The following is a 54,670-nucleotide window of genomic DNA, read 5'->3' as shown; positions in this document are numbered from 1 at the left end:
TCTTCTCCTCATGTGTATACCGATGCACGGACGCAACAGCGAACGGAAGAAAACATGGAGGTCCGCTTGGATGCCCGTGTCCGCGATGCGGATGAGGTGCTTCGACTGGGGATCAGCGTGGGCGATTTCGTCTTTTTTGATCCACGTGTGGAAGTGACGAAAACCGGATTTGTCAAATCGCGACATCTGGATGACAAAGCCAGTGCAGCTGTTTTGATCGAACTCATCCGCCGGATTGCCGAAGAAGGGTGGGTCCCGCCGGTCACCACACACATATTTTTCAGCAACTACGAAGAAGTGGGACACGGCGGAAATGCGGTGATCTCGGAAAAGGTGCGGGAATATTTGGCGGTCGACATGGGAGCGATCGGAGAAGGGCAGGAATCAGATGAATTCAGCGTCTCCATCTGCGCCAAGGACTCCTCGGGGCCGTATCATTTCGGGTTGCTGCAAAAGCTGGTCCATCTTGCGGAACAGCACGGCATTCGCTATCGAGTTGACATTTATCCGCGATACAGCTCGGATGCCAGCGCCGCTTTGCAGGCCGGACATGACCTCATCTGGGGGCTGATCGGTCCGGGGGTGGATGCGTCCCACGCATATGAACGGACTCACCGTGAGGCATTGGTCCATACGTATCGGTTATTGTATCATTACCTTCAAACACCGTCACTGTAGAGAGGGAACAATCGGATGTGGGATGAAATCCGTCAAGTGCTGGAAAACGGCAGTGAGGAAGAAAAAGAGTTGTTCCGACTCACTTTACAGGCCATCCGGCAAAAACGGGAAAGGCAAAGTGCGTATCCATCCGGATTCATGGGCTTGTCTGGCAGGTTTGTGACTCCGGATGTGTATGAATTCCGGGTGTCCGTCACTCCCTATCTGCTCAACCGTGGAGGGGTGGTCCACGGGGGTATGACCGCCCTGTTGGCGGATTCCACGATGGGGTCCTTGATCAACCGTTCGTTGCCGGACGACCAGTTTGCCGTGACGTCGGAGATGAAGGTTCATTATCTCAGTCCGGGGCGGAGCAAAGAACTGATTTCACGCGCCACCTTGCTGGATCTGCGGCATCCGTTTGCCATCGCCTCCTGCACGATCACCGATGAGCGGGAGCGAAAAATCGCCTACGCCACCGGTACGTTTTACATCGGAACCCGCAAATAAACCACCATCCCCTGTGGTTTGATGCCGCAGGGGATGGTTGTTATTCTGTGACGACTTCCAGCTTGGTCAGACAGCCGATCGGTTGACCTGCCAGATTTCCTTTCTGCAGGTACAACAGTGCCGGGCCGTCCGGGCGAATCGGCTTGCCGTCGCGAGTGAAACGCATAATGCCCGAACGCGCTTCTTCCAAAGTGATTTTGATTTGATTGTCGTCGGATTGGTGACAAATGACATGGGTGGCATCCGGATCAGGTTCGGCATGATCCAGAAAGATGGACAATTTCATCCCGTAACCCTCGACGCCCGGGAAATACTCTGCCATGGGAATTTTGCGTTCGTCCACGATCCAGATTGTCGGATCGAGGTTGATCTGAAAACGGACCGCTCCGGTGATCAAAATGACTTCGTTCATATGGTGTCGGCTCCCTTGTCATGATGATATATCAGGCATGTTTCATTATACATGATCGGCTGGATGCAAAAAATAGGATGTAAGATGGTCAGCCCGCAAGCAGTCAAGGAGGAAAACAGATGAGACACCCCCTGTTGGAAGAGCTGGTGGCCAAACACCGGCCAGATACAAAAGGCGGCAAGGTGGCGGATTATATCCCCGCACTCAGCCGACAAAATCCATCCGTGCTGGGCATCGCAACGGTGACACCCAATCAGGAATTGCTGTACGGCGGAGATGCACCTGTGGTCTCATTCACCCTGCAAAGCATCTCCAAAGTGATCAGTTTGGTGTTGGCGTTGATGGATCATGGAGAAGAGACGGTATTTTCCCATGTGGGCATGGAACCGACAGGGGACCCGTTCAATTCGTTGTACAAATTGGAAATGATGAGTCCGCCCAAGCCGCTCAATCCCATGATCAACGCGGGCGCAATGGTGGTCAGCTCCTTGGTGAAAGGATCGGGTGTGGAAGATCGGGTCGGTCGTCTGCTGGATCTGGTACGGGCGATGGCGGACAATCCCAAGATCGACGTGGACGAAGAAGTGTTCCGATCCGAATATGAAACCGCGCACCGCAACCGTTCCATCGCCTACTTTTTGAAGGAGTACGGCCAGGTCGGCGATGTGGAAGAAACGCTGCAGGTGTATGTGCGGCAATGTGCCATTCGTGTCACTTGCGAGGATTTGGCGCGGATCGGTCTTTGCTTGGCCCAGTACGGGCGTTCCGTGACCGGAGAACAGATTATCCCGCAACCGATCGCTCGGTTGGTGAAAACCTTTATGGTGACATGCGGTATGTACAATGCGTCGGGGGAGTTTGCCATCCGGGTCGGCATCCCCGCCAAAAGCGGTGTTTCCGGGGGAATTTTGGCTTCCGTGCCCGGTAAGATGGGGATTGGCGTCTACGGCCCCGCTTTGGACGAAAAAGGAAACAGCCGCGCCGGCGTTCGGTTGTTGCAGAGTCTGTCGCGGGCATGGCAACTGAGCATTTTTTGATAAGGTGGATGGGTGAGCAGGTGTTCTGATTCCGGCATGAACCGGGAGAAAATGTGGGAGACCCGGAATCGAACGGGTCGGATACACTTGGGCCGGCACTTTGCAAATTGATCAGAACATGTTACACTATGATCAAGTGTAGTGGTTACGGCCGTTTTTCATTTCCAAAAGAGTAACGGTCGGATAGGGGGGTTCTCTGTTGACGCCAACACAGACCGATCTCAACCAACGGGCGCTGGAATTGTTGCGGGAAGATGCAGAAAAGATTCACCAGTTGATTCATGTACAACTGGAACATTTGACAGCGCCGAAATGTCCGTTGTACGAAGAAGTTTTGGACACGCAGATGTTTGGCCTTTCCAGGGAGATCGATTTCGCCGTCCGGGCGGGCTTGATCAATCGGGAGCAAGGCCGGGAGATCATCAGTGACTTGGAACGAAAGTTGGCCGATCTCTACACGAAAGTACTCCCCTTATCAAAAACCAAAGAATGATGACGCGCGAAGACTCCGATGACGGGGTCTTTTTATTTTTCCTCACATCACCTGTAAAACGTGCTACTCTTCATATGGCGGATAAATTCCGCGAAGATCATCCACCAAACGGCGAAGCGCCGGGGTAAGGGCCCCGCGGTCGGGATGAAACAGACAAACGGGAAGTTGGGGATGCAGTTCGGGAATGCGCAACAGACGCCATCCCGCCTGGTCATGGGTCAACGCCATCCTGGGAAGGAGGGCGACCCCGATTCCCTGGGCTACTGCTTGTTTGAGGGTTTCCAAGTCGGGCAGTTCGAGAACGGGATCGATGGTCAGATCATGCCGTTCCAATTGTTCATCAATCAGCCGTCGCTCGGTAGTACCCGGCGCAGGAAGGATGACGGGGGTTTCCGGTAATCGTTTCAGTGGCAAATACGCAAAGCGGGCGATCGGGTTCTGAAAGGAAACGGCCAATGTCAACGTGTCATAAACCAAAACGGATACGGGAAAGCGGAAAGGGATACCGGTCCGGTATGCGATGCCCAAATCGATTCGCCCCTCTTCCAGCGCTTGGATGATCTGCGCTTCGGTCAGGGTCAGCATGCGGATGTGAACTTGGGGGCGTTCGGGTTGAAAATGGGGAGACAATCGCTGAAGCGCAAATGGTGCCAGGGTGGCATCGACACCGATGGTGACCCGGATGATCGAATCGTCATCTCTTTGATGCAGGGCATGTTTGCTTTCTTCATAAAGAGAGACCATTTTTTGGGCATAGGGAAGAAAGGTTTTCCCCTCCGGCGTAAGCGAAACGTGGGGACGGTGGAACAACGTGCAGCCCAGCTCCTCCTCCAGGCTTCGGATTTGTGCGCTGACAGCGGGCTGGGTCAGCATCAGCTCTTCTCCGGCTTGGCGAAAATGCCGATGCTTCGCCACGGTGAGAAAGGTAATCAACTGTTGGATGTGCATGGGCTCCTCCCGTGTGATCAAATTCATTTATCAACGTCATAATAATGATAAATTAGATTTTTTTCAACAATTCGACTACGATGGGGGTGAAAGGGGGAGATTCATGTGAACACAGCCATTGGCTTAGATGGCGTGGTGGTGGCCGAAACGGCTTTGTCCGCCATTGACGGAAAACGGGGACATCTGATTTACCGCGGATATTGGGCCAAGGAACTGGCGCTGTCGTCATCGTTGGAAGAGGTGGCGTATCTGTTGTGGTACGGCCGATTGCCCACACAGGCGGAACGGGCCGCCTTTGTCCAAAAATGGCGGGAGGCTCGGGAGTTGCCGGATGAGATGCAGCGATGGCTGATGTCTCTCCCGCGATCCTTGTCCATGAGCAGCGTCTTGCAGTCAGCGATCGCCGCCTTACCGGACGAAACCCGATTTGACTGGCCGCCGACGCCGGATCAGGCATTGCAAGTGGTGGCCAAGATTCCGACCATCATCGGGGTCCGTCGCCATGCGTTACAGGGTGTGCCGTTTGATCCCCCGTCTCAGGATTGGACCCATGCGCAATGGCACGGATGGTGTACATGCGGAAGGGTGTTGCCTCCCCGGCATGTGCGCGCACTGGAAGCCTATCTGATCCTGACGGCTGAACATGGATTGAATGCGTCCACCTTTACCGCCCGTGTCGTGACATCGACACAAGCGGATCTGCCGTCAGCGCTGTCGGCCGCTGTCGGGGCACTGAAAGGTCCGTTGCACGGTGGTGCGCCATCTCATGTGGAAACCATGTTGGAGGAGATCGGCGAAGAACGGCAGGCCGAATCGTATCTGCGATCACGACTGGAGAAAGGAGAGCGATTGATGGGCTTCGGCCACCGGGTGTACAAAACCGTCGACCCCCGGGCTGAAGCGCTGAAAGCGATCGCACAGGAGATGGCCGAGGAAGAGCGCTGGTTCCGGTTGGCACTCCATGTGGAAAGAGAGGCGGTCCGTCTGCTTCAGGAATACAAACCGGGACGACAACTGTACGCCAATGTGGAATTCTACGCATCGGCCGTGTTGAAGGCGATCGGTTTACCCAAGGAGATGTATACGCCCACTTTCGTGTCCTCCCGGGTGATCGGATGGGCCGCACACGCGTTGGAGCAGGCGGCGGCCAATCGGATCATTCGCCCCGATTCCCGCTACGTCGGTCCGATGCCGCAATCGTGACAAAAGCCCCCTGCAATTGCGGGGGCCTGATACTATTTGCTCAGATCGTCTCTTTGTCTCGCTTGTAATGAACTTCTCTCATCATTGGGTTTGGTGACCCAACCCATTGGCTGATTACCGTACCTATCGGGGAATGGTTTCCACATGGTTCTTCGAGTGCGTGTATTAGACAAAATGAGCGATCAGCAAGTTTGCGGCTGGCCTTGTACATATTGGATTACCTGCGATTGGTCATCCTAAATAACCAAAGTTCCTGCTGTCAAGGATAACAGGTCAGCAGACTTGAAAAGCCCCCTGCATCAACGTAGGGGGCTTTTTGTCGGACAACCATATTACAGAAAAAGCCGCCTGGATGCTCACGGCGAACATCCGTGTACGTACTAACCGGGTGGGACGGGCTGATGACACATCCTTGGCTTGAGGGTTGCCCGAACAGAAATGGATTGAGGTCGTTAACCGCTCAAGAATCTCACTGTAACCATAGGGACGGCCTGTGGTACTTTTAAGCCGTGCGGACTGTCAAACGACAAAGAATGCCGTACCCAAAATAATGTAGACCAGCAGCAACAACACGCCTTCATACCAGTTGGTCGACCCGTCACGGGAAATGGAGGAAGCGATGAAAGCGGAGACGGCAATCGCCGCCAGTTCGTAACCCGAAAACACCAGGTCCATCGGTTTGCCGACCAAGTAGCTGGCGAATACCAGTACCGGCGCGACAAACAACGCGACTTGCAAACTGCTTCCGATCGCGATTTCCACCGCAGCGCCCATCCGGTTTTTCATTGCCAGGAACACGGCGGCGCTGTGCTCGGCGGCATTCCCGATGATCGCGATCAGGAATGCACCGACAAACAGCTCCGACCAGCCCAGTGCATGTGCGACGGCTTCCACGCTGTGGACCAACCATTCACTCTGCAGGGCGACAAAAGCGGTGGAAACCAACAGGAGCAACAGGGAAACGCCTTTCGACCACTCCGGCCCCTCTTCTTCCTCTTTTTCCGCATCGGAAGCGGTCGCAGCGGCCAAGGCCGGTGTTTCGGCAGCCGGAATCTTTTCCGGTTCGTCCAGCGGGGAGTGTTCCTCCGGCATACCGTCCACTGCATCGCCCAATTCCTCGCGGTGGGTTACCAAGGAGAAGTACAGCCACAGGAAATATCCGACGATCAGTGCGGCTGCGATGCTCAGGCTCAAAATATGTACTTCTGTTCCTTGGAGTCCCTTGATAAACGCAGCGGGGATGAATAGCGCGATAACAGCAAGCAACATCAGGGAAGCATTATGCCCGGCCAGCATTGTGTTGAACCGTTGAATTTTGTACCGCAGGCCGCCGAAAAATACACTCAATCCGAGCACGAGCAACAGGTTGCCGATAATGGACCCTGTGATACTCGCTTTGACCATGTCGAACAACCCGGCCTTCACCAGAAAAAACGCGATGATCAGCTCGGCGGCATTGCCGAAAGTGGCATTCAAAAGTCCCCCCAGCCGTTCTCCGGCGTAATGGGCGACGCTTTCCGTGGCCTTACCCAGCAACGCGGCCCAGAACAACAGCGACAAACAGGCGGTGGCGAATTGAACCGGTTGGGAATGGAGAAAAAAGTGCGCACCGATACTGAGAAGTGTAGACAGGATCAACAACGGCAGAAACCACTTTTGCTTCATCATTTCTCACTCCTTGACCCGTATAGTTTTTCCTCGGATTTCCCAATCATTCTTGATCGGCAGGTGTGGCTGATCAATCCCATTTAACCGGTGTGAGCCTGTTTCCCTCATTTGCGAGCGGGAAAAGTCAGCCCGTTGTGGGAGGGAGATTCCATCGTGGACATTTTTTGCTTTTTCATCCAATCACTTTCGGAACAATTTCAAAAAAAGCCGCTCCCTTGTATTGTACGGGAAATTTCGTTGAATGCAACGGGGGAGAGCGTACAGGATTTGATACCGATGACGCGAACCAACAGGTCGATGGAGCAACATCAAGCGAGTGGGCCGTCCACAAGGGATTGATCAGACAGAACCCGTTATAGGAAGGGTGCGATCAAGCGTGGTTGCGTGCCTGATTCTTCGATATGGACGATACGTTGTGCGACTGTCGGCTGGCGATGGAAAACGCGAAGAAAGGTAAGTGACATTGTATGCGGGATGGGTGTGAGCCCCGCTTGTTTTGGGGAGATACCATCCATTTCAACAGTTTGCAGAAAAGAAACTGAACGTGGAAGCATGTTCAGAAGGAACGCGGATGTTTTGAGAGAGTGGGATGAGAGCAAACTGAAATGGGTGGATCATTTGAACACGGTCAGATGTTTGAAGATGTGATCCCGTTTTTTACGAAAATGAAGGAACACGGTGTGATGGGGGCCGTACTGACCAATGGGCCTGCCGACGGTCAGCGCAACAAGGTTGCGGCACTGGGGTTGACCGATGATGTGGACAACATTTACATCAGTGCCGAGATCGGCTATTCGAAACCGGCGAGGGAAGCGTTCCGGTACGTTTTGGACGATTTGCAACTCCCCTCCTCGAATGTGTGGATAATCGGAGATTCCCTCACAGTTGATGTCGAAGTAATCCCATCGGGCCGGGATCAAAGGAATTCTGCTTGATCGGACGAACAAATATCAGGATTACCGGGGGCCAAAAGTGAGCAGTCTGATTGAATTGCTGTTACAAAAGGATTCGGATGTGCATTTGTCGAATTCATCCATCATCAAGAAACCGGAAGCGTGACGGATGGTATTGGTTGAGGACGGATGGAAATGACAGAAACCGAGGCGGTGAAGTCAGCGACAAAGTGAGGGATCGGAGGCCTTATCCATGAATTTGGAGAAACATATCGCCGTGTTCATCGATTTGGAAAATGTCTATTACGGACTGAAGAAATACCATATGGACCCGGATCATCCCGATGCGCACCACAACTTGTTCCTGCGGTTGCAAGAACATTACGGCAAGGACAAGATCCGCATGATGGAGGCGTACGCCGATTTTGAACAGTTGGACTTGTCCATGATGAGCCTGCAGCGCAAACGGGTGCATGTCCATCAGGTCTACGGAAACGGCCGGGGAGGAGGAGAGCGGAAAAACGCCGCCGACATCCAGCTTTGCCTGGATGCGATGGAAGTGTTGTACGAGATTCCCGAGGTGACGACATTTGTCATTGTCAGTGCCGATCAGGACATGATCCCTTTGCTGGATCGCCTGTGGTCCTACGGTAAACAGGTGGAGCTTTTTTGCCTGTTTGACGAGAGCCTCTCCAAATCCGCCCAGCTTCCCGAATTTTGCGATCAGATCTACAACCTGTTCGAATTTCTGCACATTCCCCAGTTCCAAAATCTCTCCCAAATGGATCGATTGGTCCAAAATGCCATCATCCATATTTATGAGTGGTATGAGGACCCCAACAATTTTGACAAGAGCTACGGCAGCTCCTGGATCAAGAAGGATTTCGTGCGCAAGTTCCGATTGTCCGACGCCGAAGCGAACGAGTTGTTCACCCGGCTTGTGAGGGGACGTTATTTGGAACCTTACGAGATCGGCGTGGACGGAAAGAAATTCTACGGATACCGCACCAATATGGAACATCCGCAGGTGCGGATGATCGTCAAAATTGCCGGGTATATGGTAGGATAGAAGTACTGATGGAGACAAATTTCATCGCAGTAAAAGAGAGGAGATTGTGGCGTTGGATCTCGGACTGAAAGGAAAAGTGGTGTTGGTGACCGCGGCCAGTCGGGGATTGGGACGTGCGATCGCACACCGTTTGGCTGGTGAAGGAGCCAAAGTGGCCATTTGCAGCAGAGACCAGGATCGTGTGGAACAAACCGCTGCGGCGATCACCGAGCAAACGGGAGCGGAAGTGTTTCCCCTGACGGCTGACGTGTCGCGGGCGGAACAGGTCAACAAGCTGATTGATGATGTCGTCGGGCGGTGGGGACGGATCGATGTTTTGGTCTGCAATGCGGGCGGGCCGCCCAGCGGCACATTTGAGATGTTTGACGATGAGGTGTGGCAACGGGCGTTTGAAACCAATCTGCTGAGCGTGGTGCGTTTGGTTCGGGCGGCCTTGCCGTACATGTCAAAAGGCGGAAAGATCATCGCCATCGCTTCCACCAGCGTCAAACAGCCGATTCATGGCTTGATTTTGTCCAATACGATGCGTGCAGGAGTGGCCGGTCTGATGAAGTCGTTGGCTGAGGAGCTGGCTCCGCGCGGGATCTTGGTCAACACGGTTTGCCCGGGTCGTATCGCAACCGATCGCGTGCAGGAGTTGGACGAAACACGCGCCGAAAAGGAAGGTGTATCGGTGGAGGAAGTGCGCAGGGCCGTTTCTTCGCAAATTCCGCTGGGGCGCTATGGTGAGCCTGACGAATTCGCCCGTGTTGTCGCGTTTCTGGTTTCTGACGCCAACACGTATGTGACGGGTCAGGCATTGATGGTGGATGGCGGAATGGTCAAAGCATTATAACACATATTCTCTATCAAGGGGGTTCTTAGATGTCGGACACCTTATCCCAAGGAACCGTAAGGATTGCCGACGATGTAGTGGCAGTGATTGCTGGCTTGGCGGCCACGAAAACAAAGGGGATTGCCAGCATGTCCGGTGGTATCACCGAAGGTTTGGCCAAACGGGTCAGCGGTAAAAACGTGACGCGTGGTGTATCGGTCGAAGTGGGTCAAGTGGAGACAGCGATCGATTTGCGGGTCATCGTGGAATACGGTGTCAAGATCAATGAGGTGGCGCGTGAGCTGCAACAGAACGTTAAAGAAGCGGTGGAAACGATGACCGGGCTCCGCGTGGTCGAAGTCAACGTCAAGGTGGAGGGCGTCGACGTCAAGGAGAAAGAAGACGAACAGGAAGAGCGCGTACGCTGAAGAAAAAGCCGCCATCAATGGCGGCTGTCGTCTGTCATGCGGTCAATTTCTGATGAACCTTTTTCAGGACGGTGGCAACGGCTTCACGAAACGCTTCCGGGATCTCCACCGAATAATCCAGACCGTGCGGAAAAATATGACGGGCAAAAGCGGCATTTTCCAGCTCCACTAAGGCCTTGGGGTTTTCCAACTGTCCTTCCACCGCCCGGGCCATAATGCGCAAATAGTAGTCCTGACCGGTTTTTTCATCATGGAATTTCATATCAAAGGTGGCTTTGTTGTAATCCCATGACCAACGAACAAAGCCCAGGCCGGTCAAAATGCTTTCCACTTCGCCAAACGTCTTGCGAATCCCTTTCAACTGGACTTCTTCCAACACCTTGGATCCCCCTCTCTTGGCGAACCACATCCCTTCTCATGATAGTATGTTCTGACAGCGGGTGCAAGGCAAACCCATTGGCAACAATAAAGGAACTGATTCCGGATTCCCCTGAAAAGTCGTCTCCGCCTCGCTTGAATTCTTGTGGCATTGGATGGTTTTTTGTTTGAAGGTCGTTTTTGTTAAGATGAAATTCCAAGGTGCTTGAAGGTGTCGGGAGGGACGATTGTTACATGAAAGATTGGAATGAACCGATTCGTGCGCTGTTTCCGCAAATGGTGAAGTGGCGCCGTGAATTTCATATGCATCCGGAGCTCTCTTTCCAGGAAGTGCGCACTTCGGCACGGGTGGTGAAAATCTTGAAACAAGCCGGTCTGGAGGTGCGCACCGGTGTAGGCGGAAGAGGAGTGATCGGGATTCTTCACGGGAACGGGGAATCGTCACGTACGGTGGCATTGCGTGCCGATATGGATGCGTTGCCAATTCAGGATGAGAAGACGTGTGAATACCGGTCCACCGTACCCGGCGTCATGCACGCCTGCGGTCATGATGCCCATACGGCCGCTCTGCTCGGTGTGGCCGTTCTGCTCAGTCAACACCGTGAAGAGGTTCCCGGTCGGATTGTTTTTTTGTTCCAACACGCCGAAGAAGTCCTTCCCGGCGGGGCGGAACGTATGATCGAAGACGGCGCCTTGGAGGGAGTGGATGCTGTCTACGGCGTTCATTTCTGGACTCCCTTTCCTGTCGGGGTTGTCGCTTTGAATGATCACGCCCTGATGGCCGGAGCGGACACATTTCACATCGAAGTGATCGGCAAAGGCGGGCACGGCGGTCTGCCGCATGAAACGGTGGATGCGATCGTCATTGCATCCCATCTGGTCGTCAACCTGCAAACCGTTGTCAGCAGACAAGTCGATCCGCTCAAGTCGGGTGTGATTACCATTGGTCACATTCAAGGTGGTCGGGCGTGCAACGTGATCGCGGAACGGTGCGTGTTGACCGGCACGATACGAACGCTGGACCCCGTGCTTCGCGAGTTTGTTTCCGCCAGAATTGGCGAGGTGACCGAACAGACTTGCCGAATGTACGGGGCCACTTATCGCGTCGATTTTGAGTGGGGCACACCCCCGCTGGTCAATCATGCTGTCGAAGCACACAGAATGGCTGAAGTGGCCCGACGGATCGTGGGGAATGCAAAAGTGTGGGAAGTGCCGCCGGTGATGGCCGGAGAGGACTTTGCCTACTACCTGCAGCATCGCCCGGGCGCTTTCTGTTTTGTCGGTGCGGGCAATCCTGAGCGAGGCATCCGTTATCCTCATCATCATCCATTATTTGATATTGACGAAGAGGCCATGAAAGTGTCGGCCGCGTTGCTGATACAGACCGCGATGTCGTATTTGCGGGAGGAACCGGTGGAATGAAGAGTGTTTTGCATCAACAGATCGGGAGCGTTTTTCGCTCCTCTTTTTTTTGGAAAAAGTGGACATACTATCACCCGATCAAATGCGGGAGGGAACAGAGATGGATTTTTTGGAGGTCATCTTTCAGACGGTCATCGCTTTCGTCGTGATTCTGGTGTTGACCATGATTCTCGGGAAACAACAGATCGCCCAGATGACGTATTTCGAATATATCAACGGGATCACATTCGGGTCGATTGCGGCCACACTGGCGACCGACATCGACCAGCATACGTGGCAGCATCTGATCGGACTGGTGTTGTTCGGGGGGTTGACCTTGCTGTTGTCGTATATCTCGCTGAAAAATCGCAAAGCCCGCCGCTGGCTCGAGGGGGACCCGGTCATCGTCATCCAAAACGGCCAGATCATGGAGGAAAATCTGAAAAAAAACCGGTTTCATTTCGACGAAGTGATGGAACTGTTGCGACAAAAAGGCGTATTCGACATATCCCAAGTTCAGCAGGCCGTATTGGAAAACAACGGACAAATCACGGTGATGCTGAAACCGCAATATCAGCCGCTAACCAAAGACAGCTTGGCCAAACCGCCGGATCCCGCCAATATGCCGATGGAATTGGTAATCGATGGCCAGGTCATCTACGAAAACCTGCAAAAGGCCGGCAAGAACGGACAGTGGCTCATGAACCAAATCCGGGCGCAAAAAGGGGTGCAGTCCCTTCGTGATGTCTTTTACGCCAGCTTGCAGTCGGACGGCACGCTCTATGTGGATGTGCGCAACGATCAGGCCTGAGAATAAAACGCACACCTGCACGCCACAATAAGCAAAGCAGCATGAAAAAAGGAGGAATCCTGCATGGGACAACTGAGAGATATCATGACCCAACAAGTGGCTTACGTTACGCCGCAAGACAACGTATATGAAGTGGCCAACCTGATGAAACAGCACAACGTCGGGATGATTCCGGTTGTTGAAAACGGCGCGTTGCAAGGAGTCATCACCGATCGCGATCTGGTTCTGCGCTGCATCGCAGAACGGCAACCCAATTCCCTGAGGGCGAGCGACATCATGACCAGCAACCCGGTCACGGGCCATCCGGACATGTCGGTGGCAGAGGCCTCCCAGCTGATGGCCCAGCATCAAATCCGTCGTCTGCCTGTGGTGGACAACGGGCAAATGGTCGGGGTTGTGGCGATCGGGGACATGGCGGTTCGTGAACCGTTTTCCGATCAAGCGGGTCAGGCATTGAGCAACATTTCCGAGCCCAGCAAGCCGCAAATGTAACGTTGTCATCGTGATGCACCAACCCAGGCGAGAATGATCATTTTCCCACGATCCCCTTTTAAACAGCAGCGAGGGAAAATATCAACCCATCCCGTTGGGATTGGAGCACGGGATAAATACGGCACGTCGCCTTTTCATGTCCCATTATGGGGACAGAAGGCGGCGTTCGCTTATTTTTGGATATCATTTCCGTCGTTATCAAAACATATGTTCGCATATAATAAAAAACGTGAAATGATACGGGTGTAATGGCCAGGCAGGTGATGTCCATGATGATTCCGCCGGAGGAATACAACCGATTCGCTAATCTCATCAAGCAGCTGGTGGTATTGGACGTACTGGCCCGCGCACTGGAAATCGATCAACGTGGGATGGAGCGTCTCCCGTTAAAGCTTGGCAGAGTGTGGAAGGAAACGATGGCGGAGGTCATTCAGCGCGTGGAACAGGAGCGGATGCAATGCCGCCGGCAACTGCGAAGATGCGGAGGGCACATCGTGGAGGTGCGCCAGTGGTCGGATGCGAGGGAAGTGCAGGCGCGGTTCCGCGGTTTTTTCTATCGGCACTGGTTTGACAACGAATGGCTCCGCAGTGAATGTGAAGAGTGGCTTCGCTCGTTTTGGCGGGAGGGCAAAAATACCAGACAACAAACACGCCGGACTCGGTCACATTAAACACGAAGGGAGGATGTGTCATGAGAAAAGGTCTGATTCCCGTCATGCTGGGTACATTGGTTTCTGCACTGGGTGTCTCACTGATCAACCGCAAACGGAAAAACTGGTTCCGTACAACCCGTTCCGCCCATCCGTGCGGTTGGGGTGTGTTTGGATTCGGTCTGGCTAACATCCTGCTTGGCGGGATTGATCTGTTCCGTCGGCGCGCTCGATAAGGATGAAAATTGAGAATAGGGGAGAGACTCCCCTCTTTTTCTTGCAAAAAGTTTGCTTTCGTCAGTTGAATCATATCCCGAATTTGCAGTACAATGAACCCAAATGGCGAAGGGGGTTGCAAAATCAATGGAGGGGCCCTATGTAATCCGCAAGGGTGGCAGTGACTGGATTCCGATGGGAAAAGGGGTGCAACTGAGCTATCTGCGAAAAAGCGGCGATGAATACAGCATTTTGCTGAAGTTGGAGTCCGGTGGCCGTTTTCCGATGCATGAACACGTCGGTGGAGAAGAAGTGTATGTCATCGAAGGAAGCGTGCAACTTGGAAAATTTCGTTTGGAACAAGGGGACTATTACTATGCTCCTCCCGGTGTGAGCGAAACTGCCACGACGGAAGACGGTTGTACCTTGCTGATCACCTCCGCACGGGGCTTGGAAGTCAGCAATCCGACAGCCAAAGTGACGGCCCAGTGACAGCCGTTCCACATATATTGGTTTCATGATGGCCTAGCAGGAGGCGCGTTTACCCGACCGGAATGCGATTGCCGGACGGGAAAACGTGCCTTTTTTTGTTCATCGGCTTTGCAGGGTGTGCCTGATCCATTTCAAGTGACCGTCAAACTCCTTTTCCGGATGTCCACCGCATAAAATCTTCGGTTTCATCGCACGATATGAAAGCGATCGTTGATGAGGGAGTGCGATGCGAATATGAGTAACCAAGAACAACAAGCGGAACAGCAAGCCATGCATCAGGCTGAGGAGCAAGCGCAAAACGAACAATACCAGCAAGTGGCGAAACAGTATCAACCCCAACCTCAATTGTTTCGAAACTGTTTGAAAGCCTTTGTGGTCGGTGGCTTGATTTGTGTAATCGGTCAATTGCTGCAAAACATGTACATTCATGTTTTTCATTTTAAACCGGACAAGGCGGGGGACCCGACCGTGGCCACCCTGATCTTCATCGCTGCCGTGCTTACCGGATTGGGCGTGTTCGACAAGATCGGACAGTGGGCCGGAGCGGGAACGGCGGTGCCTGTGACCGGTTTTGCCAACTCCATCGTATCTGCGGCGTTGGAACACCGCTCGGAAGGATGGGTGCTCGGCATTGGCGGCAATATGTTTAAATTGGCCGGATCGGTCATCGTGTTCGGCGTGGTGGCCGCCTTTTTCATCGGGATTATTCGCACGTTGTTCTTTTCGTGAAAGGAGGGTGGGCAATGGCGACCAACGGAACGAAAGCACTGGGAAGAAGTACATGGGTTTATCCGTCGGGTGTTCGAATCTTGTCCAGCGCAGCGGTGGTGGGGCCAAAAGAAGGCGAAGGATTGCTGAAGGATGACTACGACATCATTTACACGGATCTGTACGCCGGGCAGGACACATGGGAAAAAGCCGAGCGGAAGATGTTGGAGGATGCGGTCGCCACGGCCGTGGAAAAAGCCGGATTGCAGACATCGGACATTCCGGCCTATCTGGCGGGTGACCTGTTGAACCAGAATATCACCTCATCCTTCTCGGCCAAAACTCACCAAATGCCGTTTATGGGCGTGTATGGTGCCTGCTCCACTTCCATGCTGTCTTTGTCGTTGGCGGCGGCGTTGGTGGATGGAGGGTATACGCCCTATGCAGTGGCCGGCGTCAGCAGTCACAACGCCACTGCGGAAAAACAATACCGTTATCCGACGGAATACGGAGGACAGAAAACGGACACGGCACAGTGGACGGTGACCGGAGCCGGAGCAGCCGTGGTCGGACGGGGCGGAGACGGTCCCGTCATCCGCTATGCCACCATTGGAAAAGTGGTCGATCGGGGTGTGAAAAATCCCTTTGATTTGGGAACGGCGATGGCTCCTGCCGCTGTTGACACGATTCAGACTCATTTCCAAGATACGGGTCGCAGTCCGGAAGATTACGACTTGATCGTCACCGGCGATTTGGCCAAAGTGGGACACCCCATCGCCGCCGATCTGCTTCAGCAGGCGGGGTATGACCTCGGTGAGCGGTTTCGGGATTGCGGGTTGATGATATACAGTCCGGGTCATGAAGTCTTTGCCGGCGGCAGTGGATGTGCGAGCAGTGCGGTGGTGACCTACGGACACATTTTGAAGCAGATGCGTCAGGGTACATGGCGGCGGGTACTGGTGGTTGCAACGGGTGCTTTGCTAAGTCCGATTTCTTATCAACAAGGCGAATCCATCCCGTGTATCGCCCACGCAGTGGCTTTGGAAATGCCGCCAGCGGAGGAAGGGAGCGGCGGATTGTCATGAGTGAGATCGCCTATTTGGCTTTGGGCGATTCGTTAACGGAAGGTATTGGGGCTCGCGTTCCTTTTGTTGAGCAGTTTTTCAACCACCTGCGTCGCACGGAGGATTGCCGGTTGCGAAACTGGGGCGTTTCCGGAATGACGTCGGAGGAACTGTTTTCGATGTTGGGAAATCCGGGAATCGGCCGGTTGATTGCCCGTATGTCCCATATCACCGTAACCACGGGTGGCTGCGATTTCATTCGAACGTATGAAACGAACGGTGTTTCCATCATCAGTTTGACGCGTACCATGCGGCGCGTGCAAAAGCAAGTGGATCGCATCCTGGGGTTACTCAGGCAGTACAATCCGGAGGCGACGATCCATCTGTTGGGGTTTTATTTGCCCCTGCCCGCTTATGAGCAAAGCTTGTGGCTGGCCACCCGGTTGATCACCTCAATGAACCAGGCATACCAGCGGTTGTGCCGGCAACACGGCGTTCATTGGGTCGACCCGTTTGACACGTTTCTCCATCGTCATGATTATTTTGCCGACGAAGTGCATCCCAACCAAAAAGGCCATGACGAATTGGCCCGCCTTTTCATTCAGGCGTCGGACCCGGAACGGGTCGAAAGCGATGAAGGACTGCCGGATCAATCGACAAAAGTCATCTCCTAGACCGTGGCTGTCTATCCGATCAAAGTGGCTTTCCGGGGAACCCTTTCCCGGTCACTCCCCAGAGGAAGGGTTCCCTCCATTTCACCACTTGTCAGATATGCCCTCAGACCCACTTTCCTGCTCCCATATTTCCGGCAGTTCATCCAAGGTATAGATCACATATTGGGGGTGACATGCTTCGTGAAGCTCCGTCGGTACACCTTCCCGATGGAGCCGGGCAGCAAGACATGCGGAAAGCAACGGGTGACGGTTTCGTTCGGAAACAGGAAGTTTTATCAACTCCAACGACATTTCGCGGTAAATCCACACGGATATCTGGTGAGCCCGGTTCGCTCCCAACACATCTTGATCCAACCGGTCTCCCACATGGATCACCCGACTCCCTTTTCCGAAATGGAAGAACGCAGCTTGCGGTTTGGCGCACTGCATCTCCTCCGGTGTGTGGAACCTGTCGAAATATGGGGTCAAGCCCAGACAGTCCGTCACCGGGCGCTGGTATCGCGTGAATCCGTTGGTGGCCGCCACCATGCGGGCGCCTGCTTGGGCCAATCGATCCATAGCCGGCAACACGTCCGCAAACAACCATACTTTCCCCACGCATGTGTGTTTTTCCACCAACTCGCGTACAGTAAAGGGGATAGATCGTCCCGAGGCGACCGATCTCAGAATGTCATCCCAGTCGTAGGCTTTCGGACAGGCACCGTTCAAGAGCCGTCTCCGGTGTTCACGGATAAGGCGGTTCACGGGATTTTCTTCCGAAAAATGCGATTGCAACCAACGGTTGATCTCCGGAAACACCCAACGTCGAAACGGGTTGATCATCAGTGTGTGATCCAGATCAAAAGAAAGCAACACTTCATTCAATCGCCCCATCCCCTTTCGTCATCTTCAATTCGTCATTCGCCTGTTGACAGATATCCCGGAACGTGGTAAGTTATAAATCAAATTTCACTTTCATACCCAAAAGCGTTGAAGAGGAAAAGTAGGCAGTGGAGACCCGATTACAGAGAGCCGGTGGTGGCTGCGAACCGGTATCGGCCCATTGACCGAATTACCCCTCGGAGCAGTTGGCTGAAACGTTGAGGCTGATCAGTAGCCCCACGGAGTAGGTCAAACCGGCTTTCCCCCGATATCGGGAATCGTGCGGACGACCGTTCCGTGCGACTGAGTGGAATCCTTCGGATTCAATAAGGGTGGTACCGCGAGCTCCTCGTCCCTTACGGATGGGGAGCTTTGTTATTATGGATATTCGATTCAAGGAGGCGGCACGTCATGATCCTGGTATTGGAACCGAACTTAACGGATGAGCAGGTGGCGAACATTGTCCGTCAGTTGGAGGAAAAAGGGATTCAGGTTCATTACTCCAGGGGTGTGGACAAAACGATTCTCGGCTTGATCGGCGATAAGCGGAAAATCTCAGAACTGCCGGTTGAACGGCTTCCCGGCGTGGAAAAAGTGGTACATGTCAGCGAACCGTTCAAATTGGCCAGTCGTCATTTTCACCCGGAGCCGAGCCGCATTCAAGTGGGCAACGTCGTGATCGGCGGCGGGGAACCGGTGGTGATTGCCGGACCGTGTTCCGTCGAGAGCCGGGAGCAGTTGATGGCCACGGCGGAAGCGGTGAAAAAAGCGGGTGCGCATATTTTGCGCGGCGGGGCGTTCAAACCGAGGTCGTCTCCTTACTCGTTCCAGGGATTGGGTGAGGAAGGTCTGAAATTGTTGGCCGAAGCGCGCGAAAAAACCGGCATGCCGATCATCTCCGAAGTGATGGATCCGGAAAATCTGGAGATGGTGGCCGAATACGTCGACATCCTGCAATTGGGCGCCCGCAACATGCAAAACTTCCATCTGCTCAAAAAGGTGGGACGGATCAACAAACCGGTGATGTTGAAAAGAGGTCTCTCCGCCACCATTGAAGAGTGGCTGATGGCGGCCGAGTATATTTTGAACGAAGGCAATCCCCATGTAATCCTGTGTGAACGCGGAATTCGCACGTTTGAACAATACACGCGGAACACGCTGGATATCAGTGCCGTTCCGGTTGTCAAACACTTGAGTCATCTGCCGATCATCGTCGATCCCAGCCATGCGGCCGGAAAATGGCGCTATGTAACGCCGTTGGCCAAAGCGGCGATCGCAGTCGGTGCGGATGGCTTGATGATTGAAGTGCATCCGCAGCCGGAAAAGGCGTTGTCAGACGGACCGCAGCAGCTCACGTTCGACAAGTTTGATGAGCTGATGCGTCAGGTGCATGCATTGTCGCCGCGGTTGGAGCCGGTGAGTTAACGAAAGCTCTCTCGATCCGAGCGACTCCCGTCTCCGGGGTGTGTCTGATGAAAGCAGTCTCACAGGCCGGTTTCTCCCGATAGGGAGACCGGCTTATTTTGTTTGCCGATTGTCCATCTCTTCAACAAGAAATAACGGATGTGACTGAGGGTCATCCGGTCGTTCAAACGTGACCGTATAGCGAAAGGATGTTTCGGTTTCTCGCATACGAGTTCTACCAAAAAGTTATGAAAGGTTCACCGTGGTTGAGCCGCTAAAAATCAACCGATGGCTCAAGCGTCTCGTCCAATCTTTCATTCTAGTTGCCTCATACATTGTCGTATGAGGTGATGAAACATGATGAAAGATCGAAGGTATACGTTTCTGTTTCGTACCCGCCCCAAACCGGAAAAGATCCGACAATGGGGAGGGAAAGTCTATCATGTCAGCCGCTACAGTCGATCAGTGTCCGCCGTCGTACCTTCGGCCAAAGCGTTGAAAGCGCTATTACGCGATACTGATCTCGTTTTGGTCGAACGAGACCGTTTGGTAAAGTTGCCTTCACCGAGGGTGGAAGAGATTTACCGCGCTCGCAACCTTCAGAAATCATCGCGTTCTGCGCGACAGGTGTTGCCCTGGAACATCCGTCGTGTTTGGAACGGCAAACCTGCACAAAACGCCGGCATGGGCGTACGCGTGGGTGTGATCGACACCGGGATCGATTTGACCCACCCCGATCTCAGAGGCAACATCAAGGGTGGGGTCAACCTGATTAAACCGGGTGCCTCCCCACAGGATGATAACGGACACGGGACGCATGTAGCCGGGATCATTGCCGCGATCAATAATCAGATAGGTGTGGTGGGTGTGGCACCGGCTACGCAATTGTATGCCATCAAGGTATTGAACGGTCGCGGCGTGGGGACGTTGACGACATTGATCCGGGGAATTGAATGGGCCATCGATCACGGTATGCACATTTTGAACATCAGTATCGGCGGCGGGACAACCGTTCCCGGAAATCTGGTTGCCGCGATCAATGCCGCGATCAATCGTGGAATTCTCGTGGTTGCTGCAGCGGGCAACAACGGGAATGCCAACGGCAAAGGCAATAACGTGGAAATTCCCGGGAAAATACCCGGTGCCATCGCCGTGGCCGCATTAGCCAAAAACAATCGCCGTGCCCCATTTTCCTCGACGGGGCCGGAAGTGGCCATCGCCGCTCCTGGTGTAAGAATTTTGAGTACTTTTACGGGTGGCCGTTATGCCGTTTTGAGCGGGACGTCACAGGCGACACCGCATGTGGCGGGGGCGGCGGCGGTATTCAAACAATTGAACCCGGGTTTGTCCCTTCCGGCGCTGAAACAAATATTGATCAGACGTGCCAGGCGCATCGGCGTTTCCCGTTTGACGGGAGCCGGTTTGGTGCAAATCCGTTGACTGGCTCTTGATACAACCGCAATCATTGCCCTCGGACCTTATCCTTATACTTCAGGGAAATCCTGGCGAAACAGGTGATAGAGACGGCGCGGATTGTGGACATGGGACCGGATGGTGGAACAACTGTTCCCGGACATTCGCAACCGCATCTTGCCTCGCGGGGAAGAGGAATGGCAAGGAGGGTCGGGGGAATGACAGCGGATCGGACTGTTGCTGCGTGATGCTGTCCTTTCCAACATCCTGGCTGGATGTGCACCGTCCCTGTCTGAAGAAATTTTGGCCTGGTGAGAAATGTGAAAACACAGGATGAACGCCTCGGTTTCGCCGCTCGCCCAAACCGATGGAGTGATGGGGACATAGAACGAAAGAGAGGACTTTTGTTGGAAAGGGTGGGAAAGGGCGATGAACCATCCGAAAGACTGGCAGGAAGAAGAATGGGAGGAAGAGGAATTTGATGGAGAGGATGAGGAACGGGCGGAAAAGAAGCAGCACGTGAAAGATCATCTTGTTCGTATCCAGATAGAGGTAGATGATGAAGAAGACGAAGATGAAGATGACGATCAAGAAGATGATGTCGATGAGGATACGGAGTGGAAAGCGGATGACACGGACGAATCGTGGGAGGTAGAAGAGGGCGGGCAAGTCTCCGGGGGACCCGTGGGCAGAAAAGGAAAGCAAAGGAATGGAAGACCGGCAAAAAAGGGTGCGAAAGGGAAGGGGAAAGGGAAACGACCGGGACAAAAGGCATTGCCGTCATCAATGAAATCACGTTCGAACAGGAAAAACCATCATAGGAAGTATCCTGCAGGAGCCAAAAGAAAAACGGTGAAACGTCTTCCGTACATGGTGGTGCAATCCATTCGGCACAACGGTCGAACGGGCATGAAAATCATTGTTTGGCATCCGGACTGATCATTCCTTTGCCGAAACACCCCAGCCGGCGCTCGTCATTGTGGAAATCGGAACCTCCGGTGACAGTAAGTCCTCTTTCCTGAGCCAGATGTTGAAAGAAACGGATTTGGTCAGACGTGTGGGCGGGATGCCACACTTCGATCCCGTCCCAGTCCAGATTCAACAGATCGGCGAGATATCGGTCATCCCGGATCAATCCGGGGTGAGCCAATACCGCTTTTCCGCCCTCTTTGCGTATGAGATGAATGCATGCTTCGGTTGATAAGGACTGTTTATTGACAAACGCCGGTTGACCGTCCGCCAGGTACAGATCGAAAACGGTTTGCACATCCGGTGCATATCCTTTTCGTACAAGCGCTTTGGCAATGTGCGGGCGGGCGATTACCCCGTCGGCGCTGAAAGCCGACACTTCTTCCATTGAAAGCTTCATCCCCAGTTCGTCCAGTTTTTCCAGGATGCGTTCCGCCCGCTTTCGGCGGGCTTCCCTGTATTCCGCCAGTTTTTGATGAAGCCGAAGAGGATGGTCAAACGCATAACCCAGAACATCCACGCTGGTCGTCAGGAAGCGGGTCGTGATCTCCACACCCGGAATGACCCGGATGCCCTCGCGTTCACCCGCATGCCGGGCTTCCTCGATTCCCGCCAATGTATCGTGATCCGTGATGGCGATGGTGGACAAACCGGCCTGTTTCGCTTTCGCTACGAGTTGTGCGGGCGGATACTCCCCGTCAGAGGCGGTTGTATGCGTATGCAGGTCAAACGTTCCCCACGGCAAATCGAACAGGATGGACATTCGGCTTCCTCCACGTCGCTGCTGTTCGGTTAGACCGACGTATGTTTTGGTCTTTAGCATATGTGGAAAGCTTCGTTTCGGTGAAAAAATGCCTCCCCGTAGGGGGAGGCAGCAGGCAAGGCGTTTTTGGTGAATCCGCAATGGAGTAAATGCTAGCCCAGGTGAGCGAAGACCTAAGCCAAGCCGAGCGAAGACACGGAAAGTGAAGGAAGGAAATCGCGGGCAACTTCCTTAAAGCAAGCGTAGTTTGCCTGCGTCCTGCGCTCCTGGTCGGAGCGACATGACCTGCTTCTTTGAGGGCGCAGGTGGAGCAAACCCGGGAGATCCGCCGATTATGATGACGACTTCCGGTTTTCGGACGGCGCCGGTTTGACAAGCAGACGGGTGACGCTGCGCTGATCGATTTCCTGCACGATGAAGAGAAGGCCGTCGTATGTGACACGGTCCCCCACTTTGGGTACTTCCTGCAGTTGCGAGAAGATCCATCCGCCGATCGTATCGTTGTCAGGATCTTCGATGTGAATGTTGAAATGTTTGTTGACTTCTTCGATGAGCAGACGGGCGTCGATCGACGTCTCGTCTCCTTTTTGTTGGAAAAACGGCCGTTCGTCGTCAAATTCATCCTGAATTTCGCCGACGATCTCTTCGATGATGTCTTCTGTGGTCACCAGGCCGGATGTACCGCCGTATTCGTCGACGACAACGGCCATACCGGCCCGGTTTTTTTGCAGAATTCGCAGGATATCCTTGATTTCCATCGTCTCCGGCACCAAGATGGTCGGGCGGACCAACTGGGTGATATCAGGTGTCTCTCCTTCCGCCAGCCGTTCATAGATATCGCGAATATGGATGATGCCGAGAATGTCGTCTTTGTCTTTGCCGCACAGGGGAAACCGGGTATATTGCGCTTCCTTGACGATCTTCATGTTTTCCTCGAATGACAGATGGGTGTACAAGCAGACCATATCGACCCGGGGAACCATGATCTCCCTTGCCACGCGGTCGGTGAAATCAAAAATGTTGTCAAACAAGGACAGTTCGGTCTGGTCGATCAACCCGCTTTTGTGGCTTTGCTCCACCAACATGCGAATTTCTTCTTCGTCGTGTGCCGTCTGGTGATCGGGTACGGGTTCGATCCCCAGCCATTTCAACACTTGGTTGGCGGCATTGTTCAACACCCAGATAAACGGATAAAACAAGCGATAAAACCAAATCAGCGGACGCGAGGTGAACAGGGTGATATTCTCCGATCGCCGAATGGCCAGTGATTTGGGCGCCATTTCTCCTAACACGATGTGAAGAAACGTGATCAGGATAAACGTGATGGCAAACGATACCGTATGTATCATCCACTCGGGCAGATGAAGCCATTGCAGTGCCGTATCAATCACACGGGCAACAGCCGGTTCGCTGATCCAACCCAAACCGAGCGAAGCCAATGTGATGCCCAGCTGAGTGGCTGACAGATAAGCATCCAGATTGGCCAATACTTTTTCCGCCGCTTTGGCCCGACGGTTTCCTTCCTCCGTCAGCCGGGCAATCCGTGTGGAACGCACTTTGACAATCGCGAACTCCGCCGCGACGAAAAAGCCGTTCGCCAGTACGAGCAAAAAGACGAGTGTGAATTTGAACAAAAGGATGATCACGTATTCCAACGGCAGAAGAACCCCCCCGTTCATGATGTTCGTCACATCGGCACAGGTGAGACTGTATCTGGTAATCCATTTCGTTGTGTGCTGTTTCCCCTCTCACGCCGCTTTTGCAAAGCGCAATGGCATTCGGATCGAAAAGGGCCGTTTCGAATCGCAAGACACATCCCGGACTGATGACACACCCACCACACTTATTGTGTCCAATCTGTTCCTTTTCATCGTCAGGTCGCCCTGGCGTGATGGGGAACATTTCCTGTCCGTATTATTTTACCGCAAAAGGAAGGGACGGTCTAAGACAGGCATTCTTTTCATACAATTTCGATGAAACAAAGGAGGGAAACGGCATGGATATCCATTCGACCGGACAACCTTACCCAGGCATGACTTACCCGTGGCAGTGGTGGCAATCCATTTTCCCAACACAGACGGAAATGTCACCTTGGACAGTGGCCGGAGTGCCGGGTTATCCCGGTTATCCCGGATTTCAACCGTGTGGGGGATCATCCGGCTTTCCGGGGACGGGAACATGGATGGGATGGCCATGGTCCATGATGCCGTCCCTTGGCGGCCAGCAGGGCTGGCCTTATGCATGGACGCGAGGATGGGAGGGTTCGGGGAATTGCCGGAGCTGCCAATCCTATCCTTCCTTTGCTCCATGGACACCGTGGACGTCATGGTGGGGAGTTCCACCCATGTACAATGAAGTGCCGGGTTGGTCATTTCCGGAGTCGACCGCCCCCAGCGAATTACCGTATGCTGTGCGGGAAGCGGATTCGGAACAACCGGCCGCGTTTCACCAATTTGATCCAGCGGAGGAGCCTTTGTGGGAATCGATGGCATCTCCGGAATCTCCCTGGATTCGAATGCCGGAGACAGAAAACGCAGATACCGAAGATTTCGCGGACCAGGATGAAAACAGATGAATCCGGAGCCTGTTGGACACATATTCCTGTCATTGGAACCCTTTCATGGTTTCCACCCTTCCTTGCATGTTGCCTTTCGGATGGTGGTTTCCTCCGAAGGGTTTTTTTGTGGAAAACGGCATGGCGGGGAACAATGAAATGAAAGAGGAAAGGAGGGAAAAAATGATGGAAATTCGGGAAAGAGGGGTCCCCGAGATCCCGCCGGCCATCCGGGAACCGGAGATCACGAGTCCGCATCAGCCGGAGATCGTGTCTCCGAAAGGTCCCGATCATCCTCGCGATCCGGGTCCGATTCATGCGGACGAAGCGGCACGTTGACACGTGAAAAGCCTGTATGGGCGGAACTAAGTGGCGGTTGGAGAGGCTGATCGCCCAGCCCCGTTACGTTGGCATGCGGCAGGTCTTTTACGTTTGGGCTGGAGGCCGGGCGGTCTTGATCTGGAATTGGAATGTGACGTCCGTCTGCAAGGGGATGGAGACGACCGTTGTCGGGTAGGTGATCACTTGGGTGACGAGTGATCCGGGAGGAGGAGCCTGCTCTTCGGCATAGACAACCACCGTATGTCCTTGGCGGTGAATACGCTGGATATTGAGGCGATAGCCGCCTGTTGGTCGCATACCTGACGTTGCGATCACATAGGTGTGTTTATCCGTATGAACAGCGACACCGGTTGGCTCGCCCGTCGCTTGCAGCTCCTCCCACCGTTTCTTCACTTCAACGGGCAGTTGTTGTGGCGATTCTTGACGAAAAGGGATGTCCGCGTCGTCTTGGGGCGTTTTTCCTTCCGGGGTCCCGTGATCGCGGGACATCCCTCCGCCACAACCGGTGATGCCCATCATCAAGACCAGTGACAGCATGACGATCACCTTCCATGGCTTTTTCATGCGGTACCCTCCTGTATCATTCTCCTTTTCTTTTATAGACACCTTTTGTCTGGGAAAAGTTTCAACGGTTTTCAATGGATTGAACAAATTTCCAACTGGTATGGGCTCCTTGTCATGTTTTGTGTATTCTTGATCAAAATAAACAGTAGATGGAAGGAGGGGTGAAGGGTGTATCGACCCGATCTGCCATTGATCGTACAGAGGGACCGTACGCTATTGCTGGAAGTGAGGCATCCGTTGTTTGACGAGGTGCGGGATCGTTTGGCGTCATTTGCGGAGCTGGTCAAAAACCCGGAGTACATTCATACATACCGTTTAACACCCTTGTCTCTTTGGAATGCGGCAGCCAGCGGCGTCACTGTGGAGGAAGTGACCGATGTGTTGACGCGCTACAGCAAATTTGAATTGCCATCCACGTTGTTGGACCAAGTACGGGATTGGATGTCTCGGTACGGAAAGATCCAGTTGCGTCGGATCGGAAACGATTTAACACTCGGATGCAGGGATCGATCGTTGTGGAAAGCGCTCATACAGATGCCCGAAGTGCGGGAGTTGGCATTGAAAACGTTGGATGAGACAACGGTTGTGATCGATCCTGCATGGCGAGGAAAAGTGAAACAATTGTTTTTACGCATGGGGTATCCGGTGGAAGACATTGCCGGGTACAGCGAAGGAAAAGCATTGGATGTTGCGCTCAGGGACCGGTGCCGGTCGGGGGAATCGTTTGCATTGCGATCCTATCAGCGGGATGCGGCCGATGCTTTTTATCGATCCGGATCGGTTTACGGTGGGAACGGCGTATTGGTTCTGCCGTGCGGGGCGGGAAAAACGATCGTCGGGTTGGCCGCGATGGCGAGGGTGAAGCGGGAAACGCTGATCCTGACCCCCAATGCCACCTCCGTCCGGCAGTGGGTGCGCGAGATTCTGGACAAAACGTATCTTCCCGAGACGTGTGTGGGGCAATATACAGGGGAGATCAAACGGGTGGCCCCCGTGACAGTGGCCACTTATCAGATTTTGACCCACCGGTCCAACCAGAACGCCCCGTTTACCCATATGCAGTTGTTTGAAGAACGGGATTGGGGTTTGATCATCTATGATGAGGTTCACCTGTTGCCTGCGCCCGTATTTCGGGCTACAGCCGATTTACAGGCCAAGCGGCGATTGGGGTTGACGGCGACGTTGGTCCGAGAGGACGGGCGCCAAGAGGATGTATTCAGCTTGATCGGTCCCAAAAAATACGATGTGCCGTGGAAAGTGCTGGAGTCGAAAGGCTGGATTGCAGAAGCGGTTTGCACCGAGATTCGCACCCCGATGCCTCCGGAGATACGGCAGCTGTATGCATGCGCACAAAAACGGCACCGGTACCGGATTGCCGCCGAAAATCCGAACAAGGTGGCGGTGCTGAGAGCCATCCTGCGGCGGCATGCTGGTGAGTCGGTATTGATCATCGGCGAATACTTAAGTCAGTTGGAAGAGATTGCGCAGGAATTGTCGGCGCCGCTGATTACCGGACGGTTGGCGCAGCGGGAAAGGGATCGGCTGTACGAACGGTTTCGGAAAGGAGAAATTCCTGTGTTGGTCGTCTCCAAGGTGGCCAATTTTGCGATCGATTTGCCAGATGCCGGTGTGGCAGTTCAGGTATCCGGGGCGTTTGGTTCCAGGCAGGAAGAAGCCCAGCGGCTGGGCCGGATTCTGCGCCCCAAACAGGGCAGGAACCAGGCTCATTTTTACCATATCGTTTCCCGGGATACAGTCGATCAGGAGATGGCCATGCACCGTCAGCTCTTTTTGGTGGAACAGGGATACCGATACAACATCCGGGATGCCGAGCAATGGGAGGTGGAACAGTGAACATCACGGCGTGTTACCGATCCCTGTCCCCGTCCGTTCGTTCCCGGATCGCCGAACGGCACGGATTGGCGGGTAAAGAAGCGGAGCGACTGCCTGAACGATTGTCTGATGCTGATTATTTGCGGAAGTTACGGGAACACATGGACGAGGCCGAACAGGCGTGGATGGATCATTTCACTTTTGTGGTCGGCAGCGGCGTGTGGGGCGGACGGGATTTGGGAAAACGGGAAGGAGCGCGCTTCTTGCCGTCGGTGTCGCTGCGTGTCGCCCTGCTGCGGCTCAGGCAAAAGGGATTGGTCTATGCCGTTCGCAGTGCGGGCGGACAGTTGGGTCACCTGTGCCCGGAAGAGGTTCGCCGGGCATGGTTTTGTCTGAGATGGAAGGAGAAGCAGACGAGCCGTCCGATTCCCGACGTTCAAGCGGAACAACTGGCCGGAGGCGGTTTGTACCACGATCTGTTTCAATTTTTGGTCTTGATTCACCAACAATCACCCCGGTTGACGCAAGACGGACGGCTGTACAAGCGGACCGCGCAAAAATGGAACGCGGAATTGGAGATGGAAACGGAAGCGTTGAACCACACCCCGTGGACCCCAAACGGTGAAGGGGATGATCAACCGTCTGCGTTGAAATTGGTCTGGGATCTGGCCCGCGACTGGGAACTGGTTGAGGTGGTGGAGGACCGGCTTGTTCTGCGGGAGGCGGTGGTAAGGGAATGGTTGCACATATCGGAACGGATCGCACAACGTCGGTTGTACGATTGGGTGAAACGGCGCCTGCTACAGGATGATCCGGGTAAGGAGGCATGGTGGTGGGTGCTGGAGGAAAAGGGAAGGGACTGGACACCGGTTGACGGTGGAGAAAATCCGCTGCCTCACGGGGAAAAGCCGAACCGCTCTCTGATCCGACGATGGCTGCGGACCCTTCAGGTGATGGGATGGGTTGATCTGGGCCGGAAGGAAAATCGGTCATACTGGCGGTGGAGCAGCTGTTCGCCTTTTGCGGCCCCTTTGGTGGAAACACCGGACAAGGGCTTTGTCAAACCGGATTTTGAAGTGCTGATCCCTTTCACGTTTCCCTTGGCTGAACGGTGGCGGTTGGCACAATTTGCCGATTATGTGGGCGGAGACCGGATGTTGACCTATCTGTTGACGGTCGATTCAGTCCGTCGAGGAAGAACGCAGGGGATGTCAACCGGAGAAATTCTTTCCGAGCTGAAGCGGATCAGCGCCGCTCCATTGCCCGATAACGTACGGATCGGTGTGAGCCAGTGGGCGGATCAAGCGGGGCGCATTACCTTTCACAACTGTATATTGCTGGAATGTCAGGACGAGAGGTTGGCCGATGAATTGGAACAACATCCGGAAATCGGCCCCAGGTTGCAAAAAAGGATCGGTCCCACCGTCTTCCGGGTGGCCGGAATGGAGCTCGCACAATTGCAGGAGTTGTTGGACGGACAAGGATATCCTTTCTTGCCGGGGTTGGTTGAAGAAACAGAACAAATATGGTGGCGACTGCCGCCTTCACCCTCCCTCGGATCAACGGGTCGTCGTTTTTCTGACAGGGCGATGAGAGAGGACGCGCATTTGGTTGATACGTATCCGGAGATCAATGAGGCGGTACCCGGCATACAGCATTTGCCCCGGATGTGGACGTCGGGCTTGCGTGCGTATCATCGAACCACCGTTTTGGATATGGTTCGAAAAGCGGCAAAATGGGATTTGGAGATGATGGCGACGTGGGAAGGAGCGGAGCCGGTCCGCTTTTTCCCGCAGCAAGTCGACAATGTCGGTGGTCAATGGCTGATCCGGGGGCAAAACCGTCGTGGCGAGGAGGAACACTGGAAACTGGAAGAGCTGTCCGCCGTGCAGATCCTCATTCCGGACGAATTGAGCGGGTAGTGTCCAGAGTATGGAACAATGTTTTCTCAGGCGATCGAAGATTCGTAAGCGCGAGATTGAGATCGCGGGCAATGTTCTGAAAGCGAAGCGTACTTTCCCCGCGTCCTGCGCTGACCGGGGCGGAGCGGTCATCATCCGCTTCCCTGCCGGGTGCAGATGGAGCGAGCCGGGGAAGCATTGTGGACATTATTTACCAGACAGCCCCCGGCACGCACGGGGTTGTGGTACAATGGACGCATGGAGGGATGATGCGATGGCATCGCTCGATATGACTGAAATATTGCTGGAAACCTACCGTTTGGCTGATCAGATCAACGAGTCCGAGGAAGTGACCCGTTATTTGCAATTGAAAAAACAACTCCGCGAGGATGCACGGGTACAAGCGCTGATCCGGGAGTTTCAAAAGAAAAAGGAACGTTTTGAGGAATGTCAGCGTTTCGGGCATTACCATCCCGATTATCATGCTGCCAAAGAAGAGGCCGAAGTGTTTCTACGCCGCCTGCGGGAGCATCCGCTGATCGCAGCCTACTTGGAAGCGGAATCGACATTGGACCGATTGCTGTATCAAGTGAGCCGGACAATCGCCCATGCCGTATCTGAGTCGATCAAAGTGCCCGCCAATGATCCGGTTGACGGGAACACGTCGGTAAAACGCTGCGGTTTTACTGTTTAGGGCGGAGAAGGACGCACTGAGGACACTGATTGCCGCAGCAAAAACTTTTGACGTCCGGCACGCGGAACTGAAGTCGGTATACGCGTGTGCCTCCCGAGGAACGTACGAATTGACAGTTAAATGACCATTCCGTCCCTTTGACCAGCTCATACGCCGTCTGTTCCAACAGCCCGTCCAGTTCATGGGAATGACGGTCGTCAGCCGGGTGCAAATACAGAAAATGAACGCCGGCAAACGTTCGAAGCCGAACATCGGTCAACAAAGGGGATGATTTCAACTGTGTCGCAAAACGTTCGTACAGCGTGGTGGTTTTCATGAGAACCGGCGGAAAACCGCCTGTTCGTCACACTCCCATTTTCAGATTGGCGGTGTTGTCTGCCGCGACAGGATTTCTCCTATTGTACCAAATCCGATCGGAAAAGGTATAGGTGCAGGAAATGTTCGGCGGTTGATCTGGGCAGAGCTGACATGTTACCATAAAAGTGTAATGCACTGCCTTTCCAAAAGGTAAACAACCTTTGCACAACACGGCACAAAAAGGAGAGCCGATCATGTCGTTTCCTTTTTCTGACCGGCTGGGTTTGGCTGTGTGGGTCAAGGATCTGAAGGCAGCGCGTTCATTGCGGCGTATGGGAAACATCCATTTTGTCTCCAAGCGGTTGAAATATGTGTACCTCTATATCGATGGCCGCAAATCAGATCAAACGATCCGAAAAATTGAACGCCTTCCCTATGTCACACGCGTGGAACGTTCCCTGCGGCGCGAATGGACGACCGATTTTCAACGTACGTTGGAAAAGTCGAAGCATGGATCATCTGTTGAAATCAAGACGGAAAAATAGCTGCCCTCACAAGGGCGGCTTTTTCTCATCTTAATATTTCGCTCGGCGAAATAGAAGGAAAGCGAAAGACGAAAACATCGGGAGAGGACCTTTATGCCCATTTGGCGACGAAATTTGTACATTCTCATGGTATCGCAGTTTTTGGTTTTGAGCGCGATGTCGATGGTCGTCCCGTTTCTGCCGTTGTATCTGCAGGAATTGGGCATGAAGAACCCTGCGGAAGTACAACTGTGGGCGGGATTGGTCTTTGGCGCCAATTTCTTGACTTCGTGTCTGATGGCCCCGGTGTGGGGCACGCTGGCGGACCGGTACGGGCGTAAAATTATGGTGTTGCGTTCGGGATTCGGCATGTCGGTTGTGATCATGCTGATGGGATTGGCCACTTCACCGCTGCAATTGTTGTTGTTACGCATGTTGAACGGTACGATTTCCGGATTTATTCCCGCTTCCATTTCATTGACGGCCACCAATACGCCCAAAGAACATGCCGGATATGCGCTCGGTTTGTTGCAATCCGGAGCGGTGGCCGGTTCGATCATGGGGCCGTTTATCGGCGGCGTCTTGGCGGAAGTGATCGGTTTCCGCGAAATCTTTTTTTTGACCGGTATTCTGCTCGGACTGGCCACTCTGGTCGTATTGTTGGCGGTCAAAGAAGTGAAGCGGCCTGAACCGACGAGCCAATCGACCGGGTTTTGGGATGAGGGTTCGGCCATCTTGCACCAGCGTCCCTTGGTCATCCTGTTTACGGTCGGTTTTTTGTTGCAGTTCGCCGTATTGGGGCCGATGCCGCAAATGCCGGGGTACGTACAGAAATTGGGAGCGCCCGGCGGCTATGTGGCTTTCTTTGCCGGACTGGTGACGGCTGTCACCGGTTTGGCCAACATGTTGGCATCTCCGGTTTTGGGTCGGTTGGGTGACCGGTATGGTTCGGAAAAAGTGTTGTTTTTCGCCATGCTCGGGGCGGCAGTACTCTTTATCCCGCACGCCTGGGTGCATCATGTGTGGCAACTGTTGCTGTTGCGTTTCTTGTTGGGACTGTGCGTAGGGGGGCTGTTGCCTTCGCTCAACACATTGGTGCGTCAATATGCGCCGAAAGGGAAAGAAAGTACCGCGTACGGATACAGTACCAGTGCCGTTTCCTTGGGGAATATGCTGGGACCCGTCATTTGCGGTTACCTGTCCGGGCGGATCGGCATTACTGGCATATTTTACGTGACTGCCGCTTTGTTGTTCCTTGGCGCGTGGTGGTTGAAAACGGGTCTCAAATTTGCGTCTTCCGCCATGCATGATTCCCCGGTAGAAAAACATGCAACGGGAGATCACGCTCCTCCAATCAGGTGAGAGGAGTCGCCAGAAAGGAAATTCGTACCTGATCAACGTAAACGTACTCACTGAGCCGGATCCTCTCTCAATTCCATATCTGCCCTCAACAGGAGACCAGTCGGATGGTGCCCTCCTTTCATAGGATAGGAGCAGGCCCGTTGGTTCGCTTTTGCTGACGAAGAAAGGAGTGGCGCCATTGTTTGGATTGTTTGGGAGAAGAGTGCCGAGACCGTTCTTCCCATTCAAAGGTTTAAAAGGGCCGGGATTCAAAAAAGGATGGGGACTGCCTCCGGGACCGGGTGTATTGGGGCCGCCGCCTCCCCCACCACCCCCGCCACCGCCACCACCGCCCCCGGGACTGTTTTTTGATGGACCTCCCGGTCCTTTTCCACCTGGAGAGTGGCTGGACTAATGAGTTGTCCGGTTCTTTCTGAAATTTGTCATTGACCCTGAGCGTACCTGCTCAGGCTTTTTCTTTTGTTTGGCGAAAAACCATCAAAAATAAACCGGAAACCAATGGCAAAAACATTTATAATAGAGTTGTACAAACACACGATCAACGTCCTTAGAGGATTTGACGGATAAAAGGAGGGAACCCCGTGAAACTGTTTAAAGAGTTGAAAGACCGTTTGGAAAAGGGGATGGAAACGGCCGGACAGAAATCGCAACAGATGTTGGAGATCAGTCGGTTGAGCATGAAAATCAAAGGAAAAAAAGAGGACATCGACCGATTGTATCGCCGTTTGGGACAAGCGGTATCGGAAGTGTGGGAATCGCAGACCGAGTTGGTGTTACATGCACATATTCGTGAATTGTTGGAAGCGATACGGGATCTCAAACAACAAGTGGAGATTTTGGAACAAGAATTGTTGGACGTGAAAGGGAAACGGGCGTGTCCGAGTTGCCAAACGGTGATCGACAAGAGTTTGGAAACATGTCCGAGTTGCGGGAAGACATTCTCGGTACAAGAATATGTTTATTCCGGACAACAGGTACATAACCGTGTACACACTCCCCAACCGGATTCTCCCAAAGTCGAACAACCAACAGTCGAGCAACCGACATCCCGTACGACTGCCGAATCTCAAAGCACCGGAAGTGACATGGACTTTCGGCAATATACCCTGCCCAAAATCAACCTGGATTTGTCATCAGCCGGTGACACCGCCCATTCCACGCCTCAAACCGGTTCCGAGGGCAACGCAGATGCTCACGCTGCGTCCGCTGTTCATTCCCAGCAGAAACACGCTGCTGGTTTTGAAGAAATCGTGGTTTGTCCGGGATGCGGTATTCAAATCAATCCGCAGGCGACACGATGCGACACATGCGGAGAAGTTTTTTTCCAATCGGTTTGAGAAAGAGTGGCGGTTTGGCAGGACACGGGCCGGTGCTTGACGAAAAACTTTCTTTGAAAAGAAAAAAGTGGGTAATGAAACACGTTTCGACACCTGTCCCGGAAATGCGGAGGGAAGACCCGTTATTAAGACAATATTTGTCTTTTATCACCATACCAGGTTTGGTAAAATAATGGGTAATCTTTAGGGGTGTGTCATAAACAGCAGGATTCTTGTTGTTTCAGGCTTGGGTGATCGCCGTAGGATCTCGGGTCTCGTTACCCGCGTGTACATAAGCGGTACACATCTTTGCGGTGTGAGCCGCAAAGAGGGTTTGGATGACACAACCCCTAGCAGCGATCGGAAAACAGATTCCCCGCATGGGTGACAAGACACCCGACAGGAGGCGGGATCAGTCGAATCGAGACAGAGGGTTGGGGAAAGGGGTAACGAGTAATGAAACACGAATCTGTCGCGATTACCATTACAAGTGGTAAAGGCGGTGTGGGAAAATCGACGACCGTCGCTTCGGTCGGCTTGGGATTGGCGCAACTCGGCAAAAAGGTGTGTCTGGTCGATACCGATATCGGTCTTCGCAAGCTGGATCTGATGTTGGGATTGGAAAACCGCATTGTCTATGATTTGGTTGACGTGATCGAAGGTACGGGAAAGCTGCGGCAAGCATTGGTTCGCCACAAGGAATATCCGGGTTTGGCTCTGTTGCCGGCAGCGCAAACACGCTACAAGGAAGAGGTCACACCGACACAGGTCAAACAAGTGGTGGATGAACTGCGGAATGAGTTTGACTACATCTTGATCGACTCACCGGCAGGAATCGAAGGCGGTTTTCGGAACGCCATCGCTGCGGCGGACCGTGCCATCTTGGTGGTTAATCCCGAAATTCCGTCGGTACGCGATTCCGACCGTGTAATCGGCCTGTTGGAAGCGGCGGAACTCAAACAGATCGATTTGATCGTAAACCGGGTGCAACCCGGAATGGTACGTGACGGCGATATGTTGAGTGTGGAACGGGTCCAAAACCATCTGGCCATCAACCTGCTGGGCATTGTGCCTGAGGACAAACGCATCATTCGATCATCCAACACGGGTGAACCCGTCATTTTGGATCAGAAGTCGTTGGCGGGCAAGGCGTTTTCCAATATTGCCCGCAGGATTAACGGAGAAGAGGTCCCGTTTCTGGAGTTGGAGGAAAATGGGTTGATCTCTCGGATCAAACGGTTGTTCCATATCGCGAGTGCGTTAAATTGAGGTGAAGTCCGTGGCGTTTCTCAATATGTTTGGCAGAGACAAGGATCAGCCCACCGCACCCACGGCGGATGATCGTTTGTCTCTCGTTTTGAGCTATCAACGGTCGGAAATCGACGAGGCCAAATTGAAACAATTTCGGATCCGCCTGATCGAGCTGTGCGATGATTTCGGTTTTGATGTGGTCGGTCAAGTGGAAGTGAGACCCCAATCCAGGGGTGGAGATCGAACAACGGTTTTATGCGCCAGTATCCCGGTCCGAGTGAAGCAAAAAAACTGAATGAAGGGCGCGTTTTTCCGCCCGGTCCATCGGAATGAAAGATGAACCAATGGCGGGAAAACGCGCCCTGTTTTGCATAAATCCAAAGTAATCCCTTTGTCATATGGTTGCTCACTTTTAGATCGTGTGATTTTTTTTCCATATTTTGCTCCAAAAAATCCACAACCACAGACGGAAACGCTTTGTCCTCGGTAATCGTAAACAGAGCGATGGAAACACGTGTACAACCGAACTTACGCATCAGATACAACAACTTTTCACGAGCGGCGATGTTGGGTTTTCCGAATCTCTTTTCAAAAGCTTTTAAAATCATTTGCTCTTCAGAAGAAGGCTCATAACGAGGGGATGTGAACTCCTTCGTCTGGTCTTTGACGGGACTCTCTTGTTCATGGGAAGCGGCGATTTCCTGCCGGATATCCTCTTCCTGCTGTCGGGAGAATGTACTGTCCAACGGACGGATCTCCGGGCGCTGGATTTGCCAGTCCTGCAGACGGCGCCGTCTGCGCGGACGTTGTTCCGGCAGGTGCTGGAAACGGTCTGGATACTTTCTGCGCAAGGTATAAATCCGTTGGTAGATAGCCCCTTGAGTACGGGACAATTGCTTTTCCAATGTCGATATGGCGGCCGACAGAGATTTGCCTTCATTCAAGTAGCGGTTGACGGTTTGAATCACCGTTTCCTCTTCCTCTTCGGACCAACTGTTCATTCGACCGTTGGGGGCATGGCCGTCTCGGTAATTTGACGGAAATCGTTCCGGGAATTCCGCCCGCAGTTTGCGAACGTGGGACATGATGCCGGCATAACCGCGGTTCAATGTATCAGCAAGTTCTTTTAGAATGTCCCGCTCACGGCGACCTTGAGCCAATCCCTGGTTGATCGCCTCTATGATCGTTTCGTTTTCTTCATCCGTATATTTTCCTTTTTTTGTGTCGATCATGCGACTCCCCCTCTCAGCCTTAATAATTTCTCTATTTCAATATAACAAAATTGAAACAACCTTTTCCACTAATATACTCCTTTTTTTCGACTAAATTTTAGTTTGTAAAATGATGTTTTTCTCCAGAATCAGCATAACAAAGGGAATCAACCACTAGCATTAACCAAAAATACGATCAAAAAAAGTATAATTGTCAACCAAATTGCCCATACAAATACTGAATATGGATTGTCATACATATCCGAGTACTTACGACAAATATCGGCTGTCAGCCCAGGAAGGAGGGCGTGGAATTGGAATTGAGAGTGAATGAAATCAGTTCGTTATTGACTACCCGTTATCCGCTTCCCGGGAACCGTCATGAGGAGAACAGTGCTGATGTGCCTGTTCATCGCGATTGGGACATCACCTCCAAAGCAGCCTTGGTCATTTTGTGGGGACTGTTGATCTATCCCCGTTTGGACCCGAAAATGCGGCTTCAACCGTCTCCCGTCATTTCGATCAATCAACTCCGCGCATCATTTCGTGAACATCTCGGAAGCGAGCAACAATGGAGGAGAATGTTGGAACGGTTTGTCCAACATGATTACATCCGCATACAGGCTCCCGACCGTGTAACACCGGGCACCAGATTGTTCGCCGCCGTCGATGCTGCCAAGATGTACGACTTATTTCGTACCTCCGTATTAGTCCGACAATTACATACTACCACGAAATCGCCCCGAAACAAAAATTCGTGATCAGATTTTAATATTTTCGTCTCGCTGGCAACATTTGTCGAATTGAATTTTCAAGCTGATGAAAGCCGTGATCCTGTCTTCAATCCAGGATGGAAGCATGGCTTGCGTTCTGTTGTTGGAAATGGGAAAAGGCGCTGATGTTCCGCAAAGGGGTACAGGCGTTGCCTGAGATGTAATGGGAAACCATCAGCGCCAGACTGGCGGGGAAATTGTCAATCAAGATATGGGAAAAGTTGAACGGAAGCAGGGGACGAACCAAAAAAAGTGACTGAAATACCCGAAAAAGTGTAGTAATTAAGTCGTATGGGGGTATTAATGACTGTCTTTGAGGGACTCCAGAAAACGTTGCAGGGTCTTCCGTTGTTCGGGGGACAATTGCAATGCGACATGAACCAGGTGCTGAATATCTTCCGGCAGAGAAGACATCGCGATCTGGTGCTGTCCCATTTGGTTGATTACTTCTTCCAGCAGGTTTCTTGCTTCGTCGATGTGCTTGTAGGCTTGAATCAACAATTTGGCTGCGGGACTCGGATGATTCATTGCTTCGCTTACTCCTCACGTGAGGATAGGATGCGTTCGATTTCTTCATGAATCCGTTTCAATTCTTCCGAACTCAGCTTGTGAAGGTCCCGCATCATGCTTTCCAGCTTCAACATACGGAATTCCTCCAGAAATGACGGGATGTACTGGGGATGAACCGACATCAATATAACTCCTTTCGGTCATTCGTTTCGGCATATGGTCATTTGATTCGTCCAAGGGAATTCTAATTGTATCAGAAATCTGTCGGTGGTCAATGACGATCAGGTGCAGATTGTCCCGGCCGATGTCGTTTTTTCCCATCCTCATGCCTTCTCGCTCCCGCATTCGGAAAGATCTCGACAATATTCGTTATTTGTCATGAAAAACAGGTTTCGCAAACGGGAAAAAAGGGTAATCAACCTCTGGGCACACGCCTTGGGCTGTGATCATTCTACAGCAAAGAGGTGTTGCATAAGATGACGGCGGAACCGTTGCGGGAAATTGAAGAAAAGTTGGAAAGAGCCAAACAGGAGTACAAGTTGGCCGTGCAACGCCACGAATTTTTGGCACAAGCGGATTTGTGGGAAGAGATACAGCAACTGAAAAAACAGCGGGATCAATTGAGGTTGAGACAGATCAGTTGAGGTTGGATACAATAAGTCAAAGCTCCCTGCGGGGAGCTTTTATTATGCTCAAAAATACTTCTTCTGTGCCTGATGTTCCTTCAGAATTTCCACTGCTTCACGGAACCGCTGGGCATGGACCACTTCCCGTTCCCTCAGGAATTTGAGGGCATCATTGACATCCGGATCGTCCGACATGTCGATCAGCCATTGATAGGTGGCGCGTGCTTTTTCCTCCGCGGCGATGTCCTCGTACAAATCGGCGATGGGATCTCCTTTGGCCTGGATGTAGGTGGCAGTAAACGGACTGCCGGCGGCGTTATGGTAAAACAGTGCGCGATCGTGATCGGCATAGTGGTCACCCAACCCTGCCTCTTTCAACTCTTCGGGGGAGGCATCTTTGGTCAGTTTGTAGACCATGGTGGCGATGATCTCCAAGTGAGCCAATTCTTCCGTGCCGATGTCGGTTAACAGTCCCTTGACCTTGTCGGGCAAAGTGTACCGTTGGTTGAGATAGCGCAATGCGGCGGCCAATTCACCGTCGGCTCCCCCGTATTGCTCGATCAGATATTTGGCCAATTTGGGATTGCATTGGCTGACGCGTACCGGATACTGCAATTTTTTTTCATAAATCCACACATCAGTTCCCTCCATTACCGTCTCTTTTTTTAACTGAACTGACGTCATGCGCCTTTTATGTTTTCAGGTGTCTTCAGGTGACTGTTTTGTTCTCTCACTCCGCAAAGCATGCATACCAAGCGCTTGGAAAATCTAAACTTCCCAAGGCCATGGGCCTTCGTCCCACCCGCCCGGATACTGGTTATAACTGTGACCAAAATGAGTCAGCGGGCCGAACCGGGACTCAAACTCCTTTTTGAGCCGATATCGTTTTTGTGCATAATGGTTGTACTGCTGAATCGCATGTTTATCCCCGGGATGGGTATCCAGATACAGGTTCAATTCCACCAAGACGAAATCGACCTCCTGCAATTGATGCAGGAGTTGGTAATATTCCTTGCTCATTTTGCTCATCTCTCACTGCCCCCGTCGAACTGTGTTTTCCGGTACGGACTGTACAACAGCGGCCACAGCGTGCCGCGTCGCAGCGCCTCCTTGGGCGAAAACTGCGGAAGACAGGGGGGTTGAAACGGGATATATTGGTTGGGTGGAACGACGTATTTTTTGACACGAATGGGACGACACGGGTCAAACGGACTTACGTAGGGTTGCCAATATCGCTCCTGATGCACAATTGGATTCCACATCTTTCCCTCACCTTAACCGTGTGATTTGGCGTGATTTGTTCAGTGTCAGAGTATGTAGCCCATGGGCAGATGTGACTGGTCCCATCGCCCATTTCCGGTCGCGGAAAAAATGTCATGAACGTCGGGTGCATATCCGGATACCAACCATCGTCATATTAAGACGAGACGTACCTCTTTGGTTGGGGGTGAGATCATGAAAGAACAGGGAATCCTCGCCTATTTCCGTACGGAGGAACAGGCGAATAAAGCAGCGGAAGAATTGAAACGCCGTGGAGTCGAGAATGTTCAGGTGGATCGCTTTTCCGTTTTTCCTTCAACGGAGGAGCGTGATTTGGACAACCCGATTGCAGAACCGATTTCATCCTTGGCCCAGAACGTAATGGACGCCTACATTTCCAGCCCTGATGCGGGTGTATTGGCGGCCGCCCATCCCAGCGCCAGCGGCATGGCGGATGGCAGTAGGATAACGGATGAGGATGTGTTGGTCACTGCCGTGGTGGATGAGTCGCGGCTGGAAGAAATGAGAGCATTGCTGGCATCGATGGGTGCCCGCTTGTAAAGGAGGGATCAGGAGTGACACACCGGAAAGGACAACCGGAAAAAGGAAGTCGTTTCGTGGACAAAACGGACAAGGAACCGCCCATTTCGGTCGATGGACACAAACCGCCACGCATGTGGGGCCAAGACGTGACGGCAGGTGAAAAAACGTCGGATTTCCCGAAGTCGGAATGAATGGATTCACAGTTTCACCATAATTTCACACGCATTGATCCTCCGACAAAGCCGCAACATAAGGGTACAGAATCAAGGAGGTGAAAATCATGCCGCAACAACGTGACCGCAACAACAACCAACTGCTGGTCCAAGGTGCCGCCCAAGCGCTGGAACAAATGAAGTATGAAATCGCTTCCGAGTTCGGCGTTCAACTGGGTCCGGACACGACCTCTCGCGCCAACGGTTCTGTCGGTGGTGAAATCACGAAGCGCCTGGTTGCCTTGGCTGAATCTCAACTGGGTGGGGGCCGTACGGTTTAACCTGAACAATTTCATCATCTGGTATCGGGCAGCGACTCATGTCGCTGCCCCTCTCATTTCCAGCAATTTTCAGAGGATTTACAATCATACCTGTCGTAATAATTGAAAGCGTTTACCACTACCCGGGAGGCGATGTTTGGATGGATCGTATGATGGAAATTCCGACCTATTACAACTTGGCGCAAGACGTGGACCGACACGCTGACTCCCCGGATAAAGCGGCCATTTTGTGGGAAAATGACAAAGGAGAGCGTCAAACCGTCACTTATGGTGAGCTGAAACAGCGTTCCGACCGTTTGGCCGGCGGTTTGCTTGCCAAAGGTTTGTCCAAAGGAGACCCGGTCATGATCTTGTTGCCGCGCCATCCCGCCGCTTATATCTCCTATTTGGGCGTATTGAAAGCGGGTTTGGTCGTATTGCCCGGCTCCGAGCTGTTGCAACCTTCGGATATTCGTTACCGTTTGCAACATGCACAAGTCAAAGCGGTGATTGCCGATGCGTCGCTCACACAACGGGTGGACGAGGCGGCCCGGGACTGTCCGTTTCTGTTGCATCGATGGGTGGTGGGTGCAACCGGGAGAGAGGGTTGGGAACCGCTGGATTCGGTGGAGCGGGAACCGGTGGAACTTCCCCGCACCCGCAGTGACGATGTGGCTTTTTTGGCTTATACATCCGGTACCACCGGTGGTCCCAAAGGTGTGATCCATCACCACAGTTGGGCGATTGCCCATCAGGCGGTGGCGGCCAAGCTGTGGCTGGATATCCGTCCATCGGATGTGGTGTGGGCGACAGCGGGTCCCGGATGGGCCAAATGGGTGTGGAGTCCGTTTATTTCCACACTGGGGTCCGGTGCCACGGCATTTGTGTATCAAGGAAGGTTTGCCGCTGAAAAGTATCTCTCCCTGATGGAGCAGTACAAGGTGAACGTCCTGTGCTGTACGCCGACCGAGTACCGACTGATGGCCAAGGTGGATGGGTTGGATCGGTACGATCTGTCGTCGTTACGCAGTGCCGTCAGTGCCGGTGAGCCGCTGAACCGGGAAGTGATCGACACATTCCGCCGCCATTTCAATGTCGAAGTGCGGGATGGATACGGGCAAACGGAAAACACACTTCTGGTGGGAACACTCAAGGGAATGAAGGTGAAGCCTGGATCGATGGGCAAACCCACACCGGGCAATCGCGTGGCCATCATCGACGAGGAGGGCAATCCGGTACCGGTCGGTCAGGTGGGGGATATCGCCGTTCACAAGGATTCACCAGCGTTGTTCAAGGGATATTTCCGCGATCCGGAGCGGACGGAAAAAGCCTTTCGGGGTGATTGGTACTTGACCGGCGATCAGGCGCGTCTGGATGAAGACGGGTATTTTTGGTTTGAAGGCCGCTCCGACGACATCATTATCAGTTCGGGCTACACGATTGGACCGTTTGAAGTGGAGGACGCCCTGGTCAAACATCCGGCGGTGCAGGAATGTGCAGTGGTGGCCAGTCCGGACCCGATCCGGGGTTCGATCGTCAAAGCGTTCGTCATCCTGAAACGGCAGGAGGACGCTTCCGACGAGCTGATCCGGGAACTGCAGGAACATGTGAAGCGGGTGACCGCTCCGTATAAATACCCCAGAGAAATCGAGTTCGTCACGGAATTGCCCAAAACGACCAGCGGCAAGATTCGCCGGGTAGTGCTGAGACAATTGGAAAAAAAACGCAAAGCCCATCGACAGTCGAGTTGAACCTGGTACTCGCCTTCGGTATAATCAAGGGCAGTTGGAGACGAAGGAGACCGGAACCATGAAGGTGTTTCCCCACGGATATGTAGTCAATTTTCAGGCCTCTGCCCGGGAGATGTACCCGAAAGACTTGGACGCCAAGCTGAAAAAAGCAATATCCCAATGCGGAAATCTGATGGCGGGCACGATCAGTATCCCCCAGCAGGCATTGCATGTGTTTGGAACGGCGGAACACTTTGAAGTTTTGGAGGAACAAGAGCGGGTAAGCCTCCGTTTCCGCCGGCAGGACGGGGAAACGGAGGAAAGGGAACATCCCCTGTCCGCGTTGTTGATCAGCCACGAGGCACGGTTCGATATTCACGATCCGGTCAAGGGGACGGTCCCTTGTAAGGTGTTGTATGTCACCTTTGCCGACGGTGAGGATACAGATGAGGAGATCACCTATTTCTTCACCGACCCGGAGGCGGTCACCCATCCGTTGGATTGTGTGGCCGAGTTTTGGTTGCAGGTGCATGAAGTGGGACGCGACGTCAACTTCGACGAAGTGGGTTGTGCCGCCAACCTATGGAAACCCGATCGCACACCGCCTTGTGCGGGAGGGTGTTAAAGCTTGGACACAGGTTCCATGATATACGAATAATGACGGGGCAGGTTCTAGAGATCGAAGTGGAATGCTTCGATCTTTTTTTGTTCCCTCCAATCAAAATTGATGAAACGGTGACCCCGACGATTACCATGAATTCGAAAAATTGATCAAGCGGACCCATGAGTTTCAGAAACAACTCGTTGCTCTGATGGCGATTTTCCTGCTTCTTGTCATGTCTATGACGGGAATCACGGTATCCGTCGTTCAATCGATGGATATCTCCACTTGCTTTGCCTGTGTCTTTGAAGGGATCGGCAACTGGTGGAACGGGTTGGATACGGTGGATCAACTGGCTGTGATGGGTACCCTGTTTGCACTGGGGTTGTTGTTCACAGGACCATGGGGAGCTTTGACATTTGCACTCACTGCCGGGGATCTGTTGGGGACAGCAAAAGCGTTTGGCACTTTTCTGCGCAATCCGCGGGGAAATTTTACGCGGTCAATCCAGTGTGTTGGCCAGGAGACTTATCCAAGCCGGATACCCCAAGCCGGGTCCTTGGTATGCCGCCCATCACATTGTTCCGGGGAATGAGACAGAAAATGCTGATGCGGTTCAAGCTCGGGCCATTTTTGATCAGTTTATGCTTGATCCGAACCGATCATATTCGCATCTTGATGATCCGATTAATGATGCGGTTAACGGAGTCTGGCTTCCACAGCGCAGAGGACTTGGTACAGAAGCTTATCATCCAGAAATCCATACTGATTTGGGGGTGAAAGTAGGGAAGATTTAATTGCGGTCTTAGAACAAGTCAGATTAGAACTACAACAAAATCGTTTTCCATACAAGTAAAGGGTGAGTTGATGGTGAAAATTTATTTGTTGGATCATGACTTTCGATACCAATCACTTGTTACGGTAGATGAAAAACCCGTACATTTTATGAATCGTATCGGTCAGCCTTTATCTCGCGGTTGGACACCTTTGCATTTAAAGGTACCCGAAAAGAAAAAGGAACTCCCCCCAAGCGATTTTCCTGGTTTTTTACCGAACGCGCCTGTATTCAGTCGGAGAGCGAAGGAGTTGTTTCAGAATATACTTCATGCTCTTGGAGAATTCCTACCCGTAACAGTTAATCAGAATCCAAGCTATTTTTTTGTTTAATCCTCTACATCTTATCCCTGCTCTAGATGAGAATCAATCAGAGGTCGTGCGATTCCCGCATAGTGGCAGAATCATGTACGTTCGAACCTATTCATTCAAAGAAGATCAAGTCAGAAACCAAGTCCTGTTTCGGATCCCTGAGGAAAAAGGATCGATTTTTGTAACGGATCCATTTCTTCAAATCTATCACGAACACGGATTAACGGGGCTGATTTTCAAGGAAGTCTGGTCGAGTGAATCTGCTACCTGACCCTTCACTCCGCAAAATGTAACCCGCAAGCGGATGTTGTTTCGCTTGCGGGTTTTTTGCGTCACAAGGGTTTCACGGCTTTGGTGGCGATATAAGAACTGGTGTACCGATCGATCAACTTTGTCCGCCCGTTAGGCCCAGGCCCTTTTTTGACGGGCTGGGTGAATAACGTGTGCATTCTCCCAGACGAGACATACATGTAATGGTGTAAGCACCAGGGGATGTTTTGAAACCTATATCGATACAATCTGCAAGGAGGAGGGTGCATCGTGACCGACGTCTCATCGGTACAGCAACAGGCTATATGGAATCAGTCCGTCTCCCGTTTGGTCAACAGCCGATGGCTCAGGAGCGAGCTGGATCGGTTTCGTGAATCGTATCGCCATCAATGCTCCCAAGGTTGGCTCGAATGGGTTGCGGAACAGGGACAGGGAGAACAGGGACGACAGCGGATCATGCAACTCTTGCGCCAAATCCAAGCCGCTCAGTCGGCAACCGTGTCCCCGGTACGGGGGGAGGACGATTCAGGCTCCGATGAGGTGGAGGCCAGGCGGGTTGCATACCTGTTGACCAAAAAACGGAAACATCGCCCGCGAAAGAAAAAAAAGGGGCGTTGAGGTGTAGCTGGTTTCGGCCGACCATCCCCATACCACCCCTATGGAATTCCTTCTATGGTGAGGTGTAACCCATCACCCTTTTTTCTTCTTTTTCTCCATCACATGTCTGACGATTTTTTCAAAAGACGGTGAGTTGATGATATCGAACAAACTGTCCCCGTCCCGGGTGACCGGCGTAAAAGAGGAATTGCCGTCACGATTGGATGGAGACGATTGCTCGGAAGCGGTCGGTTTTGTGTTTTTTCGCTCCGACTTGGGTTGCATTTTGGACAGTGAGGAGATGACGTCGCGAAGCAGGTCGCGGTCTTTGGCGGCATAAGAGAGGTTCGTCAAGGCTTGTATCCATTGTTCCATTTGGGAAGTCATCGACGATATTTCTTTGGACAACAGGTTCATTTTCTCCATTCCTTGAATCAGGTTCCGCTTATTGGCGGAATCGTCATTGGAAGACCGTTTGGCTGGCATGGTACCCACCCTCCTGTGGTACACGCATTCGGTCTCAATATATTCGGGTTCAGTGGAAGAAGTGATGATGGGGAGTGAATAAGATGAAGATGTCGGGATGGTTTGATTCCCCGCCTCCTCACCGGCATGATCCGAGACATATTCGGTTTCGAAAGATATTTTTTGTCAGGAAATGGAACGATCCGCGCACGTTGATGCGCTATTTTCGTCAAATGGGATGTCGGTCGGTTCGGTTGTTGCCGAAGCTGGGCATCGTGATCGGCGAGTTTGTTCATGATGATCTCCGCGATTCCGAACGCTATGTGGGCTTGGAATATATCGAACCCGACATCAAAGTAACGATCACCGATCCCTATGTGGGAGCGGTGATCTCTGAACAGCCATATACCGTGCCCTGGGGTGTCCGGGAAATCGAGGCCAATCGTGTATGGAGCATCAGCAGGGGACGGGCGGTGAAAGTGGCGGTGATCGATACAGGGATCGCTCATGATCATCCGGCGATCAGGAACAACTATCAGGGGGGCATCAACATTTTGTCTCCCATTTTTTCTCCGTATGATTACAATGGCCACGGTACCCACGTCGCGGGAACAATCGCCGGACGATCCAACGAGTTGGGCATATTGGGGGTGGCGCCGCGCGCCCATCTGTATGCGGTCAAAGCATTCAACCGAAAGGGCAGCGCCAATCTGTCCGACTTGTTGAGTGCGATCAATTGGTGCATTGAAAACCGGATGCAGGTCGTCAACATGAGCTTTGGAATGGACAAGGAGAGTGAGGCCCTCCGCCATGCGATCCAAATGGCACACAGGCAAGGCATCGTGATGGTGGCCGCGGCGGGCAATCAGGGCAATCGGTCGATGATTGACTATCCGGCCCGCTATCCGGAAACGATCGCAGTGACGGCTACAGGGAAAAACGGGCAGTTGGCTTCCTTCAGCAATCTGGGGGACGGGACGGATCTGGCGGCACCGGGGGACAAAATCCGGTCCGCGTGGTTGAACGGTTCGACGCGCGAGATGAGCGGAACGTCGATGGCGGTGCCCCATGTGGCCGGTACAGTGGCCTTGCTGTTATATTTGCGTTCCGATTTGACACCCGAACAGGTGCGAAAAATCCTCACCCGGACTTGTGGGCCGATCAACGGAACGGAACAGTTGGGGATGTTGAATGCGTATCGCTGTGTGCGTGTATTGGTTCGTTAATATCGGGACGGGTGATCAGGCGCTGACCTGACCCCGTCCTTGTTCGTTCTCCGGGAACTTGAGATCTTGTGCGTTTTCGAGCAGTCGTTGTTTCACTTGGTCGGGTGTGAGGGTGGGATCGGACGTGAGAAGCAGGGCGGCGATACCGGCTACGATGGGGGTGGCCATCGACGTGCCGGACAAGGAGGTATAGTCGCCATCCACCTGGCTGTCAGGAGCGGTTTTGTCCAGGTAGGAACGCTTCACGCGCAAGGAAGTGATTTGGGTTCCCGGAGCGACGAGATCGGGCTTGACGATCCCGTCGATGGTAGGCCCTCGGCTGGAAAATTGGGCGATCGTGTTGTCCCTGTTGTCTACTGTGCTGTGGTCATCGCTGGCCCCGACGGTGATCACCCGGGGATGGATGCCCGGACTGGCGATGGTTCGGGGTTCGGGTCCTTCATTTCCGGCGGCGACCACGACGGTGATGCCGTGATTCCAGGCTGCCTCCACTGCTTGGCATACCGGGTCGTCTTTATAGGAAAGTTGACTGGTGCTGCCCAGTGACAACGAGATCACACGAATGCCGTATTTGTCGCGATGATCGATGCACCACTGAATCCCTTCGATCACGGAGGATAAGCTGCCGGAGCCCATTTTGTCCAGTACCTTGACTCCCACCAAACGGGCTTTGGGGGCGGAGCCCCGGTACTTGCCGTCGGAACGGTATCCGTTGCCGGCAGCACATCCGGCGCAATGTGTGCCGTGACCGTTATCATCGTACGGGTCGGTTTTTCCTTTGACAAAGTCCTTGAAGGCGATGATCCGGTTGGTTGGCTGTGTCAAGTCGGGATGCGGATGAATGCCTGTGTCCACAACGGCGATGGTGACACCTTCTCCCTCATTTCCCCCGCTCCAGACTTGGGGGGCACCGACGGAGGGGACGGCCGTGTCCAGCAGTGCATACACCTTGCGGTCCAAATATACTTTTTCCACTGACGGCATTTCCAGAATCGACTGAAGTTGCGACAGTGACAACCGGGCGGCGAATACCCCGATACTGTGGAAATGTTTCATGGTGGGACGGCTGGTTTCACTCATCCACTCTTCAGCCCATTGCAGGCTGGCGGTGGAGGTGTGGGACATTTTGATCAGTACGCGGGTACGGGACAGTTCATTTATGACTCGGTTGGTCAGATTGTGCAAAAAACAAGGGACACGGCGGAGCTTCTGATACCGTTGGATGAGAAAAGTACGTAAAGCAGCATCCATTCGCTTGCCGTGTTTGTGGATCCATGCGGCATATGTGTACACGATGATTCTCCTTCCAATCAATCTCGTATAGTTTTACACTATGATTGATAGGAAAAAGCGGTCACAACCGTTGTCCTTTTCACGCAAAGTTGCGCTTTTATCCCCGTTGGACGCGAGGTTTTGTGTTAAACTAGAAGACGGATTTTGCAAAGGATTTTTGGGAGTGTCTGGCCAGGCTCTCTGGTCATGTAAACCCAAGAAAGGGTGGCCTGTTACTCACAATGACTGATGAAGATAACGAAACAGGAGGAAACAGGTTCACCGGAAAAGCGGATTTGCCAGACACCCTGACCGTAGAAGGGTTGGGATGATCGGGATGATCAGACCGAAGCATCACATGACACCGAAAGAGATGAGTTTTCAACGGTTGCATGTGTTGTGGTTGATTGTTTTTCTGCTTTTTGTGGTGTTGGTGCTCAGATTGAGTTGGGTGCAGTTGGGCGGGGGAGAACGGTATCATCGCCTCGCTGCCGAGAACAATTTCAAGCAAATTCCCGTTCTTGCTCCCAGGGGCAATATCTACGACCGGAACGGCAAACCGATTGTGACCAACCAATCGCTTTATACGGCCATTTATTTGGAAACGGATGACTCGAAAGAACAGAAGCTGGCAACTGCCAAACGGTTGGCCCAGGTATTGCATCTGCCGTTGGAGGAAGTTCTTCAATCGATGGATGTCGGTCTGGATGCCAAAGGAAATGATGTACCCCGCCGAGAGCCTCCCTATTATCCGAAAAAGATCAAGGACCGCCTGACGGAGCGGGAAGTGGTCAAACTGTTGGAAAATCCGTCCCTGTTTCCCGGAATTAACGTGATCATGGAACCCTTGCGCAAATATCGTGATGATACGTTTGCGGTACAGACGATCGGCTATGTCCGGCCGTTTGCCGGAGCCAAATCCTCCCTGAAAAAATACAAATCGGCGGCGGAAAAGCCGAATCAGGGGGGGTACCTGGATTGGGAACAGGTGGGGATGGACGGAATTGAGTACAGTTACCAGGACGAATTGCGTGGCAAGCACGGATACCGCCTGGTGAGGGTAAATTCATCGGGCAAAGTGGTGCAGGTGCTCAAAGAGGTGAATCCTCGACCGGGTAACAACTTATACTTGACATTGGATGAACAAATGCAGTTGGAGACGGAGAAGTTCATCGAGGAGCATTTGCGCCATTTGCGGACAATGGGAGGAAAAAATCAGGCACCGTATGCCAAATCGGCCTATGCGGTGGCGATGGAAGTCAAAACGGGCAAGATCCGGGCGATGGTCAGCTATCCCGACTACGATCCGAGCATTTGGAATCGGCGCGTTTCGACCAAAGACTATGAAAATCTGCGATTCATGATTCGTAACGGCACGATCGAAGAAGCACCGTTTGATGCCAGCGGTTACGATGACCCGGACCGGGTGGTGAACCGGCATCCGTTTTCTGTGTTGCCGCTGGGGTCTACGTTTAAGCCGCTGATGGTTTTGATGGGGCTTCAGGAAAAACTGATTACACCGTGGACATTCTGGCCCGACCCCGGAAAATTCTTCTACGCCAAAGCGACTCCACCCATCCGCAATGCCGGCGGGCACAACTACGGCGTGCTGAATCCGATTCGGGCGCTGCAAAAGTCCTCCAACACCTTCATGGCCTGGCTGGGTACGAAATGGTATCGGCGGGACAAGGACAACGCACTGAAAAAGTTTATGGAATACACGCACCAGTTCGGGTTGGGTGTTCCGACAGGTGTCCGGTTGAAAGGGGAACAGGACGGAACGGAAGACTATCGCAAGATCGCCAAGCGTTTCTCCGGACTGGGAGCGATGGCGCTTGCCTCATTCGGTCAGGCCCAGCGCTATACCACGTTACAGCTGGCACAGTATACGGCCACATTGGCCAACAAAGGGGTGCGGTTGCGTCCGCAGTTGGTGGAAAGAATAGTGGATGCAAACAACAAAGTGATCAAAGAGACGAAACCGGAAGTGTTGAATCGGGCTGCGATCGATCCCCGGTACTTTGATACGGTGACGCAGGGGATGGTGGCGGTCACTCAGCCCGGCGGCACTGCTTCTCAGCTGTTCAAGGGCCTGCCGTTTCAAGTGGCCGCCAAAACCGGAACGTCGGAACAGGATATTCCGGGACGCGGCCGTGTGGAGAACTCCGTATTCATCGCCTTTGCGCCTGCTGACAATCCGCAGATCGCTGTGGCCGTCGTCGTGCCGGAAGGCGGATACGGTGCGGTGGGGGCCGGTCCGATTGCGGAGAAGATGATTCAGCTGTATTACCAGCGGTTCATGCAGAACCAAGCCCGTTGACGGGAGGAGATATCGATGAAACGGTGGCGCGTGATGAAAAGACTGACCGTTTATTTTCTAAACGGATTGTTGGTGGTGCTGCCGCTGGCAGGTACCGTTTACCTGTTGCGCTATGTATATCAGCTGCTGAACGGCTGGGGAATGTTTTGGCTGCCCGAGCGCCTGCAATTTCCGGGGCTGGGCATATTGGTCGTCATCGGCTTTGTGCTTTTGGTCGGGTTCCTCGCCCGTTTGTGGGTGACGAAAAAGCTGCTGGAAGCGATGGAGTCCATCATTCAACGTTTGCCGCTCATCAAGGGAATTTACGGAACACTGAAGGATACGATTCATTCCTTTTTTGGTGAGAAGAAATCCTTTGATACGGTGGTCTTTGTCACTGTGGCGGGAACAAAGCGGATCGGTTTCCTGACCGTGAAAGAACCTTGCTTTACCACACGGGACGGAAAAGAGTATGTCGGTGTCTATTTTCCCCAGAGTCTTCAGTTTGCCGGGGATTTGCACTGGTTTGAACGGAGTGAAATCGAGGTGTTGGATCTTCCCGTTGACGAAGCGCTTCGTATGGTGTTGTCGGCCGGTGTGGCAGGAAAATCCAAATAAGCGGGACTTCACAACAGGTAAGATGAAGAAGCCCATCCTGTCACAAGGACAGGATGGGCTGGGTGATCATTTCGCTTACTGTTGGTTTTGCTGTTTACGGGATTGGGACTGTTGGTTTTGTTGACGAACTTGTTGAGCGTTCGTTTGGGAACCAGCAGCACCGGCCGTTTCAGTAGCGAACTCGGTTTGGAACGCTTGGCGGCCCGCAGACTGACGGTTTTGCTGACGGACCTGTTGAGCGTTGGTTTTCGGCGTACCTTTTTGGTACATGGATGATCACCTCCGTTCAGTATTCTCCCCGTCCAAACGCGATTCACACATGGAATATCGAACCAAAAGTGAAAAACGGAATCATCACGGGATTCGAGGAGGATATCATGAAGGACCGGATGCTGTTGACCTTGTTGCATGCATTGCCCAAAAAAACGATTTCCCGGTGGATGGGGCGTTTCGCCCGCAGTCCGGTAAGCAAACGCTTCATTCCCTATTACATCAAACGATTTGATATCAACCTGTCGGAAGTTGAAAAGCCATGGGAAGAATATGAAAGCCTGATGGAGTTTTTCGTTCGGCGGCTGAAACCGGGAGCGCGACCGGTCGACCCTTCTCCTGATACGGTGGTTAGCCCGGTTGACGGCACCATTTCCCAGCTCGGTACAATCACCCGGGACACGCTGATCCAGGCAAAGGGATTGGACTATCGGTTGGAGGATCTGTTGGGGGGAGACCGGGAGCGGGCCAAGCAATTTGAAAACGGAACATTTGTCACCATTTATCTGAGTCCGCGCGACTATCATCGGATTCACGCTCCGATAAAAGGGCGCATCCAGGGTTTGACCTACATTCCCGGCACGCTGTTTCCGGTCAATACATTCGGCGTTCGCACCGTTCGCGGATTGTTTGTGCGCAATGAACGGTTGATTACCTATCTGACTTCCCCGGCATTGGGAACGGTGGCCGTCATCAAAGTGGGCGCGACCAACGTGGGGAGTGTCAAAGTGACATATGATCCGGAAATCGTCACCAATCAACCGCGGCAAAACCAATTGGAAAAGAAATCGTATGATCCCGAACCGGAATTGGAAAAAGGGCAGGAGTTGGGACGGTTTGAGTTTGGTTCCACCGTCATTTTGTTGTTTGAAAAAGGAAAGATACAATGGTGTCGGGATTGGCGTCCGGAAGATCCGGTTCAAATGGGCCAACCCATCGCAAAGGCGGCTTTACGGCTCCAACATACCGTAAAGTAAGCGCAAGAAAAATCGCATGAACGGACACACCCTAAGAAGAGGGGGAACGGCGGTGTTTGGGCACACACAAATCCCGTTGCAGCGATTTCCATCTTATTTCCCGGTCGTCACCGGCATCCTTGCGGTGCAAACGGTGTTGTTCGCCATCATGACCGTGCAGGGCGGGACGACCGACCCTGAAGTGCTCATCCGTTACGGTGCCTACGAAAGCATGCTGGTGTCGGAAGGTGAATGGTGGCGGCTGGTTATCCCCGTGTTTCTCCACATCGGATGGATGCATTTTTTGTTCAACAGTTTTGCCTTGTATCTGTTGGGTCCGCAGTTGGAATGGTTGATGGGGCGGGTCTGGTTTTTGCTGTTGTATCTTGCTTGCGGGACGATGGGGAACCTGGTCACTCATTGGCTGGATTATTCCGTCATCACGGCGGGGGCATCAGGGTCCATATACGGTCTGTTCGGTGTTTATCTGTATCTGTACTGGCGACGTTCCATCGATCCGGAAACCGGAAAGGGATTGGTGGCGCTGGTCGGGATCAATTTGCTGATCAGCCTGTTTCAACCCAATATCAACCTGGCGGCGCATTTGGGCGGTCTGTTGTCAGGTTTTCTGCTGACGGAACCTTTGTTGCGGTTGCGCAGGCATTCCTAAGGTGTGACTGTACTCCGATTCACCCGGGTGATCCTTTTTCCCTCTCGCCCATATTCCAGATTTGAAGGTCGTTCGCCGGAAAAGGGACACCCCTTCCCCTGTATCACCACCGTCACCCTCCCGTCCATCCCCAACATTTTTTACCTTGGCGGAGATCGCTTAATGCTGTGCATGCTGGTTACCCTATCAATGGGTGATTTGCATGGGCATACTCAACCGATTGAATCGACTGGATCGGCAAGCTTGGCTGTTGTTGGCGATCAGTGGATTGTTTGCCGTCTCCACTGCGTTGTCCAACACGTTTGTCAATGTGTATCTGTGGAAGCTGAAACGGGACTATGGCTTGATCGGTTGGTTTAACCTGCTCCAGTATGCAGCCATGGCGGTCACGTTTATCGTGGCCGGGCGCATGGCCAAAAGTGTGGATCGGGTGATCGTGATCCGTTGGGGAGTGGCCGTTCATGCTTTGTTCTATCTATGTGTGCTGATGCTCGGGAACGGATCGGCCCGATACATTTCCTGGTTGGGAAGCCTGCTCGGAGTCGGAGCCGGGCTGTTCTGGTTGGCTTTCAACGTTTTGTACTTTGAGATCACCGAACGGAACAACCGGGATATGTTCAACGGGATGAACGGATTTTTGGGGTCGGTAGCCGGAATCGTGGCACCCCTTTTATCCGGATGGATCATTACGCGCGTGGACAGGTTGACGGGTTATCGTATCGTTTTCGGTCTTTCCATGGCCATTTTTCTGGGGGCGGTCATGGTCAGCTTTTTGTTGAAACGCCGCAAAGTGGAAGGGGAATACCAGTTGGTCAGCGTACTCCGGCAGTCCTTTCGCGTGAAAGAGCAGTGGCGATGGGTGATGGCAGCCAGTGTGGCCCAAGGGGCACGCGAAGGAGTGTTTGCATTTCTGGTAGCACTGCTCATTTATGTCACCACCCAAAACGAGATGGTATTGGGCAGTTTTCTGACAATCAGTTCACTGGTTTCCCTGATCGCTTTTTTGTTGGTGGGCCGGTTTTTACGCATGCAATGGCGCGATGAAAGCATGTTTGTCGGTACCTTGATGATGGGGGTGGTCGTCCTGCCCTTTGTCTGGAAGGCGGAAACATGGTCATTGTTTTTGTTGGGGGTGGGAGCGGCCCTGTTTTATCCCCTGTATATGGTGCCGCTGACATCCACGGTCTTCGATGTGATCGGTGAAAACAAGACATCGGCCCGTCTGCGGATCGAATATGTGGTGGCTCGGGAATTGGCGTTAAATCTGGGAAGGGTACTGAGTCTCGCCATGTTTTTATGGTGGGTGGGCAGAACGAATGATTGGGAACAGCTGCGCTGGCTGTTGCTGATCATCGGTTTTGTCCAGATGGTTGTTTGGTGGACACTGCGACACGTGCCATCGTTGTCAATATCCACCAAACCGAAACCCGGAAGCTCTTGACCGCGTGAAATGGTTTTCCGGCAGAGTGACGTTACAGCACCAGGGGCAACCACAACCAGGTAAGGATTCCTATGGATCAAACAGACCCCGGCCGATTTGGCCGGGGCGATTCATTATCGGTGCCCGATGGAGGGGATCAAATTTTTCGTGCCCACCGACCCGTAACGGGGTAGGAATACCACTGTCCGTTCCAGGTTTGGATCACCGCCCAAACCGTCAGGATGAAAGCGGACAGTGCCACGAGCGGGAACAGCAGGAATCCGATCAGCACCAACATCAGCACTTTGGATGCAAACAGCGCGACCAACACCCCCACATGAAACATAAACGCCTCTTTGGCGTGATGTTCCACGAACGGAGATTTGTCTTTGATCAAATATACCAAGAGGGGCAACAGCAACGGAAAAAACACCAGACTGGCATGGCACAGCACTGACCACACTTTGTCCCGATTTTCGATTGATGTGGTTTGCATATTCATTTCACCACCTTTTTCCTATCTTACCCCGGTTTTTGTTATAATGAACATGGATGGCGAAAAATTATTGTATCTTGAAAAATATCGAAATAGTCAAAAGAGAGGAGGGACGGCTGCTGTATTATTTTGCATACGGGTCGTGTATGGATGAATCGAGTTTTGCCGGAACC

67 protein-coding genes and 1 other annotated feature (2 of these 68 running past the window's edge) are annotated in these 54,670 nt (G+C 52.9%); of the genes, 49 read left to right on the top strand and 18 right to left on the bottom strand.

From position 1 onward, the window contains the following. Nucleotides 1–678, top strand: the 3' portion of a protein-coding gene (locus JQC72_RS04345) for a M42 family metallopeptidase (protein ID WP_205493136.1). 357 nt of this gene lie to the left of the window's left edge; the window shows 678 of its 1,035 coding nt (coding positions 358–1,035); the start codon falls outside the window, past its left edge; the stop codon is at nt 676–678. A 15-nt stretch (nt 679–693) separates the two neighbouring features. Next, nucleotides 694–1,167, top strand: a complete 474-nt coding sequence (locus tag JQC72_RS04340; RefSeq protein WP_205493134.1) for a PaaI family thioesterase — start codon at nt 694–696, stop codon at nt 1,165–1,167. 40 nt (nt 1,168–1,207) lie between these two features. Here the strand turns inward: JQC72_RS04340 and JQC72_RS04335 are convergent, their stop codons facing one another. Beyond that, nucleotides 1,208–1,579: a molybdopterin-binding protein gene (locus JQC72_RS04335; protein ID WP_205493132.1), complete on the bottom strand. Its 372-nt coding sequence runs from the start codon at nt 1,577–1,579 to the stop codon at nt 1,208–1,210. A gap of 119 nt (nt 1,580–1,698) precedes the next feature. Here JQC72_RS04335 and glsA point away from each other — a divergent pair, with 119 nt between their 5' ends. Both glsA and JQC72_RS04325 read left to right on the top strand, forming a co-directional pair. Further along, nucleotides 1,699–2,616 (top strand): glutaminase A, encoded by a 918-nt coding sequence (glsA, locus tag JQC72_RS04330; protein WP_205493131.1) that lies wholly within the window; start codon nt 1,699–1,701, stop codon nt 2,614–2,616. A 196-nt stretch (nt 2,617–2,812) separates the two neighbouring features. Further along, nucleotides 2,813–3,109, top strand: coding sequence for an Fpa/YlaN family protein (locus tag JQC72_RS04325; RefSeq protein ID WP_205493255.1), 297 nt, complete (start codon nt 2,813–2,815; stop codon nt 3,107–3,109). Between the two features lie 63 nt (nt 3,110–3,172). Here JQC72_RS04325 and JQC72_RS04320 read toward each other — a convergent pair whose 3' ends face one another. Continuing rightward, nucleotides 3,173–4,057, bottom strand: coding sequence for a LysR family transcriptional regulator (locus JQC72_RS04320; RefSeq protein WP_205493125.1), 885 nt, complete (start codon nt 4,055–4,057; stop codon nt 3,173–3,175). A gap of 105 nt (nt 4,058–4,162) precedes the next feature. Here JQC72_RS04320 and JQC72_RS04315 point away from each other — a divergent pair, with 105 nt between their 5' ends. Beyond that, the gene (locus JQC72_RS04315; protein WP_205493123.1) at nt 4,163–5,260 is read left to right on the top strand and encodes a citrate/2-methylcitrate synthase; all 1,098 of its coding nucleotides are present in this window, start codon (nt 4,163–4,165) and stop codon (nt 5,258–5,260) included. Between the two features lie 519 nt (nt 5,261–5,779). On the opposite strand, the gene cax is transcribed toward JQC72_RS04315, so the two are convergent. Further along, nucleotides 5,780–6,925: a calcium/proton exchanger gene (gene cax / locus JQC72_RS04310; protein ID WP_205493121.1), complete on the bottom strand. Its 1,146-nt coding sequence runs from the start codon at nt 6,923–6,925 to the stop codon at nt 5,780–5,782. Nucleotides 6,926–7,533: 608 nt separating this feature from the next. Between cax and JQC72_RS04305 the strand changes: the two genes are divergently transcribed. The 4 genes from JQC72_RS04305 to JQC72_RS04290 all read left to right on the top strand — a co-directional run bounded on the left by JQC72_RS04305 (nt 7,534) and on the right by JQC72_RS04290 (nt 10,132). Then, entirely contained in the window at nt 7,534–7,863 is a 330-nt protein-coding gene (locus tag JQC72_RS04305) for an HAD family hydrolase (protein ID WP_205493119.1), read from the top strand. A gap of 211 nt (nt 7,864–8,074) precedes the next feature. Beyond that, nucleotides 8,075–8,890, top strand: a complete 816-nt coding sequence (locus JQC72_RS04300) for an NYN domain-containing protein (RefSeq protein WP_205493117.1) — start codon at nt 8,075–8,077, stop codon at nt 8,888–8,890. A gap of 52 nt (nt 8,891–8,942) precedes the next feature. Further along, complete coding sequence (locus JQC72_RS04295; RefSeq protein ID WP_205493115.1) at nt 8,943–9,725, top strand: SDR family oxidoreductase; 783 nt, start codon at nt 8,943–8,945, stop codon at nt 9,723–9,725. 29 nt (nt 9,726–9,754) lie between these two features. After that, nucleotides 9,755–10,132, top strand: coding sequence for an Asp23/Gls24 family envelope stress response protein (locus JQC72_RS04290; RefSeq protein ID WP_205493113.1), 378 nt, complete (start codon nt 9,755–9,757; stop codon nt 10,130–10,132). Nucleotides 10,133–10,166: 34 nt separating this feature from the next. On the opposite strand, the gene JQC72_RS04285 is transcribed toward JQC72_RS04290, so the two are convergent. After that, nucleotides 10,167–10,511 (bottom strand): YugN family protein, encoded by a 345-nt coding sequence (locus JQC72_RS04285; RefSeq protein WP_205493111.1) that lies wholly within the window; start codon nt 10,509–10,511, stop codon nt 10,167–10,169. A 233-nt stretch (nt 10,512–10,744) separates the two neighbouring features. Between JQC72_RS04285 and JQC72_RS04280 the strand changes: the two genes are divergently transcribed. The 9 genes from JQC72_RS04280 to JQC72_RS04240 all read left to right on the top strand — a co-directional run bounded on the left by JQC72_RS04280 (nt 10,745) and on the right by JQC72_RS04240 (nt 17,018). Continuing rightward, on the top strand, nt 10,745–11,932 hold the full coding sequence (locus tag JQC72_RS04280) for a M20 metallopeptidase family protein (RefSeq protein WP_205493109.1): 1,188 nt from the start codon (nt 10,745–10,747) through the stop codon (nt 11,930–11,932). 100 nt (nt 11,933–12,032) lie between these two features. Beyond that, on the top strand, nt 12,033–12,722 hold the full coding sequence (locus tag JQC72_RS04275) for a DUF421 domain-containing protein (RefSeq protein WP_205493107.1): 690 nt from the start codon (nt 12,033–12,035) through the stop codon (nt 12,720–12,722). A gap of 63 nt (nt 12,723–12,785) precedes the next feature. Continuing rightward, nucleotides 12,786–13,214 carry a CBS domain-containing protein gene (locus JQC72_RS04270; RefSeq protein WP_205493105.1) on the top strand — a complete coding sequence of 143 codons (429 nt, stop codon included), beginning with the start codon at nt 12,786–12,788 and terminating at the stop codon, nt 13,212–13,214. Nucleotides 13,215–13,483: 269 nt separating this feature from the next. Further along, on the top strand, nt 13,484–13,885 hold the full coding sequence (locus JQC72_RS04265; protein WP_205493103.1) for a YhjD family protein: 402 nt from the start codon (nt 13,484–13,486) through the stop codon (nt 13,883–13,885). A 20-nt stretch (nt 13,886–13,905) separates the two neighbouring features. Next, a complete protein-coding gene (locus JQC72_RS04260) occupies nt 13,906–14,100 on the top strand; it encodes a hypothetical protein (protein ID WP_205493101.1) in 195 nt (64 codons plus the stop codon). Between the two features lie 127 nt (nt 14,101–14,227). Beyond that, the gene (locus tag JQC72_RS04255; protein WP_205493099.1) at nt 14,228–14,572 is read left to right on the top strand and encodes a cupin domain-containing protein; all 345 of its coding nucleotides are present in this window, start codon (nt 14,228–14,230) and stop codon (nt 14,570–14,572) included. A 270-nt stretch (nt 14,573–14,842) separates the two neighbouring features. After that, complete coding sequence (spoVAC, locus tag JQC72_RS04250; RefSeq protein WP_302104499.1) at nt 14,843–15,301, top strand: stage V sporulation protein AC; 459 nt, start codon at nt 14,843–14,845, stop codon at nt 15,299–15,301. Between the two features lie 14 nt (nt 15,302–15,315). After that, the gene (gene spoVAD / locus JQC72_RS04245) at nt 15,316–16,365 is read left to right on the top strand and encodes a stage V sporulation protein AD (protein WP_205493097.1); all 1,050 of its coding nucleotides are present in this window, start codon (nt 15,316–15,318) and stop codon (nt 16,363–16,365) included. Beyond that, a complete protein-coding gene (locus JQC72_RS04240) occupies nt 16,362–17,018 on the top strand; it encodes a GDSL-type esterase/lipase family protein (RefSeq protein WP_205493096.1) in 657 nt (218 codons plus the stop codon). Before spoVAD ends, JQC72_RS04240 begins: the two co-directional genes overlap by 4 nt. Nucleotides 17,019–17,099: 81 nt before the next feature. Here the strand turns inward: JQC72_RS04240 and JQC72_RS04235 are convergent, their stop codons facing one another. Continuing rightward, nucleotides 17,100–17,891, bottom strand: a complete 792-nt coding sequence (locus JQC72_RS04235; RefSeq protein WP_205493095.1) for an HAD family hydrolase — start codon at nt 17,889–17,891, stop codon at nt 17,100–17,102. Between the two features lie 87 nt (nt 17,892–17,978). After that, nucleotides 17,979–18,239: a binding site (T-box leader), on the top strand. Between the two features lie 51 nt (nt 18,240–18,290). Between JQC72_RS04235 and aroF the strand changes: the two genes are divergently transcribed. The 3 genes from aroF to JQC72_RS04220 all read left to right on the top strand — a co-directional run bounded on the left by aroF (nt 18,291) and on the right by JQC72_RS04220 (nt 21,635). Beyond that, complete coding sequence (aroF, locus tag JQC72_RS04230) at nt 18,291–19,304, top strand: 3-deoxy-7-phosphoheptulonate synthase (protein WP_205493094.1); 1,014 nt, start codon at nt 18,291–18,293, stop codon at nt 19,302–19,304. A 336-nt stretch (nt 19,305–19,640) separates the two neighbouring features. Continuing rightward, nucleotides 19,641–20,723 (top strand): S8 family peptidase, encoded by a 1,083-nt coding sequence (locus tag JQC72_RS04225; protein ID WP_205493093.1) that lies wholly within the window; start codon nt 19,641–19,643, stop codon nt 20,721–20,723. Between the two features lie 402 nt (nt 20,724–21,125). Then, complete coding sequence (locus JQC72_RS04220) at nt 21,126–21,635, top strand: hypothetical protein (RefSeq protein ID WP_205493092.1); 510 nt, start codon at nt 21,126–21,128, stop codon at nt 21,633–21,635. Here JQC72_RS04220 and JQC72_RS04215 read toward each other — a convergent pair. Then, a complete protein-coding gene (locus tag JQC72_RS04215) occupies nt 21,613–22,428 on the bottom strand; it encodes a PHP domain-containing protein (protein WP_205493090.1) in 816 nt (271 codons plus the stop codon). The genes JQC72_RS04220 and JQC72_RS04215 overlap by 23 nt on opposite strands. Nucleotides 22,429–22,760: 332 nt before the next feature. Continuing rightward, the gene (locus tag JQC72_RS04210; RefSeq protein ID WP_302104464.1) at nt 22,761–24,107 is read right to left on the bottom strand and encodes a hemolysin family protein; all 1,347 of its coding nucleotides are present in this window, start codon (nt 24,105–24,107) and stop codon (nt 22,761–22,763) included. A gap of 665 nt (nt 24,108–24,772) precedes the next feature. Between JQC72_RS04210 and JQC72_RS04205 the strand changes: the two genes are divergently transcribed. Further along, a complete protein-coding gene (locus JQC72_RS04205; protein WP_205493088.1) occupies nt 24,773–25,003 on the top strand; it encodes a hypothetical protein in 231 nt (76 codons plus the stop codon). A 162-nt stretch (nt 25,004–25,165) separates the two neighbouring features. Beyond that, the gene (locus JQC72_RS04200) at nt 25,166–25,321 is read left to right on the top strand and encodes a hypothetical protein (protein WP_205493086.1); all 156 of its coding nucleotides are present in this window, start codon (nt 25,166–25,168) and stop codon (nt 25,319–25,321) included. Between the two features lie 87 nt (nt 25,322–25,408). On the opposite strand, the gene JQC72_RS04195 is transcribed toward JQC72_RS04200, so the two are convergent. Beyond that, a complete protein-coding gene (locus JQC72_RS04195) occupies nt 25,409–25,888 on the bottom strand; it encodes a protease complex subunit PrcB family protein (protein ID WP_205493084.1) in 480 nt (159 codons plus the stop codon). Between the two features lie 168 nt (nt 25,889–26,056). Here JQC72_RS04195 and JQC72_RS04190 point away from each other — a divergent pair, with 168 nt between their 5' ends. The 3 genes from JQC72_RS04190 (at nt 26,057) to JQC72_RS04180 (ending at nt 30,316) form a co-directional block, all read left to right on the top strand. Continuing rightward, complete coding sequence (locus JQC72_RS04190; protein ID WP_205493082.1) at nt 26,057–27,742, top strand: DNA repair helicase XPB; 1,686 nt, start codon at nt 26,057–26,059, stop codon at nt 27,740–27,742. Further along, nucleotides 27,739–29,643 carry a helicase-associated domain-containing protein gene (locus JQC72_RS16705; protein WP_205493080.1) on the top strand — a complete coding sequence of 635 codons (1,905 nt, stop codon included), beginning with the start codon at nt 27,739–27,741 and terminating at the stop codon, nt 29,641–29,643. Before JQC72_RS04190 ends, JQC72_RS16705 begins: the two co-directional genes overlap by 4 nt. A 253-nt stretch (nt 29,644–29,896) precedes the next feature. After that, complete coding sequence (locus tag JQC72_RS04180; protein WP_205493077.1) at nt 29,897–30,316, top strand: YlbF/YmcA family competence regulator; 420 nt, start codon at nt 29,897–29,899, stop codon at nt 30,314–30,316. On the opposite strand, the gene JQC72_RS04175 is transcribed toward JQC72_RS04180, so the two are convergent. After that, nucleotides 30,306–30,632: a hypothetical protein gene (locus tag JQC72_RS04175; protein WP_205493069.1), complete on the bottom strand. Its 327-nt coding sequence runs from the start codon at nt 30,630–30,632 to the stop codon at nt 30,306–30,308. The two genes, JQC72_RS04180 and JQC72_RS04175, sit on opposite strands and share 11 nt — an antisense overlap. 235 nt (nt 30,633–30,867) lie before the next feature. Between JQC72_RS04175 and JQC72_RS04170 the strand changes: the two genes are divergently transcribed. The 6 genes from JQC72_RS04170 to JQC72_RS04145 all read left to right on the top strand — a co-directional run bounded on the left by JQC72_RS04170 (nt 30,868) and on the right by JQC72_RS04145 (nt 37,038). Beyond that, the gene (locus JQC72_RS04170) at nt 30,868–31,158 is read left to right on the top strand and encodes a YlbG family protein (protein WP_205493067.1); all 291 of its coding nucleotides are present in this window, start codon (nt 30,868–30,870) and stop codon (nt 31,156–31,158) included. 93 nt (nt 31,159–31,251) lie between these two features. Further along, nucleotides 31,252–32,499 carry an MFS transporter gene (locus JQC72_RS04165; RefSeq protein ID WP_205493064.1) on the top strand — a complete coding sequence of 416 codons (1,248 nt, stop codon included), beginning with the start codon at nt 31,252–31,254 and terminating at the stop codon, nt 32,497–32,499. A gap of 581 nt (nt 32,500–33,080) precedes the next feature. After that, a complete protein-coding gene (locus JQC72_RS04160) occupies nt 33,081–33,836 on the top strand; it encodes a coiled-coil domain-containing protein (RefSeq protein WP_205493062.1) in 756 nt (251 codons plus the stop codon). Between the two features lie 435 nt (nt 33,837–34,271). Then, nucleotides 34,272–35,084, top strand: a complete 813-nt coding sequence (gene minD / locus JQC72_RS04155) for a septum site-determining protein MinD (protein ID WP_205493060.1) — start codon at nt 34,272–34,274, stop codon at nt 35,082–35,084. A 25-nt stretch (nt 35,085–35,109) separates the two neighbouring features. Continuing rightward, the gene (locus JQC72_RS16930; protein WP_503629799.1) at nt 35,110–35,361 is read left to right on the top strand and encodes a cell division topological specificity factor MinE; all 252 of its coding nucleotides are present in this window, start codon (nt 35,110–35,112) and stop codon (nt 35,359–35,361) included. A gap of 1,230 nt (nt 35,362–36,591) precedes the next feature. After that, nucleotides 36,592–37,038 carry a hypothetical protein gene (locus JQC72_RS04145; RefSeq protein ID WP_205493056.1) on the top strand — a complete coding sequence of 149 codons (447 nt, stop codon included), beginning with the start codon at nt 36,592–36,594 and terminating at the stop codon, nt 37,036–37,038. 312 nt (nt 37,039–37,350) lie between these two features. Here JQC72_RS04145 and JQC72_RS04140 read toward each other — a convergent pair whose 3' ends face one another. Both JQC72_RS04140 and JQC72_RS04135 read right to left on the bottom strand, forming a co-directional pair. Further along, complete coding sequence (locus JQC72_RS04140) at nt 37,351–37,578, bottom strand: hypothetical protein (protein WP_205493054.1); 228 nt, start codon at nt 37,576–37,578, stop codon at nt 37,351–37,353. Nucleotides 37,579–37,586: 8 nt separating this feature from the next. Further along, the gene (locus tag JQC72_RS04135) at nt 37,587–37,742 is read right to left on the bottom strand and encodes a hypothetical protein (RefSeq protein ID WP_205493052.1); all 156 of its coding nucleotides are present in this window, start codon (nt 37,740–37,742) and stop codon (nt 37,587–37,589) included. Between the two features lie 294 nt (nt 37,743–38,036). Here JQC72_RS04135 and JQC72_RS04130 point away from each other — a divergent pair, with 294 nt between their 5' ends. Then, nucleotides 38,037–38,204: a hypothetical protein gene (locus JQC72_RS04130; RefSeq protein ID WP_205493050.1), complete on the top strand. Its 168-nt coding sequence runs from the start codon at nt 38,037–38,039 to the stop codon at nt 38,202–38,204. Between the two features lie 48 nt (nt 38,205–38,252). Here the strand turns inward: JQC72_RS04130 and JQC72_RS04125 are convergent, their stop codons facing one another. The 3 genes from JQC72_RS04125 to JQC72_RS04115 all read right to left on the bottom strand — a co-directional run bounded on the left by JQC72_RS04125 (nt 38,253) and on the right by JQC72_RS04115 (nt 39,448). Further along, a complete protein-coding gene (locus JQC72_RS04125) occupies nt 38,253–38,822 on the bottom strand; it encodes a manganese catalase family protein (RefSeq protein ID WP_205493048.1) in 570 nt (189 codons plus the stop codon). A gap of 132 nt (nt 38,823–38,954) precedes the next feature. Next, nucleotides 38,955–39,215 carry a spore coat protein CotJB gene (locus JQC72_RS04120; protein WP_205493046.1) on the bottom strand — a complete coding sequence of 87 codons (261 nt, stop codon included), beginning with the start codon at nt 39,213–39,215 and terminating at the stop codon, nt 38,955–38,957. Beyond that, nucleotides 39,212–39,448 (bottom strand): spore coat associated protein CotJA, encoded by a 237-nt coding sequence (locus JQC72_RS04115; protein WP_205493044.1) that lies wholly within the window; start codon nt 39,446–39,448, stop codon nt 39,212–39,214. Before JQC72_RS04115 ends, JQC72_RS04120 begins: the two co-directional genes overlap by 4 nt. A 193-nt stretch (nt 39,449–39,641) precedes the next feature. Here JQC72_RS04115 and JQC72_RS04110 point away from each other — a divergent pair, with 193 nt between their 5' ends. The 9 genes from JQC72_RS04110 to JQC72_RS04075 all read left to right on the top strand — a co-directional run bounded on the left by JQC72_RS04110 (nt 39,642) and on the right by JQC72_RS04075 (nt 44,826). Further along, complete coding sequence (locus JQC72_RS04110; protein WP_205493042.1) at nt 39,642–40,007, top strand: hypothetical protein; 366 nt, start codon at nt 39,642–39,644, stop codon at nt 40,005–40,007. A 14-nt stretch (nt 40,008–40,021) separates the two neighbouring features. Continuing rightward, nucleotides 40,022–40,180, top strand: coding sequence for a hypothetical protein (locus JQC72_RS04105; RefSeq protein ID WP_205493040.1), 159 nt, complete (start codon nt 40,022–40,024; stop codon nt 40,178–40,180). 89 nt (nt 40,181–40,269) lie between these two features. Next, entirely contained in the window at nt 40,270–40,482 is a 213-nt protein-coding gene (locus JQC72_RS04100) for an alpha/beta-type small acid-soluble spore protein (RefSeq protein ID WP_205493038.1), read from the top strand. 140 nt (nt 40,483–40,622) lie between these two features. Then, complete coding sequence (locus tag JQC72_RS04095) at nt 40,623–42,212, top strand: acetate--CoA ligase (RefSeq protein ID WP_205493036.1); 1,590 nt, start codon at nt 40,623–40,625, stop codon at nt 42,210–42,212. A 58-nt stretch (nt 42,213–42,270) separates the two neighbouring features. Continuing rightward, the gene (locus JQC72_RS04090) at nt 42,271–42,816 is read left to right on the top strand and encodes a hypothetical protein (RefSeq protein WP_205493034.1); all 546 of its coding nucleotides are present in this window, start codon (nt 42,271–42,273) and stop codon (nt 42,814–42,816) included. 395 nt (nt 42,817–43,211) lie between these two features. Next, nucleotides 43,212–43,589, top strand: a complete 378-nt coding sequence (locus JQC72_RS04085; protein ID WP_205493032.1) for an AHH domain-containing protein — start codon at nt 43,212–43,214, stop codon at nt 43,587–43,589. Nucleotides 43,590–43,662: 73 nt separating this feature from the next. Next, entirely contained in the window at nt 43,663–43,959 is a 297-nt protein-coding gene (locus tag JQC72_RS04080; protein WP_205493026.1) for a hypothetical protein, read from the top strand. 46 nt (nt 43,960–44,005) lie between these two features. Beyond that, the gene (locus JQC72_RS16785) at nt 44,006–44,209 is read left to right on the top strand and encodes a hypothetical protein (protein WP_419179831.1); all 204 of its coding nucleotides are present in this window, start codon (nt 44,006–44,008) and stop codon (nt 44,207–44,209) included. 269 nt (nt 44,210–44,478) lie between these two features. Further along, entirely contained in the window at nt 44,479–44,826 is a 348-nt protein-coding gene (locus JQC72_RS04075) for a hypothetical protein (protein WP_205493024.1), read from the top strand. Between the two features lie 72 nt (nt 44,827–44,898). On the opposite strand, the gene JQC72_RS04070 is transcribed toward JQC72_RS04075, so the two are convergent. Continuing rightward, a complete protein-coding gene (locus tag JQC72_RS04070) occupies nt 44,899–45,291 on the bottom strand; it encodes a hypothetical protein (protein WP_205493022.1) in 393 nt (130 codons plus the stop codon). 83 nt (nt 45,292–45,374) lie between these two features. Between JQC72_RS04070 and JQC72_RS04065 the strand changes: the two genes are divergently transcribed. Continuing rightward, complete coding sequence (locus tag JQC72_RS04065) at nt 45,375–46,496, top strand: S8 family peptidase (protein WP_205493020.1); 1,122 nt, start codon at nt 45,375–45,377, stop codon at nt 46,494–46,496. A 15-nt stretch (nt 46,497–46,511) separates the two neighbouring features. Here the strand turns inward: JQC72_RS04065 and JQC72_RS04060 are convergent, their stop codons facing one another. Next, entirely contained in the window at nt 46,512–47,789 is a 1,278-nt protein-coding gene (locus JQC72_RS04060; RefSeq protein WP_335342389.1) for a S8 family serine peptidase, read from the bottom strand. Nucleotides 47,790–48,096: 307 nt separating this feature from the next. On the opposite strand from JQC72_RS04060, the gene JQC72_RS04055 reads away from it, so the two are divergent. Both JQC72_RS04055 and JQC72_RS04050 read left to right on the top strand, forming a co-directional pair. Next, a complete protein-coding gene (locus tag JQC72_RS04055; protein ID WP_205493018.1) occupies nt 48,097–50,088 on the top strand; it encodes a peptidoglycan D,D-transpeptidase FtsI family protein in 1,992 nt (663 codons plus the stop codon). Between the two features lie 15 nt (nt 50,089–50,103). Next, nucleotides 50,104–50,685 (top strand): DUF502 domain-containing protein, encoded by a 582-nt coding sequence (locus tag JQC72_RS04050; RefSeq protein WP_205493015.1) that lies wholly within the window; start codon nt 50,104–50,106, stop codon nt 50,683–50,685. Between the two features lie 75 nt (nt 50,686–50,760). Here the strand turns inward: JQC72_RS04050 and JQC72_RS04045 are convergent, their stop codons facing one another. Then, on the bottom strand, nt 50,761–50,955 hold the full coding sequence (locus tag JQC72_RS04045; RefSeq protein ID WP_205493012.1) for a gamma-type small acid-soluble spore protein: 195 nt from the start codon (nt 50,953–50,955) through the stop codon (nt 50,761–50,763). A 107-nt stretch (nt 50,956–51,062) separates the two neighbouring features. Here JQC72_RS04045 and asd point away from each other — a divergent pair, with 107 nt between their 5' ends. The 3 genes from asd (at nt 51,063) to JQC72_RS04030 (ending at nt 54,022) form a co-directional block, all read left to right on the top strand. Next, the gene (gene asd / locus JQC72_RS04040; RefSeq protein ID WP_205493011.1) at nt 51,063–51,932 is read left to right on the top strand and encodes an archaetidylserine decarboxylase; all 870 of its coding nucleotides are present in this window, start codon (nt 51,063–51,065) and stop codon (nt 51,930–51,932) included. Nucleotides 51,933–51,984: 52 nt separating this feature from the next. Then, nucleotides 51,985–52,581: a rhomboid family intramembrane serine protease gene (locus JQC72_RS04035; RefSeq protein WP_205493009.1), complete on the top strand. Its 597-nt coding sequence runs from the start codon at nt 51,985–51,987 to the stop codon at nt 52,579–52,581. Between the two features lie 202 nt (nt 52,582–52,783). Next, nucleotides 52,784–54,022, top strand: a complete 1,239-nt coding sequence (locus JQC72_RS04030; RefSeq protein WP_205493007.1) for an MFS transporter — start codon at nt 52,784–52,786, stop codon at nt 54,020–54,022. Nucleotides 54,023–54,158: 136 nt separating this feature from the next. Here the strand turns inward: JQC72_RS04030 and JQC72_RS04025 are convergent, their stop codons facing one another. Beyond that, nucleotides 54,159–54,497, bottom strand: coding sequence for a DUF4870 domain-containing protein (locus tag JQC72_RS04025; protein WP_205493006.1), 339 nt, complete (start codon nt 54,495–54,497; stop codon nt 54,159–54,161). 56 nt (nt 54,498–54,553) lie between these two features. Between JQC72_RS04025 and JQC72_RS04020 the strand changes: the two genes are divergently transcribed. Beyond that, on the top strand, nt 54,554–54,670 hold the start of the coding sequence (locus tag JQC72_RS04020) for a gamma-glutamylcyclotransferase family protein (protein ID WP_302104462.1). It continues 426 nt past the right edge of the window; only the first 117 of its 543 coding nucleotides appear in the window; it begins with the start codon at nt 54,554–54,556; its stop codon lies beyond the right edge, outside the window.

The organism is Polycladomyces zharkentensis (genome assembly GCF_016938855.1).
In the GTDB taxonomy this organism is placed as follows: domain Bacteria; phylum Bacillota; class Bacilli; order Thermoactinomycetales; family JIR-001; genus Polycladomyces; species Polycladomyces zharkentensis.
The sequence above is the reverse complement of the archived record's forward strand: the minus strand, read 5'-3'. Positions and strand labels throughout refer to the sequence as shown.

What these genes read in the sequence shown, in the direction of transcription:
- JQC72_RS04340 (WP_205493134.1), top strand. Translation starts at nt 694, where the DNA reads ATGTGGGATGAAATCCGTCAAGTGCTGGAAAACGGCAGTGAGGAAGAA.
- JQC72_RS04335 (WP_205493132.1), bottom strand. Translation starts at nt 1,579, where the DNA reads ATGAACGAAGTCATTTTGATCACCGGAGCGGTCCGTTTTCAGATCAAC.
- glsA (WP_205493131.1), top strand. Translation starts at nt 1,699, where the DNA reads ATGAGACACCCCCTGTTGGAAGAGCTGGTGGCCAAACACCGGCCAGAT.
- JQC72_RS04320 (WP_205493125.1), bottom strand. Translation starts at nt 4,057, where the DNA reads ATGCACATCCAACAGTTGATTACCTTTCTCACCGTGGCGAAGCATCGG.
- cax (WP_205493121.1), bottom strand. Translation starts at nt 6,925, where the DNA reads ATGAAGCAAAAGTGGTTTCTGCCGTTGTTGATCCTGTCTACACTTCTC.
- JQC72_RS04305 (WP_205493119.1), top strand. Translation starts at nt 7,534, where the DNA reads ATGGGTGGATCATTTGAACACGGTCAGATGTTTGAAGATGTGATCCCG.
- JQC72_RS04300 (WP_205493117.1), top strand. Translation starts at nt 8,075, where the DNA reads ATGAATTTGGAGAAACATATCGCCGTGTTCATCGATTTGGAAAATGTC.
- JQC72_RS04290 (WP_205493113.1), top strand. Translation starts at nt 9,755, where the DNA reads ATGTCGGACACCTTATCCCAAGGAACCGTAAGGATTGCCGACGATGTA.
- JQC72_RS04280 (WP_205493109.1), top strand. Translation starts at nt 10,745, where the DNA reads ATGAAAGATTGGAATGAACCGATTCGTGCGCTGTTTCCGCAAATGGTG.
- JQC72_RS04275 (WP_205493107.1), top strand. Translation starts at nt 12,033, where the DNA reads ATGGATTTTTTGGAGGTCATCTTTCAGACGGTCATCGCTTTCGTCGTG.
- JQC72_RS04270 (WP_205493105.1), top strand. Translation starts at nt 12,786, where the DNA reads ATGGGACAACTGAGAGATATCATGACCCAACAAGTGGCTTACGTTACG.
- JQC72_RS04265 (WP_205493103.1), top strand. Translation starts at nt 13,484, where the DNA reads ATGATGATTCCGCCGGAGGAATACAACCGATTCGCTAATCTCATCAAG.
- JQC72_RS04260 (WP_205493101.1), top strand. Translation starts at nt 13,906, where the DNA reads ATGAGAAAAGGTCTGATTCCCGTCATGCTGGGTACATTGGTTTCTGCA.
- JQC72_RS04255 (WP_205493099.1), top strand. Translation starts at nt 14,228, where the DNA reads ATGGAGGGGCCCTATGTAATCCGCAAGGGTGGCAGTGACTGGATTCCG.
- spoVAC (WP_302104499.1), top strand. Translation starts at nt 14,843, where the DNA reads ATGCATCAGGCTGAGGAGCAAGCGCAAAACGAACAATACCAGCAAGTG.
- spoVAD (WP_205493097.1), top strand. Translation starts at nt 15,316, where the DNA reads ATGGCGACCAACGGAACGAAAGCACTGGGAAGAAGTACATGGGTTTAT.
- JQC72_RS04240 (WP_205493096.1), top strand. Translation starts at nt 16,362, where the DNA reads ATGAGTGAGATCGCCTATTTGGCTTTGGGCGATTCGTTAACGGAAGGT.
- JQC72_RS04235 (WP_205493095.1), bottom strand. Translation starts at nt 17,891, where the DNA reads ATGGGGCGATTGAATGAAGTGTTGCTTTCTTTTGATCTGGATCACACA.
- aroF (WP_205493094.1), top strand. Translation starts at nt 18,291, where the DNA reads ATGATCCTGGTATTGGAACCGAACTTAACGGATGAGCAGGTGGCGAAC.
- JQC72_RS04225 (WP_205493093.1), top strand. Translation starts at nt 19,641, where the DNA reads ATGATGAAAGATCGAAGGTATACGTTTCTGTTTCGTACCCGCCCCAAA.
- JQC72_RS04220 (WP_205493092.1), top strand. Translation starts at nt 21,126, where the DNA reads ATGAACCATCCGAAAGACTGGCAGGAAGAAGAATGGGAGGAAGAGGAA.
- JQC72_RS04215 (WP_205493090.1), bottom strand. Translation starts at nt 22,428, where the DNA reads ATGTCCATCCTGTTCGATTTGCCGTGGGGAACGTTTGACCTGCATACG.
- JQC72_RS04210 (WP_302104464.1), bottom strand. Translation starts at nt 24,107, where the DNA reads ATGAACGGGGGGGTTCTTCTGCCGTTGGAATACGTGATCATCCTTTTG.
- JQC72_RS04205 (WP_205493088.1), top strand. Translation starts at nt 24,773, where the DNA reads ATGTACAATGAAGTGCCGGGTTGGTCATTTCCGGAGTCGACCGCCCCC.
- JQC72_RS04200 (WP_205493086.1), top strand. Translation starts at nt 25,166, where the DNA reads ATGATGGAAATTCGGGAAAGAGGGGTCCCCGAGATCCCGCCGGCCATC.
- JQC72_RS04195 (WP_205493084.1), bottom strand. Translation starts at nt 25,888, where the DNA reads ATGAAAAAGCCATGGAAGGTGATCGTCATGCTGTCACTGGTCTTGATG.
- JQC72_RS04180 (WP_205493077.1), top strand. Translation starts at nt 29,897, where the DNA reads ATGGCATCGCTCGATATGACTGAAATATTGCTGGAAACCTACCGTTTG.
- JQC72_RS04175 (WP_205493069.1), bottom strand. Translation starts at nt 30,632, where the DNA reads ATGAAAACCACCACGCTGTACGAACGTTTTGCGACACAGTTGAAATCA.
- JQC72_RS04170 (WP_205493067.1), top strand. Translation starts at nt 30,868, where the DNA reads ATGTCGTTTCCTTTTTCTGACCGGCTGGGTTTGGCTGTGTGGGTCAAG.
- JQC72_RS04165 (WP_205493064.1), top strand. Translation starts at nt 31,252, where the DNA reads ATGCCCATTTGGCGACGAAATTTGTACATTCTCATGGTATCGCAGTTT.
- minD (WP_205493060.1), top strand. Translation starts at nt 34,272, where the DNA reads ATGAAACACGAATCTGTCGCGATTACCATTACAAGTGGTAAAGGCGGT.
- JQC72_RS16930 (WP_503629799.1), top strand. Translation starts at nt 35,110, where the DNA reads ATGTTTGGCAGAGACAAGGATCAGCCCACCGCACCCACGGCGGATGAT.
- JQC72_RS04140 (WP_205493054.1), bottom strand. Translation starts at nt 37,578, where the DNA reads ATGAATCATCCGAGTCCCGCAGCCAAATTGTTGATTCAAGCCTACAAG.
- JQC72_RS04135 (WP_205493052.1), bottom strand. Translation starts at nt 37,742, where the DNA reads ATGTCGGTTCATCCCCAGTACATCCCGTCATTTCTGGAGGAATTCCGT.
- JQC72_RS04130 (WP_205493050.1), top strand. Translation starts at nt 38,037, where the DNA reads ATGACGGCGGAACCGTTGCGGGAAATTGAAGAAAAGTTGGAAAGAGCC.
- JQC72_RS04120 (WP_205493046.1), bottom strand. Translation starts at nt 39,215, where the DNA reads ATGAGCAAAATGAGCAAGGAATATTACCAACTCCTGCATCAATTGCAG.
- JQC72_RS04115 (WP_205493044.1), bottom strand. Translation starts at nt 39,448, where the DNA reads ATGTGGAATCCAATTGTGCATCAGGAGCGATATTGGCAACCCTACGTA.
- JQC72_RS04110 (WP_205493042.1), top strand. Translation starts at nt 39,642, where the DNA reads ATGAAAGAACAGGGAATCCTCGCCTATTTCCGTACGGAGGAACAGGCG.
- JQC72_RS04100 (WP_205493038.1), top strand. Translation starts at nt 40,270, where the DNA reads ATGCCGCAACAACGTGACCGCAACAACAACCAACTGCTGGTCCAAGGT.
- JQC72_RS04095 (WP_205493036.1), top strand. Translation starts at nt 40,623, where the DNA reads ATGGATCGTATGATGGAAATTCCGACCTATTACAACTTGGCGCAAGAC.
- JQC72_RS04090 (WP_205493034.1), top strand. Translation starts at nt 42,271, where the DNA reads ATGAAGGTGTTTCCCCACGGATATGTAGTCAATTTTCAGGCCTCTGCC.
- JQC72_RS04070 (WP_205493022.1), bottom strand. Translation starts at nt 45,291, where the DNA reads ATGCCAGCCAAACGGTCTTCCAATGACGATTCCGCCAATAAGCGGAAC.
- JQC72_RS04065 (WP_205493020.1), top strand. Translation starts at nt 45,375, where the DNA reads ATGAAGATGTCGGGATGGTTTGATTCCCCGCCTCCTCACCGGCATGAT.
- JQC72_RS04055 (WP_205493018.1), top strand. Translation starts at nt 48,097, where the DNA reads ATGATCGGGATGATCAGACCGAAGCATCACATGACACCGAAAGAGATG.
- JQC72_RS04050 (WP_205493015.1), top strand. Translation starts at nt 50,104, where the DNA reads ATGAAACGGTGGCGCGTGATGAAAAGACTGACCGTTTATTTTCTAAAC.
- JQC72_RS04045 (WP_205493012.1), bottom strand. Translation starts at nt 50,955, where the DNA reads ATGTACCAAAAAGGTACGCCGAAAACCAACGCTCAACAGGTCCGTCAG.
- asd (WP_205493011.1), top strand. Translation starts at nt 51,063, where the DNA reads ATGAAGGACCGGATGCTGTTGACCTTGTTGCATGCATTGCCCAAAAAA.
- JQC72_RS04030 (WP_205493007.1), top strand. Translation starts at nt 52,784, where the DNA reads ATGGGCATACTCAACCGATTGAATCGACTGGATCGGCAAGCTTGGCTG.
- JQC72_RS04025 (WP_205493006.1), bottom strand. Translation starts at nt 54,497, where the DNA reads ATGCAAACCACATCAATCGAAAATCGGGACAAAGTGTGGTCAGTGCTG.